Here is a 57,671-nt window from a genome sequence, read left to right as displayed (position 1 = left end):
GGTCCGCAGCATAGAGCAATGTCGGTTGACGCGCCACCCGCCGGGGAACCAACCGTAGCGTTGTATGAATTCACATGGCGGCCCGCCAGGCAGACGGTGACACTGAGAACAGCAGCGCCTGAAGACAGGTGGGCCATGCATACCGTTGAAGAGACAATTGAAATCGCGGTACCGGTGCGTACCGCCTACAACCAGTGGACGCAGTTCAAGAGCTTTCCGCGGTTCATGTCCGTGGTGAAGAGCGTCGAGCAGATCCGCCCCAATCTCACCCGTTGGGTGATCGGGTTCGGCCCGATGCGACACGAGTTCGAGGCGGAAATCGTGGAGCAGCGGCCCGACTCTCTCGTGGCGTGGCGGAGCCTGGACCGGTGTTCCCACCACCGGGGCGAGGTGTCGTTCCGCGCGACCGCATCGGACCGTACCGCGGTATTCGTACGCATGCACGTCACACCTCACGGAGTCACGGGCCGCCTTACCCATGCCCCCGGTTTCACGCGTCGTGTGGTCCGGGCCGAACTCGGCCACTTCAAAGAGTTCATCGAGGGTCTCGGGCAAGAGGGTGGGGCCTGGCGGGGAAGCGTCCGCAACGGCCACGTCCAGCCTTTGGAGCCGGAACCACCCAGAAGCCGGGTCCCTCACTGGCCCGTCGGCTGATCCGCCTGCCTGAGCGCACGAGAGCGAGAAACACGCCCGATGAAGAAGCCACCGAGCGAAGAGCCGGACGAACGACTCACCGTGACTCCGCCCAAGAAGTGGGCGGCGGGGGTGCCCGCGGTGACCCATGCATTGCAGTACTCCCTGGAGGAGACGTCGGTGCGGCGAACCGGACTGACACTGCTGACCATGAACCAGGTGAACGGAATCGATTGCCCCGGTTGTGCCTGGGCCGATCCCTCTCCCGGACACAGGCACCTCAACGAGTACTGCGAGAACGGCGCCAAGCACATCAACGACGAGGCGACGTCACGGCGCATCACGGCCGACTTCTTCCGCAGGCACACGGTCTCCGAATTGGGCCGACGGTCCGACCTGTGGCTCAACCAACGGGGCCGGCTGACCGAACCGATGGTCAAACGGCCGGATTCGGATCACTACGAGCCGATCAGTTGGCACGACGCCATGGGGCTGCTGGCCGAGGAACTGAAGGGGCTGGACTCGCCCGACGAGGCCGTCTTCTACACGTCAGGCAGGGTAGGCAACGAGGCCGCGTTCCTTCTGCAGCTCTTCGCCAGGGTTTTCGGCACCAACAATCTGCCCGACTGCAGCAATATGTGCCATGAGTCCAGCGGCTTCGCCTTGCACGAGACCCTGGGCACCGGCAAGGGAACGGTGAGCCTGGAGGACATCCACCACGCCGACCTGATCTTCCTTGTGGGGCAGAACCCCGGCACCACCCATCCGCGGCAACTCTCCGCGCTGGAGCAGGCCAAGAGCAACGGCGCCCGTATCATCGCGGTGAATCCCCTGCCGGAGGCAGGACTGCTGCGGTTCAAGAACCCGCAGACGGCTCGCGGGGTGGTCGGCCGCGGTGTACAGATCGCCGATCGGTTCCTTCAGATCCGCAGCGGCGGCGATCTCGCACTGTTCCAGGGCCTGAATCGACTCCTGCTGGAGGCGGAGGACGCCCGACCGGGCACCGTACTCGACCAGGACTTCATTCGCTCCAGTACCAGCGGCTTCGAGGAGTTCGCCCAGCACGCCCGAACCATCGCCTGGGAAGACGTCCTCACCGCGACCGGACTGACCCGAGAAGAGATCGAGAAGGTCCGGGACGAGGTCCTGCGCAGCGACCGCGTCATCGTCTGCTGGGCCATGGGGGTGACGCAACAGAGGCACGGGGTCCCCACCGTCAGGGAGATCGTGAACTTCCTGCTGCTGCGAGGAAACCTCGGCCGGGCCGGAGCCGGGGCCTGCCCGGTGCGCGGGCACAGCAATGTCCAGGGCGACCGCACGATGGGCATCTGGGAGCGGATGCCCGACTCCTTCCTCGACGCGCTGCAAAAGGAGTTCGGCTTCGACCCGCCGCGCGCCCACGGGCTCGATTCGGTGAACTCGATCAGGGCCATGCGCGAAGGCCGTATCAAGGTCTTCCTCGGCGTCGCGGGCAACTTCGTCCGGGCCGCTCCGGACACTGCCGTCACCGAGAACGCCATGCGGCGATGCAGCCTCACCGCCCACATCTCCACCAAGCTCAACAAGTCCCACGCGGTCTGCGGCCGGACCGCGCTCATCCTGCCGACCCTGGGCCGCACCGAACGGGACACCCAGGCCACCGGCGAGCAGTTCGTCACCGTGGAGAACTCGATGAGCGAGGTGCACACCTCCCACGGGCGCCTGGAGCCGGCCTCCAAGCTCCTGCTCAGCGAGGTCGCCATCCTGTGCCGGCTCGCCCGCCGAACCCTCGACGGCAAGGCCGGAATTCCATGGCACCAGTTCGAAGCCGACTACGGGACCATCCGTGACCGGATCTCCCACGTCGTGCAAGGACTGCACGACTTCAACCGTCGGGTGACCCGGCCCGGCGGGATCAGGCTGCCCAATCCTGTCAACGAAGGGGTCTATCCCACTCCCGTCGGCAAGGCCCTGTTCACCTGCAACGCCTGGGAGATGTCGCACGCCCCCGAGGGGCACCTGCTGCTGCAGACACTGCGCTCCCACGACCAGTGGAACACCATCCCGTACACGGACAACGACCGCTATCGAGGCATCCACGGAAGCCGCCGAGTGGTCCTGGTGAACCCACATGACGTGTCCCGACTCGGTTTGGCAGAGGGACAGCGTGTCGACCTGGTGAGCGTGTGGGCCGACAATGCTGAGCGCCGCGCAGAGGACTTCGAGGTGGTCCACTACCCGACAGCACGCGGCTGTGCCGCCGCGTACTACCCCGAGACCAACGTCTTGTTGCCGCTGGACAGCGTGGCCGAGACCAGCAACCAACCGACCGCCAAAGGCATCGTGGTCCGACTCGAGCCCGCAGCCGCCCGTACGGGGTGAGTGTCATCCGGATGCCGTCGGCAGGGGATGCGATGTGAGCCGTTCCAGGTGCACGGTCAACCTGGGCGGCGACGCTCTTCGAAGAGGCCGGCGGAGGCCTCAAGCGTCCGCTCTGCGCCGTGATCGCCAACGCGGCCTCCGGCTGATCGAACAGGCGGCCACACGCTCCTGCGGTCCCTGACCGGGGATACGAACGCCGTCCCCGGGCACGGCACGACCGCGGCCACGGCGCAGGCACGGGCCCGATCGTGCCGTGGTCCGCGGTGCCCCCGGACGTTCTACGGTTCGATGAACGCCCGGGTCAGATGCGCGGGTGCCAGGAGGGCCTGGTGTGCCGCAGCTCGCTCCAGCAGCGCCTCGCGGGAGGCGCGGGCGGTGTCCGGGGCACGCTCGTGGGCGTAGGCGACGGCGGGATTGCCCAACTGGACGGCATGCACCAGTGCGTCGCCGGTGACGACGACGTCCCGGCCGCCGGGCTGTTCGACAAGGACGGACTGGTGGCCGGGTGTGTGTCCGGGCGTGGGAAGCAGGGTCACCCCCCGCCTCAGCCGGTGCTCCCCATGCACCTCGTCGAGCTGTCCCGTTGCGCGCAGCGGTTCGACGACCCACTGCCACACAGGGTCCGACCGATCGAGGGCAGCTGTCTCCGCGTGCTGGACGAGGTAGCGGGCCTGGGGGAACAAGGGGTCCCCGTCAGCTGTCGTCGACCAGCCCACATGGTCCTCGTGCAGGTGGGTCAGGATGACAGCCGCCACGTCCGCCGGCGCGATCCCGGCCTCGGCGAGCGCCTCCGGCAGCCGGCCCGGTACCGGGCACCACGGAGCCCCCGGGCCCTCGGCCGGCCCGACGCCCGCGTCGACCAGGACCCAATGCCCGCCGGGCCACTCGATCGCGAAGCACCAGAAGTTCAGCCGCCACGTCCCGTCCGGCCCTCATGCGCCAGGATCGAGGGTGGCCGCGCGTTCCCAGTCACTTTCGCCCGCGCCGGGAAAGGCGAGCCGTTCCGGCTTGAAGAACGTGCCGGCAGCGTCGAGCAACGCGAGAACCCTTCCGTGCCGTTCCAATCGGCCCTCCTGTGTCCGGTCCGGTCGGTTTCCGCCCGCCCGGCCTGTCCCGTGGACGCCGCTGCACACGGCCCGCGAGAGCCGGCCGGGGGCTCCAGGATGCACGTCCCGAACCGACGGCCGACGCCGGGGCCCCGGTGCAGTCGCTGCGAGCACGGATTACCCCGTACGAACCGGTCCGCCCCGACCAGCGCCCGGAGCATCGGAAGGCGCGCAATGGTCCGCGACCTGCCCGCCGTTGAACCGCGAGATCGGCGTTTCGGCTCTTGGGCTGGTCCAGCGTCTTCGATCTCGGGGCGGTGGGTGGACCGCCGGTCGATCAGCGTGCGCGGATACCGGCGATCTCCGTGTCCGGGCGTTTGCCGGGGGTGACCTCACTCGGTTCCCGCTCCACCCTGGGCTGCTCGGTGACCTCCTCCACGAAATGGAGGGGGCAGCGGGTGCCGGCCGATGATCCGCCGGGTCGGTGGGTTCACCCGTGGAACTCGGTGAGGTCGATGCTGTGAACGTGCAGCGGGAAGCCGTACACCGGGTGTGCCGTCTCGCGCTCCAGCACCATGCCGAGCTTGCGAACAACGTTCTCGGAGGAGTCGTCGCCCACACGGCTGATGCTGATGACTCGGTCCAGGCCGCGGTCCTGGAGCGCGAACTCCAGTGTGGCGTGGGCGGCTTCGGATGCGTATCCCTGGCCCCAGAACTGTGAGCCGAGCCGCCAGCTGATCGCGACGGCGGGCAGCACCTCCGGCAGGAACTCGGGCACGGACAGACCTGTGAAACCAGCCAGTTCGCCCGAGGCCAGCAGCTCGACGGCGAAGAGGCCGAAGCCCTCCTCGTCCCACTCCTCCTCCCACCCCTCGATGTCCTCCGCCGTGCGGTCCAGGCCGCGCACCGACCCGTCGTCGACCCAGTGCATGACCTGTGGGTCCGCATTGATGTCCGCCATAGGCGCGAGGTCGTCGTCATACCAGCGACGGAGGATGAGGCGGGGGGTGCGGATCTCGGTCATGGCACCCATCCTGCCCAAGACAAGGGTCTCACCGGAAATCGGCACTTCCCCGTGCTGCCGCCCCGGACCGCAGGTCATCAGGCCGTCTGCACCGCACAGCGCAGCGGGTGAAACATCGGTCCGACAGCCGAGGAGGTATGACGTGCAACCTCGGCGATGCGTCCTTCAGCCCGTCGCAGACGAGCATGAAGACGTCCTCGACTCCCCTCGCCTGCCGCGGTGCTTCAGCTCCGTCATGGATCAAGTGCCTCGACCGGCTCGGCATGGTCTGGTCCCACTTCGACACCGCCTTCGACGAAGCCGTCACCGCCGTCCGGGCTCGGGCCACCGAACCCTGGCCCCAGGACATCTTCACCATCGAGTCCTACCTGAAGAGGGCCCTGCTCAACTACGCACTGCCCGTCAGGACCTACCTTCTGCTCGGCCACGGGATCGCTGCACACATACGCCGCCTCCGACGGGTTCCGTACGAGCGGGTCCGAAGGACGTGAGGTCCGTGACCGAACAAGGCATCAGGGCGCGGTCCTCACGGCGTGGCGCCCCTGGCGTTCCACCGCGACGGGCAGGCGGCAAATCTTTGCAGCAGCGTCACAAAGGCTGCGCACGGCCTTCCGTCAGTGCCAGTAGCGTTACTGGCCGCTCGATCCCGCGTGCGAACTCGAAACAGGTCGTCGGCGTCCCTGGCGACGCAGTCACCACAGAAAGATCGCAGATGGACTACTGCTCCTCGTGCCGCCGGAATCTCAACGGGGCACTCGTGTGTCCAGGGTGCGGCGCATACGCTCCGGACATCGCCCCGCCTTCCCGGCACCTCCGCAACGACGGCGTCTCCGGCGCAAGAACGCAGCAGGCGTGGCACTCGGCGGCGGCCTCAGCTCCGGGGTCCCACCCCGACGCTCATCACCACGGTGACGCCTGGATCTACGGGGCCGCACCGACGGGCAACAGCGTGTCCGACGACGCAACGGCGGATGCGTCGGACACGGATCCGGCCGACGGCTTCGAAGGCGTCGGCTCCACGGGGCAGGGCCGGGCGGCTCGGCGCCGGCAACTGGCACGCTGGAAGAAGAACCGGCGTCGCGCCGCGGCGGCGACGGCCGTTGCGCTCGTCGGCGGCGGCCTGACCGTTGCCGCGCTGCCGACCAGCAAGCCTTCCAACGATCGCACACACGCAGCGCCACCTCCGGAGCCCACCGGAACCACGCCCTCGACCGCGGCTGTGGAACCGCCGTCGGAGCAGCCGGACACGCGGGTTTCACCGCAGCCCGGCACGGGCCGGCCGCAGACGGCCGGTCGGCAGCAGGACGCCGGTGTCGCTGTGTCTTCCTCTTCGACGACGGAGCGGCGGCCGTCCACAACCGCTGCCGAATCCCCCGTGGTCTCGCGCGCAACGCCGGACACCGCACCCGAGCCCGCCCAGGCGACGCAGCCTGGCACCGCCGAACCGTCGGCCCCGGCGACGACCGTGCCCGCTGCGACCGAACGCCCGGACACCGGCCCGACATCGCTGGACCTTCTGCCGGGTGTTTTGGGAGACAAGCCGACATCACCACAGGTGTGTCTGATCGGTGTGTGCATCGGGTGATCGATCCACTGCCGGCGCACGGCGAGGTGTGCTCTCCCTGACGGAGAGCGCGCCCCTTCCCTTCGACTCCGAGCCCGCACCCCGTACGCCGATCCCGTGCCGCCGGCGGCCGCGGCGCGCCGCCTGTCACGTCCAGCTTCCAGCGGGCGATCGGCTTTCGCATTGCGCTGCCCGGAGGAACTGGTGGCGGGCGGGACGGCGTCGCCATCGAGGAGTTCGCCGAGCGCACCCGTGTCGAGGAGCGCTCGCACGCCGCGATGGAAGGGCTTCGCGCGCAGGTCGTGGCACGGTGCGAGGCCGGTGTGGAAGGCGACGTCGGGCGCTTCCGGGACGCGGTAGGGCGACCGGAAGGGCTGGAGCGTGGTCGCGGTGGCCATCGGGCTGCACCAGCAGCGGAGCGCCCAGGTCCGGCGGGGCGCGGCGTGGGGCGGGCGTACGGGCGCCGCGTACCGCCCGGCGGGCAGGTGCCGCTGGTTGAAGGCGTTCGACGTGACCTGAGATCCTGGGCGGGGTGTCCTGTGCCTCCGGGGCGGAGTGGTCCCCCAATTCTCCAGGCGCCGCCTTGTTTTCCGTTCGTAGATCAGAAAGACCGAACTTCCATGAACCTGCCCGCTTCAGGCCGGCGTGTCCTTGTCAGCGGCGCGTCGCGGGGCCTGGGCCGCGCGGTGGCCCAGGCGTTCGCGGCCAACGGCGACCGGGTCGCCGTCCACTTCGGCTCACGCGCCGATGAGGCCCGCGCAACACTCGGCTCCCTCGAAGGCGCGGGCCACGTCCTGATCGGCCGGGACCTCTCGGACCCGGTGGGGGCAGCGGCCGTGGTGGACTCGGCCGCCGAGGCGCTGGGCGGGGTCGACGTGCTGGTGAACAACGCGGCGGTCAACGTGCGCCACCCATTGGCGGAAACTCCTTACGAGGAGTGGGTCGCGGTCTGGCAGCGGCATGTGGCGGTGAACCTGCTCGCCACGGCGAACCTGAGCCACCTTGCGGCGCGGCGGATGATCGACCAGGGCGGTGGCGGACGGATCGTCAACATCGGTTCTCGCGGCGCGTTCCGCGGCGAACCGGACCACCCGGCCTACGGGGCGACGAAGGCTGCGGTCCATGCCCTGGGCCAGTCGCTTGCGGTGTCCCTGGCCCCGCACGGCATCGGCGTTGCCTCCGTCGCCCCCGGCTTCTTCGCCACCGAGAGGGTCGCCTCACGCCTCACAGGTCCCGACGGCCCGGCCATCCTGGCCCAGAGCCCTTTCCATCGCATCGCCACGGCCTCCGAGATCGCCGCCGCCGTCCTCTGGCTCGCCTCCCCTGAAGCCGAATGGTCCTCAGGCGCCGTCCTCGACCTCAACGGCGCCTCGCACCTGCGGACCTGAAGAGCACACGCCTGGGAGGCTCCCAGCGGAACGGGAGTCCCGCGGGCCTGTCCTGCCCGACGTCCTCTGCGGGGCGGCCGTGGTCTCGGCTCGCAGCCAGAGGCTCCCTCGTATGGCGGTCAGCCTCCTGCGTGAGGTACATCGTGGCGTGTGCGTAGCGGCGGGTCACGCGGAGCTGAGAGTGGCCTGGCCTTCGTGCCAGCCCCCGTCCTGGTCGCCCTCGCCCGGGTCTTCGGCTGAGACTCGCGCCCCTCGGCTCGCTGCTCCACTGACGGCGTCACCACGACCACGGCGTGACCGGCGCCCTCACGCCGAGTGCGCCGCGGCGATCCGCCTTCCTGGACGACGGTGCTCGCGGACCCAGAAGACGATCGTGGAGACGAGGGCCCAGCCGGCAAGGACCAGGAAGGGGAAGGCATGCGGATGGCCGGCGAAGTAGACCTCCGTGTGGATGGCGCTGATGGTGGCGCCCGGGGGCAGCCAACGGCCGATGGCGCCCAGGAACGGGGGGAGGAGCGGCCAGGAGACCGCACCGCCGGAGGAGGGGTTGCCGATCAGGACCATCAGGCCCCATGTGGGAATGATGGCCCACCGTCCGATCAGGACCATGAACATCAGGAAGACCATGCCCGCGGTGAACATGGTCAGGGTCAACGTCAGCCAGGCCCGTACGAAGGGCAGGTCGATGGCGTGGAGCAGCCAGTCCACCATCGCGGCGATCGCGAACGCCCCCAGCAGGGAGTACGCGAGCGTGAACGCGATGCGCACACCGGGGTTCAGTGCCTTCGCGTGCACACTCATCTGAATGGCGCCCACGAAGCCGACCACCACGGCCGCCAACGAGATGTAGAAGATCGCCAGGCCGCGTGGATCGCCTCTCTGGTTCGGATTGATGTCCCGCACCACGACGTCCGTCCCCACCGCCCTTGCCACGACCGGCGCTGCCTGTTCCAGGAGCTCTGCCACGGATGCGCCCGACGCGGACGAGACGTCCAGCGTCACCTTCCGCTCCTGCCGCACGTCGAAGATCGCGAAGACCTTCTGCTCCTCGACCGCGTCCTTGGCCCCCGCGTAGCGGGCGTACCTGTGAACGTCCAGGGAGGCGTCCAGCGCCTTCTCCATGCCCGCCAGGAACACAGCGCCGTGCGTGGCGTTCACCGGGCCGACCACCGCCGTCGGCACTTTGCGCGGCATGGGATTGGCGAATGCATAGGTGTACGACCATGCGAAGAGACCTGCGACCAGCGCGACGATGAACACGAGTACCGTCGCCGGCAGGAGAGGGGAGCGCTTGGCCGCCTCCCAGCGCTCCGCCCGCGTCGGAGGCCGCCCGTGTGCTCCGTGGACATGTCTGTCCTGCGCGCTGGACTCCGCCATGGCAAAGACGCTAGGGCAGCCCAGTAGGCCTTGCATCCGGACGGTGCCGACCCTGCTCACCGTGTCGGCAGGTTGAGCCACCCGACGCTCCGGGGACATGACGTTCGCGTCGGCGCGCATGGGCCGCCAGTGTCATTCGCCTAGGGCTCAGGTTGCAGTGTCACGTCCTGAACCGGAGGCCTTCCTGACGTCGCCGAGCCGCGGTCCATCGGCCCGATTCTCGACTTGGCATCACGGAGGGCCCACGGACGGCGGCAGTGTTGGCATCACGGCGGATTCCGGGCCGGGCCGGAATCCGGCACTCCCCCGACAGGGGCCTGAAGGCCGTACTGCGTGAGCGGGAGCGGACGTTGGGCGGCATTCTTACGGTGCGCTCGCCGTCCAGCAGGACAGCGATGACGTCGCCGTGGTCAGCCGTGTCCTGGCGCCGAACGGTGACGATGTCGTTATTGTCCGACACTCCGGCTCCATCGGATCTCGCCGTCGTGCCATACGTCGGTAGGCGTGAGCCCGGCCGCCGCGGCGACGGCGGCGGAGGCCTGATGCCCGGGGTGGATATGGGCGATGACGGTCCGTACCGGCTGCCGGCTGAGCCAGTCGACGAGTCCTCGGGCCGCTTCGGTGGCAATGCCCCGTCCCTGCCACGGAGTTCCCACCACCCAGGCGATCTCGGCGATGGGGCCGTGGCCGGAGGGGCTGATCGTCGCCTGGACCGTGCCCACCAGGCACGCCTCCTCGCGAAGCCGCATCACCCAGTTCAGCCAGGCGACGGCAGGATCGGGAGAGCCGGCGGTGATGCGCTGGTAGCGCGAGCGCAGAGCCTGCGGGGTGTCCGGAGTACCGCCGGTGAACGCGTGCAGGGCGGGATCGGACAGCACCGCGGCCATCTCCTCGGCATGGTCGACGTGCAGCGGCAGCAGGTCCAGCCGCCCGGTACTGATGGCCTGGGTAACGATGGTGTTCACGCCGCGACTGCCTCGAGGCGTTCGACGAGAGGATCGGTCCAGACCGAGCCGGGGTTGCGCTCAGCGGGGGTGGGCGCTTCGAGGGCCTTCGCCAGTTGGGGCACGAGGCGGAATGGTGCGGTGTGGTCCTGGATGGCCGCCTTGCCGTTGCCGGTGCGGCACGGCGAGCCCGTCCGGGCGCCACAGGGGGACATCGGGCGCTTGTGCGCTTCCTCGCGCTTGAAGTCGTCGCTCACGACCCAGGACTCTTTCATGAGCAGTACTTTTCACGCGTCGCCCCGTTCGCAGCAACTCACGAAACACGGAACCCGCCCGATCCCCGCGTTTCACAGGCGGCAGCCATGGTGATGCCGGCGCGTGACCGCCGAACTTCTCCTCGGCCGGACGGGTGACCTACGGCCGACCGCAGATCCCCCACTGGTTGGAGACCCTCTGCCGGCGCTTCTTCACGTTCGCACCGTTAAAGGGCTCAGCCATGCCGAACAGGCCGAAGCTCTCGGTCGGCGGCTGCCTCTGGCCGCGCGGCGACTGGCGCGCCCCGGTGGGACCTCCGCCCCGAAACCTCCCGCCCAGGCATTCGCGGAATCGGGCACGGCGGCGGCCGCGGAGCGAGGAAACGCCCTCAGCCCGCCCTGCTCTTGCAAGCGCCCGGCCGTCGAGCCGGCTGGAGAGGGACAGCGCCCGCCAGGCGGGTGAGGACTGGGCCTGCGATGGCGAGGATGAAGACATACGCGGCGACCAGGGGGCCGAGTATGCCGCGCGTGGTGCCGACGAGACCGACGATGACGAGGGAGAACTCGCCGTGCGCCACGAGTGCGGTTCCGGCACGCAGCCGACCTCGCCGCCCCACCTTGTCGCGTGAGGCGGCGTACCAGCCGGTGAGCACTTTCGTGACGATCGTGACTACCGCCAGGGCCAGCGCCGTGGGAAGGACGGGCACCAGGTCCTCGGGGGCGATGGACAGTCCGATGGCCAGGAAGAAGACGGCTGCGAACAGGTCACGCAGAGGGCTCAGCACGGCCCGGCTGCGGGTGGCGGTTTCGCCGGTCAGGGTGAGTCCGACGAGGAAGGCACCCACGGCGGCCGAGGCGTGGACGAGTTCAGCCAGAGCGGCCACGATCAGAGTCAGGCCGAGTACGCGCAGCAGGAGCTGCTCTGCGTCGGGGTGGGCGAGGAGTCGGCCCAGGTGGTGGCCCCACCGGTACGAGGCGATGAAGGCAGCGACCACGGCGCTCACGGCGGCGAGGACACCGAGTGTGGCCTGCCACCACTGGCCGCCCGAGGCGAGTACGACGAGCACGGGTAGGTACGCGGCCATGGCGAAGTCCTCCATGACCAGCACCGACAGGATCGACGGTGTCTCCCTGTTGCCCAGTCGGCGGAGGTCGGCCAGCAGCCGCGCGACAATGCCCGAGGACGAGATGTACGTCGCCCCGGCAAGGGCCAGGATGCCGATCGCGTCGAGCCCGATCAGCCACCCTGCCACCGCGCCCGGGGCGGCGTTGAGCACCACGTCGATCATGGCGGAAGGCACGTGGCTGCGCATACTGGCCGTGAACTCGACCGGCGAGAAATCCAGGCCCAGGGTCAGCAGGAGCAGGACGACGCCGATCGACGCACCCGTCTCCACGAACTCCCCTGCTGCGGGAACGGGTGCGATGCCGCCTTCACCGAGCGCCAGCCCTGCGAGGAGGTAGAGCGGAATGGGCGAAAGGGTGAAGCGGCGCGCCAGCGTCCCGAGCACGCTCAGAGCAGCGAGGATGACGCCCAGTTCCAGCAGCAGGGTGACGGGAGTACGCACGTTCAGCCCTGGACGATCTGTTCCACGCCCGCGATTCCCTCGTGAGTACCGATCACCACCAGGATGTCCCCTCCGGCGAGAACTTCCTGGGGGGTGGGTGAGGCGATCACGTCGTCGCCGCGGACGACAGCGACGATCGACGCTCCGGTGCGTGTGCGAGCCCGGGTGTCGCCCAGCGCCCGGCCGTCATACGCACTGCCCGTCTGTACTTCGACCTGCCCGGAGAGCAGTCCTGGCACCTCCTTGGTCAGATCCGCGAACCGCTCGGCGATCCGCGGTGCCCCCAAGATCTCGGCCACCGTGTCCGCCTCCTCGCTGTTGAGCTGGAGCACCGACCTTCCCGCGTCGGGATCCCGGGCCTCGTAGACGACGAGCTCGAAGTCCCCTGTTCGCCGTGCCACGACGCCGATCCGGTCGCCTCGATGAGTGGTGAACTCGTAGCGCAGCCCGACGCCGGGCAGGAGTACCTCGGTGACGTCCATGGGCCCATCCTGCGAGGGCTCAGTGGGAACGGCGCGCGTGGAGGTCCACGTGGGGCACCCCGACCGCAATGCCCTTCGGTTGCCTCCGAGGCATCAGACCGTCCTGGATCAGAGCACGGCACCAGCGGGAGCCGGCAAGCCACCCGACCGAACCAGCCCCGTTGGTCGCCGGGTGAACTCTCCGTCGCCCGGAGACCCTCGCTGAGACCGAACGGCTCGACATCGATACCGTGCGCGCCCTCCGTCCCGAACGGGACGCCCTCGTACGGCAGGCCCGGTCGTTCGCGACCACGGCGAGCGTCATCACAGGCCGCTCCGGATCAAAGCCGCCTGTTGGGCCAGTCGAGCAGGCGTGCGCCGATGACAGCCGTCTGCAGGGTGTAGCGGTGCACGGGGTTGGCGGGGTCGGTGCCGGTGAGGGTGTGGATGCGTTCCAGACGGTAGGTCAGTGCTCGTACGCTCACAGAGAGTCGGCGTGCGGCTTCTGCGGCCACGCAGCCGGTGTCGAAGTAGGCGGTGAGTGTGTCGAGGAGTGGACGGGCTCCGCCGCGCGCCCGTTCCAGAGGGCTGAGGGTGCTGCGCACGAGGTCGACCAGGGCTTGCCTGTCACGGGCCAGGACGGGGAAGACCAGCAGGTCGGCGGCATCGCGGCCGCGGAGACTGCGGCGGGGCGAGGGACGTCGCCATGTACGCCGAGGGCGAGACGACCACCGCCCGCCCCGGCGCGGGCTGCCGCCCCTTACCGGACGACGTCTCAGCGGTCGGCGTCCGCCGTGATCAGCTGGGCCAGCTCTGCGGGCATGGACAGGAAGGAGGAGTGCCCCGAGGCCAGCCGGTACGAGCGCTCCGCGCGGGCCGACATGGCCTCCTGGAACTCCGGTGCGAGGGCCGTGTCCTGCTCGGCGATGATGTAGGTGGAGGGCACGTCCTTCCACGCGGCCGTGGTCAGCGGTTCGCAGAAGGACCGGGTCGTCTGCAGGACCAGCCGCGAGGCGGCGCGCTCCGCGTCGTCCGGGGCGGCGTCGCCGTAGAAGGTGGTCTTCGGATCCTCGTAGTGCCCGAACGCGGACATCGTCGCACTGTCGCTGCCTGAGAACTTCCCCCCGGACAGGCTGTCGATCGACTCGCCCGCATCGAGCATGAAGGCGGAGAGGTAGACGAGCCGGGAAACGTTCGCCGCGTCCGCGACGGCCTCCGTGGCGGGGATGGCGCCGTAGGAGTGCGCGACGACGGTCACCAGCCCCTCGGCGGCCTCCACGCGCTCGCGGATGACGCGCGCGTCGTCGTACATCCCCGCGGTGTTCTCAGCGTCGGCCGAGGCACTGGGCAGGTCGACCGTGTCGACGTGCCGGCCTCGCGCCGTGAGTTCGGGAACGAACTTCTCCCAGCACGAGGCGTTGTGCCAGGCGCCGTGGACGAGGAGGATCGTGGACTTGTTGTTTTCTGCGGTGGTCATGGAATGGCCTTACGTGCACGGAACGGCAGATGGAGCGGCGCCATGGGCGCCACCCGTGTCGAACCTACGGGTGCCGCCCCCGATGGGACATGCTTGCCCGTCCGCCTCTCTTGCGCATGCGTCCGCGGCACTGACCGGTCAGGGAGACCGCACCGGCTTCGGGCATGTCGATGCCGCCGGCAGGCCGGGACGGGCGAGCTCGGCACCGCGGCCGTTGCGGCGGCGAACCGCCGGCGCCGAACTCGCCTCCCGCGCCGACAGACGGATGTCCCGTCACGCGCCGCTGCAACGGCGCGGCCCCTCCGACGTCGGCTTTCGTTTGCCTCGGTGGACAGCCTGCAGGCGCTCGTCGCTCGTCGGTCCCTGCTTCCGGGGCGCCTGACGCGTCTCAGCGCCTCACACGGACCTTGGACTGCTTGTGGGGCAGCTGCTCCCAGTCCTCCATGAGGCAGGCCGAGAGCGAGTGGGAGGCAGCGAGCTCGGTCAGTGTTTCGACGCGGTAGTAGAAGTCCTCGCGCAGAACGTGGTGTTCCTTGGCCTCTGTGCGGTTGAAGGTGAAGTCGAAGAAGGCGTCCGGGGCCATGACCCGCGAAATGTGGCGGAGGCACTCGTCGATGACCTCGATCGGCGAGTGCGAGAACACGCTGTGCGCGTGCACCACCGTGAAGTACCCGGACGGCAGGGTGGAAAGGCGCAGATCGCGGACGAGGGCGAGGTGCGGGAGCTTTGCCTGGAGTCCGCGCGCGGCGAGGGTGTCGCCCGCTGCGAGGAGGATCTCGGGAGAGATGTCGATGCCGTAGTAGTGCCCGGTGTGAAGATGGTCGATGAATCGCCAGCCTGCGCGAAGATTGCCGCAGCCGATCTCCAGCATCCGGTCCTCACGGGTGAGCCCGTGCTGCAGCAGATAGTCGAACTGCATCTCGCCGAGCGCGAGCCAACGCTCCTCGGTCGCGCTGCCGACCGCGGCTGATGGGCTCTTGGCGGTGTCCGCCTTCATCACGGCGCGGTAGTAGGCCACGTGGTCGCGGGCGTTGAGCCGCAGCCTCCAGTCGCGGCCGAGTCGGCGCAGATACGGCACGACGCGGTCGGGGTGCCGGGAGGCATAGCGGAGTCTGTGGCCGAGGCGGGCGCGATTGCCGGTGCGGGGCGCGGTCATCTTGGGGTGTCTCCCTCCGTGTGGGTCGTACCGGGTGCGAGGTAGGCGGCGTAGTGGTCCCGGCCGGGGGCGTGCGGCAGGGGTACCAACCGCCAGGTCCGGGCGTACGGAGGCGGGGCGCCGTGGGCGGCCACGATGACGGCCACCGGCATGCGGCGCGCGGCTGCGGCGATGCCGTCCGGGGAGATGCTGGCGTCGTGGCCGCCGGGCTGGCGGGAGGAGCAGCCCGCGTAGTAGGCGATCGGTACGGCCTGATGGCCACTGACCATGCAGGGCGGACGCACACCCAGCCGGTGCAGCGCGGAGGAGATCGCGGTGAAGTTCTCGCGGGTGGAACGGCTGCCGGCGACCGCGCGGGAGAGTACTGCGTACTGCACGCCGAGATGGGCGACGATTCCGACGGCGAGCAGGATCGCGGTCACCGGTCTCAGCGCCGGGCGGACCGAGGTCAGCAGGAACACGAAACATTCAGCCGCGGGGACGGCCAGCAGGGCGTAGGCGGGGAGCAGGAAGCGGGGCGCCGCGTAGCCGATCGTGAACAGGTACGGCGCTGCCAGCGCTGCCGCGGTCACGGTCGCCACCACCGCAGCGGCGCCCCGGCGGGCGCGGAACGCGGCGGCGATGCCGCCGAGGACGAGCAACGGCAGCACGAACCACCACACAGCAGTGATCGGGTACTGCCAGGGCACATCGCATGGTCGGCAGAGCGTGCGCCCGGCCAGGGCCCGCACATGGTCGTCCACGGCCATGTGCCAGCCCATGCTGCCCTGGATCTCGCCGGCACGCCGGAGCCGGGCCGCAAGTCCGCCGTAGTGCGCGTATGCCTCGACGGCCCAGGGAGCCGCACCGAGCAGCAGCCCGGCCACGAGTACGGCCGGCACCGCCGGGCGGCGGCGCCAGGCTGGAACCAGCAGGACCGCCGCGGCGAGCGGCACGGCCAGCCCCACTCCATCCGCAGGCCGCAGCAGGGTCACCGCGAGCACTGCAGCCCCCAGACCGGCGAGTGACGCACGGCACCGGCGGCCGGCGGTGTCCGCGGTGGCACGCAGAAACCAGCCGACGGCGATGAGCGCCCCGAACGCACACCACAGATTGGGCATCACCCGCGGGCCGTAGAACAGGGTGATCCACAGCCCGGCGAACAAGGCGCCCGCACCGGTCAGCACCGGCGTGGGTACGACCTTCCGCCAGACCCACAGAGCCACCAGGAGGACGCCCCCGGACAGCAGGGCAAGAAAGACCCGGATTGCGGTCGTGGACGCGGTGACACCGGCCACGGGTGCGACGAGGTACGAAATGCCCCGTGCGCGGGGCGCACTGAAGAACGCGGGAGGAGCATTCCCGCCGACCTGGCTGACATAGACCGTCTCGTCCCACCCCAGACCGGAACCGGGAACCACGAGGGCCAACTGGGTGACGGTGAACACCACCGCGAGCCCCGCCGGCCAGAGCAGCGTACGAGACGGCGCTCTGCGCGGACGGGAAGCCTCGACGTCCAGCGGCTTCGACACGGGAGGGCTGACGGGTCTCATCCCGCTCACCCTGCAACGGCCTCGCGGAACGGGCCACCCGGGACCGAGCCGGACCCGACCGCCGACGGTGCACCGGGAGCACCACCCGACGGCAAGACCCGAGACCCGCACCGTTGGGGAGCGGCCCGAGTGAGGGACGGCCGTGAGCGTGCTTCTTCGGAGAATGCGATCCGCATTCCTCCGTATCGGTGGTTCGCAGCTGGGCGCCAGGATGGGGTCGTTCTACGGACCGGTTCGCAGGGCGGTCCCACCGGAGCCCGGACATGCCGCGCGTAAGCCTGCCGCTGGTGGATGTGGTCGGTGCGATGAACGGCGCGCCCGCTCTCGTGCCACGGAGGACGTCCGAAGCCGACGCGCCGCATACGGAAGACCCGCCCCCCGGTCCGGGGGAAACCAGGAGACGGGCGTCTCATCCCTCCAACCCCGCGCCGGCCGAAGGCATCCCGTGCTCGAAGTGGATGACCGGCCGACTGCTTCGGTGCACTGACCGGGGTGCAGGAGCCGAGTCCGCGGAGCCCTCATTGCCGCATGGCCGGCGCTGCGCGACTCTGTCCGCGTCCGAAACGCCAGAGAACCCGCACCGCCGACTGCTTGCTGCGACAAGGATAGAGCACTTCCTTGCCCTGTCAACTACCGTGCCGGGTCGCCAGTTCAATGCGCTCACGCTTGCGGACCACAGCGGCGAAGTCACGGCCGGCCATGACGAGGGACGGGACGGACCGGCGCCCGCTCTGCAGGGCTGCCTTGCCGGAGGCGAATCCGAGCGCGACCTCGGCTTCGGAGTTGTGCGCCGGGCAGCGTTCGGTGTCGTCGAAGTCGCCGAACACCTCGGTTGCGAGGGAGCCGGCGAAGCTGGGCCCACGTCGGAAGGGAACCTTCCCGCCGGTGCCGCAGCCGTCCCGGGGGCCCGTGCCGGGGCCTGGGAAGGTGGTGCCGGCCGGGATTGCAGTGGGCTCGACCGTCGGGCGGCGGGGACCGGAACGGGGCGTTGGACCTCGCGCCGGCCCCCGGGCCTGGGCAGCGGGTCAGCCTCGGTGGGTCTCCAGGAGCCGCAGCCAGATTTCGCCGAGGGTGGGGAAGGCGGGGACGGCGTGCCAGAGTCGTTCGATGGGTACTTCGCCGGCGATGGCGATGGTGGCGGAGTGGACGAGTTCTCCGACGCCGGGGCCGGCGAAGGTGATGCCGGCGACGGTGTCCCGGTCGGTGTCGATGAGGATGCGGGCGTGGCCGCGGTAGTCCTCGGTGTACTGGTGGGCGCCGGCGACGTGGGCGAGGTCGTAGTCGACGACCTTGATGCGGCGGCCGCTGTGCTCGGCGTCGCGGGTGGTCAGGCCGACGGAGGCGATTTCGGGGGTGGTGAAGACGACTTGGGGGACGGCGGTGTGGTCGGCGGTGGCGACGTGGGGGCCCCAGGGGGTGGTGTCGATGGGGTGTTGGTTGGCGCGGGCGCCGATGACGGTGCCGGCGATGCGGGCCTGGTATTTGCCCTGGTGGGTGAGCAGGGCGCGGCGGTTGACGTCGCCGACGGCGTAGAGCCAGCCGCCGTCGATGCCGGTGACCTGGAGGGTGTCGTCGACGGTGAGCCAGTCGCCGGGGGTGAGGCCGACGGTCTCCAGGCCGATGTCGCGGGTCTGTGGGGCGCGGCCGGTGGCGAGCAGGATCTCGTCCGCGGTCAGGTGTGTGCCGTCGGTCAGGGTGATCTGCACCTCGCCGTCCTTGCCGCCTTCGCGGGTCAGGGAGGTGGCGGTGGTGTTGAAGCGGATGTCGACGCCTGCTTCGCGCAGGCCGTCGGTGACGAGTTCGCCGGCGAAGGGTTCCATCCGCTCGAGGAGTCCGTTTTCGAGGACGAGCATGGTGACCTGGGAGCCGAGGGCCTGCCAGGCGGTGGCCATTTCGACGGCGACGACGCCGCCGCCGACGACGGCGAGGCGGCCGGGCACCTTGTCGGCGCTGGTGGCCTCGCGGCTGGTCCAGGGGCGGACGGTGTCGAGTCCGGGGATGGGGGGCAGGGCGGCGCGGGTGCCGGTGGAGACGGCCACGGCGTGCCGGGCGGTCAGGGCGATGGTGTTGCCCTCGGGGGTCTGCACGGCTACCTGTTTGGGGCCGGTGAGGCGGCCGTGGCCGCGTATGAGGTCGACGTCGACCGAGTTGAGCCAGTCGACCTGGTCCTCGTCCTTCCAGTACGAGGACATCTTGTCGCGGTGTGCGAGGACCGCCTCGACGTCCAGCGGGCCGGCCACCGCCGGGTTCAGTCCGGGTACGCGGCTCGCGTCCGCGCGTGCCACCACCGGCCGCAGCAGCGCCTTGCTCGGGTCGCAGGCCCAGAACGAGCACTCACCGCCGAGGAGTTCGCGCTCCACGATCACGGTGCTGAGCCCTGCGGCGCGGGCGCGTTCGGCCACGTTCTCGCCGACCGGCCCCCCACCGATGACGATCACGTCGTAGGTGCGGATTGCCTCGTTCATCACTGCTCCGTTCATCACTGCTCTGCTTCTGTAACTCGGTGGGATGGTGCGGCCTTTGTGGGCAGGTCGGGCTTACCGGGCCTCGCACCGCGGCCCATCTGCTGGACTACGGCTCGCCGCCGCCGCAGCGCCCGTCGGAAGGGCTGTGACCGGCGGCCGGCCACGGGCCCTGCGCCGCCGCTTCCCCGCCACCGGACGGCCCGAGAGCCGCACCGTCAGTTCGTGGGGGAACGGGAGCGGATTGCTCCCCACGCGCCGACTGCCTCTCGGCGCCCGGCCCTGACCGCGGCGCGCTGGTCCTTCACCGTGCCGTCCGTGCAACGGCCGCCGGGTCGACGCGGCCCCCGTGACAGGTGGGCCGCCGGGAGGTGGGGCGCACCTTTGCGCCCGACCCCGGAGTGCGAGAGCTGTCAGGCCGTCCTGGCCCTGTTTTCGCCCTGCGCTCGGCGAGGGGATCCGACCGCTGGGCCTCCCCGATGCCGCACCCCAGGGACTGAAAGGGCCGGGCCGCCGTCCGGGCTGGTGACTGCCCGTCCACGTGGGGAGGCTTGGGGGGTCAGCGGCCCGGGAGGCGCTGCGAGACCTCCTGGAGCACCCAGCCGTTGCCGTCCGGGTCGCTGAAGGTGAGGTAGGAGCCGTAGGAGGCGCGCTCGGGGTGCAGGCCGGCCAGCCGCTCCTGTCCGGGGCCGCGGTGGGTGACGTCCCCGCCCTCGTGGCCGTGGTGAAGGAGACCGCCTGCGTCGTGGAAGATCTCGCCGACCTCGATACCGCGGCCGACCAGCTCCGCGCGGGCCTCCTCGATGTCGGAAACGATCAGATACAGGCCCTGGAACGAGCCGGGTGCGATGGGCGTCATCCCCTCGCCGAAGATGATCGAGCACTCGGATCCGGGCGGCGTGAAGTGCACGACCCGGAACTCGTTGTTGGCCGTGTAGTCGACGTCCAGGCGGAAGCCGACCTTCTCGTAGAAGGCCTTGGCCCGGCCGATGTCGGAGACGGGCAGCACGATCATTTCGAGCTTCAGATTCATGGGGGGAGGTGTCCTTGTTACTTGACGTCGGTGAACTACGCATCCCATGCGTCACCGGTTCAACAGGTAGTGGTCGCAGCCAAGGGGCGACTCGCGCCCCCGGCCGCTACGGCGGACGACGGTGATGGCCGAAGGGGTGGCTCATCCGCGCGGTCCAACCTGACAGGAAACCTACCCCCCACTTAACTCGCACGCAAGTAAAGCGTGACAAATTAGAGTGTGACAAAGGTATCTCTGGGCGGACGGGCCCGGGGGTCCGAGCAGGCCCACGCGATTTCGCCGCAGGAGTCCGGGGCGCGCCACGGACAGGCACAATCCCGCCGACGACGATGCGATCAGCGGTCGCCGCATCAGGGCCGGCGCCGGCAGACCGCGGGCGAATGCGGCGAGGTCGGCCAGGCCCTGGGGCTGCACACCCGGGCGTTTCACTCTCCGTGATCAGGGATGGCCACTTCGGGAGCCGGCCCGCCATGGGCCGATCAGGATCCTGGGACCGTCACGGAGCAACCGATGGCACCGGCCTCGGTGCGTGCACAGCCGCTTGCGGACAGCCCCGGGCGGATCGGACATGCGGCCGCGGACCGGCGCCGCCGCGGGCAGCAGTCGGCTTCATGCCGCGACAGTGCAGTGCACTCGGGATCCGTGATGCACTGGCACCGAAACGCCCATTTCAAGTGTGCACAATATAATTGTGCACTAAAACATTGTGGAGTATGCTGCTAGTGCGAAAGATTCACGTGGGAGAGGAGTCATGATGGGCAACATCGAGACGGACGTCGAGCAGGCCGGCGCCGCCACGGCCAGCATGCTGCTCGAGGACCAGCTGTGCTTCGCGCTGTACGCGGCGCAGCGCGCGATGACCAATCGCTACCGCCCGCTGCTGGAGGAACTCAACCTGACCTATCCGCAGTACCTGGTGATGCTGGTGCTGTGGGAGCACGGCGCCCTCCCCATCAAGACTCTGGGCACGCTGCTGCAGCTCGACTACGGGACCTTGACGCCGCTGCTGAAGCGCCTGCAGGCAAACGGGCTCATCCGGCGCGAGCGTCAGGTGGACGACGAGCGCTCGGTTCAGATCTCTCTCACCGAGCAGGGGGTCGAGCTCCAAGAGCGTGCTCGCCCCATCCCCGCCGCCGTGGGGGACGCCGTGGGCTTCACCGCCTGGGAGACCGAGGCTGCCAAGTCCCTCCTGGAGCGTCTGACGGCCAACGTCTCCGCAGGTGACTGACCCGGCCGCCGCCTGCCGCCGATCCTTCGCGGGCGGTTCCCGGACGAAGCCGTCGCCCCGTTGCACACGACTCCAGCACCCACCGCATTCCGCCGCCGCCCACCCCTGCGCTTCGCTGTCGCTGTCAGCCAGGAGTGCGAGGTTCGGCGCAGCCGACACCGGAGTGACCGGGCCGAGTTGACACCGAAGGCTCCCCGGCTCATCCGGTACCGGACGCTCCACGTACCTCACGGACGCAAGCCGCGAACACGCCACATGAGATGGCTTCTTCGGGACTACAAGGCCAGCAGAGCCTGTTCGACGACTTCGGTCAGCGCGGGGTGGATGTACAGCACGTCCTGGGCGATCCGGTCCACCGTCAGGCCCAGTGTCATCGCCTGGATCAATGGCTGAATGAGCGTCGCCGCCTGTGGGCCGATGATGTGGGCACCGAGGATCGTACGATCCAGAGGATTCGCCAGGACTTTCACGAAGCTGGTGGTGTCCTCCAACGCCCATCCGTACGCGGTCTCAGCGTAGCCACGGGTACTCACCAGGTACTCGATCTTGCGCCGCCGCGCCTCCTGCTCGGTCAATCCGACGCCGGCGATCTGCGGGCTTGTGAAGACCGCATGCGGCGCAACCTTGTTGGCCAACGTGCGCACGCCCTGCGGATGGAGCAGGTTGTACCGCACCAGGCGCGACTCGGCATTGGCCATGTGCTTGAGCTGGAAGTGATTCACCACGTCGCCGAGTGCCCAGACCCCCGGTACTGAGGTGCGGTAGGCACTGTCGGTCGCAATGTGGCCGTGCTCGTCAAGTTCCAGTCCGCCGGCAACCGCGCCCAGCCGGTCGGTGTTGGGCCGACGGCCGACGCAGACCAGCAGCGTCGCGGCCCGGACGACATGGTCGCCACCCGGACAGGTCACGGCGACTTCAACGTCGTCACCACGTCGTTCGACGGAGGTGACGGCGGCATCGAGAAGGACGCGATGTCGCTGCGACGCGAGCTCGGTGAACCGCGCCGAGACCTCCTCGTCCTCCGCCATCAGCAGGCGCGGCCCCCGCTGCACGATCGTGACATCCGCACCGAACGCGCCGAATACATGGCTGAACTCCGCCGCGATGAAACCGCCACCGATGACGGCCAGGGATGCGGGCACTTCGTCGATCCGCATGATGGTGTCCGAGGTGTGGTACGGCACGGTGTCGAGTCCGGGGATGTTCGGCACCACCGGCCGTGACCCGGCCGCGACGACGAAGGTGTCAGCGGTGATCCTCTCGGTTCCCACCTGCAGCACCTTCGGCGCGACGAATCGCCCCTCCTCGGTGTACACGTCGACGCCGTTGTCCCTGCGGTAGTTCAGCGCGCTGTCGTGCAGCGGATCGATGCGCTGGAACACCCTGTCGCGGATGGCCTTCCAGTCGACGTGCTCAACGGTGGCATGGACACCGAGCCGCGCTGCCGTCCGCGCGCCCTCGACCGCGTCGGCGGCGACGACGAGCATCTTGCTCGGAATACAGCCTCGGTTGAGGCACGTGCCACCGAAACGGTCCGGCTCCACGACAGCGGCACGCAGATGAGCGAGTTCCTCGTTGAGCAGCATGTTGCCGCTGCCGGCCCCCAGGACCACAAGATCGTATTGCCGCACGCTCGTCCACCTTCCGCGACGAAATGTTCGGCCATACAGCGCATGGCCTCTCCGGAGGCCGCGAGTCCGTTTTACCCGTATTCCGACTTAACAGTCCCTTCCATAAAAAATACCCCCAAGATCCCTGTCGTGGAAAATGGAGCATCGGCGGGCGATGCCAGTGCGACATCAGCCGGTAGCAAGCCCCTTCTGTCCCTCCGGATGTCCACCCCCTGGGAGCACGACAGCCCTGGTGGCAAGCAGGCTGAGCCGATCGGTGCAGCCGTCGGGTGTGCGGGCCTGCCGCAGGCACGGGTGGGCAAGGATGGAGGCGGAGGTGTTTTCGAATGCCCAGCGGTGACGTGCTCGTACTCATCGATGAGAGTGGCCGGGTGGTCGAGTGGGGGCGTCCGGCGGAGGAACTGTTCGGGTGGTCCGCCGAACAAGCGGTCGGCCAGTCGGTGACCGCGCTCATGCGGGTGGTCGCCGCTGACGACGAATGGCGGCGGGAAAGGCTCCCGGATGCGGCCGCGGTGCTGGTCAAGCCGGTGATGCGAGGTACCTCCGTGGTCTGGCAGGTGCTCGCGGCAGGAGACACCGTGTCACGACAGGACGTGGCGATCCTGAAGGCCATGTTCACTCAGTCACCGGTGGTGCTGCACGTGCTCGACGACCAGCTGCGCGTGGTGCGTATGGGCAGCGCCACCCGCGCCCCGCATGACACGCCGGTGAGGGATCTCCTGGGCAAGCAATTCACCGAGGCGTGTGAACTCGAAGACCCCGAGGAAGAAGCCGCCGTGGCACGCAGGGTCCTGGAGAACGGAGCGCCGGTGGTGAACCGGCTCGTCCGGGGCGTCAAGGCACCAGGCCTACGCAAGCGGCGACTCCACTCCGTCTCCTACTTCCGCTTGGAGGGCTCCCACGGCGATGTGCTCGGACTGGTTGCTTCCACGGTAGACGTCACCGAGCGCGAGAACGCACAGAACCGCCTGGCCCTCCTGGACATGGTCCGCACACGAGTGGGACACCGGCGGAACGTGATGAATGTCTGCCAGGAGCTGGTGGATGCGGTAGTGCCCGCCTTCGCGGGCATCGCCGATGTCGAGGTGGTCGAAGACGTCGTCCGCGGCGAGGAGCCTCCCCTGGTCCCCGTCCACCGGAACGTGCCGCTGCGCCGAGCAGCCTTCAAGGGCCACGTCCCGGCCCACCCGGTCGGAGACGTGGGCCCCTTGCCAACGGGCAGCCCCTTCGCGCACGTCCTGTCCGACCTTCGGCCGCGCCTCGTCTCGCTCGCGGAGGACACCTCGTGGCTGGCAGCCGATCCGGCCCGGGCCGACGCCGTCAGGAGGTCCGGTGCGCATTCCCTGATCGTGGCACCGCTGGTGTTGCACGGTCAGGCGCTGGGCGTGGTCAGCTTCTACCGCCACCAGCATGAAGACCCCTTCGATGAGGATGACGTCGCGGTGGCGTCCGCGATGTGTGCGCACGCTGCGCTCTGCGTCGGCTACGCCCGTCAGTACATGCGCGAGTGGATTATCGCGTCGACCGTCCAGCGCAGGCTTCTCCCCCAGCAACCGGCCCCACAACCCACCGTGGAGATCTCCCCACTGCACCTTCCCTGCCCGGAGGGCGGCGGGGCGTGGTTCGACACGATCGCGCTGCCCGGCGCACGGACCGCGTTGATCGTCGGCGACGTGGCAGGGCAGGGCATTCCCGCCGCCATCATGATGGGACTCCTGCGGACGGCCGTCCATACACTCGCCGCCCTGGACCTGCAGCCCGACGAGCTGCTGGCCCGCTTGAGCGACACCACAGCCCGTCTCGCCGCCGCGCGCGCCGCGCTGCCTCCCACGGATCCCCTCAACCGTGAGCCGCTCACCGCCCGCTGCGCCATCGCGATCTACGACCCGGTCGATCTCACCTGCACCATCGCCCGCGCCGGTCTCCCGGAGCCAGTCGCCGTATTCCCCGACGGCACCTCGGCCGGCCTGGCCGTGCCCCCAGGTCCCCCACTCGCCGGAAGGGACACCGCCCCCTTCCCCGCGACCACCGTCGACCTCCCCGAGGGAAGCGTCCTCGCGATGGGCACGGCCGCGCTCGCCGATATGTTCCTGGCGCCATCCGGTCCACTACGTCCACTCCTGGACGGCGCCGGCACAAAGCCCCTGCCCAACCTGAGCGACGACATCGCGCACGCACTCACAAACAGCCACGGGACCGGCGAGACGCTGATGCTGCTCGCCCGCACAAAGGCGCTGCCCACGGATCGGGTACTGACCCGCTCGCTACCCGCGGACCCCGAGGCCGCACCGATCGCCCGCGCAGCGGCCCGCCGCCAACTGGAGACCTGGGGTGTGGACGAGGAAACCGCGTTCACCACCGAACTCATCGTCAGCGAACTCGTCGGCAACGCGATCCGCTACGGCGCTCCACCCCTGCAACTACGTCTGATCTTCGACCGGATGCTGACCTGCGAGGTCAGCGACACCGCTCCCAGCGCTCCGCACGTGAAACACGCCCGCACCATCGACGAGACAGGCCGCGGACTGTTCATCATCGCGAGCCTCGCCGACCAGTGGGGCACCCGCTACCAGGCGCAGGGAAAGACCGTCTGGGCAGAACAGGCGACAGGGGCGTCGGCCCTCTCCACATGACCCCGATCGCCCACCAGCACAAGCCAGTTGGCCTGACCGCCCCCGCACACACCGGGTCACCACCGGCCCGCCGCCCCCGGCGGTGATTTCCGCCCCTGTTCTCAGCCGACGAGTTGCTGTCCACCATCGACGTCGTAGGTGGCGCCCGTCAGGGCGGTGTTGGTCATGATGTGAACGGCGAGGGCCGCGACATCGTCCGGTCCGACAACGCGGCCGATCGGCAGCCTGGCTCGTAGTTCCTCGCGACGGGCGTCGAGGTCGTCGCCGAGGAGCCTTGCCGACAATGGAGTGTCGACGAAGCCTGCTGCGATGAGATTGACCCGGACCGGCGCGAGCTCGAGCGCGAGGCCGGCCGTGAGCACCGGCAGAGCGGCGGTGACCGTCGGCGCGATCCCGAGACCGGGACCCATCCGCCGGGCGCCGGTGCCGCTCATGAACAGCAGCGTGCCGCCGGGGCGCACCTTGCCGACGGCGTGGCGCGCGACCTCGAGCGCCAGCACCATGTGCCCGGTGATCGCCCGGCGCGCCTGATCCGGGTCCATCTCGAGGAGCGGCCCGTAGGTCGGGTGTCCGGCCGTGACCATCACGTGGTCGATCTGCTCCGGCAGCTCCTGAAAGAACCGCTCCAACGACACCGGGTCGTTCGCGTCGAAGACGGCGGTGTCGACCGCGTCGACGTCCGTCGCCGCGCTCCGCAACCGGTCGGGGTTCCGGCCGGTCAGAATGACGTCTGCCCCCTCAGCGCGTGCGTGCCCTGCCGTCGCCAGCCCGATGCCGGCGCTCCCGCCGATGACGACAACGGTCTGCCCGAGCAGCGCCGGGTCGCGGTGGCCGGGCGATACAGATCTCGCTGTGCTCATGGTTCCTCCACTGTCGTGCTCGTCGACATCACGCCTGGCGCGGATTCCGTGCCCCTTGGACCGCCATTTCTGTACGCCTTCAGCCTCATGCCGGTCGCCCCGATCTGCTCAACGGCTGAATCGCGGCGCGCGGTATCCCAGGGTCGGCGCGGGCTCGGATCCCAGTGAGAAGAGCTCTTGAAGTCGTTCAATTCGGCGTGGGCGCGCGCGTGCGCAGCGTTCCTGGCGACCTTCGACAGGAGCACCGCGCTGCTGAAACCAGGACTCGGTCGTGCCCACCGCCGCGGACAACGATCACACCTGGTCAAGGGACGGGGGCTGTGCGCCATGGTGCGTCCTCCGCGCCAACCGGCCACCTACACCACGGTCGCCCTTTTCGGGCTGTGTCGCACCTGTAGAGCACTCGGGGTGCGTGCCGGTCTGCGGTACTCGACTTCACCTTTGACGCCGATGCGCAAAGGTTCACCGACGGCGGTGTGCGGCGGGGTCTCGCCCGGTGACGTGCCGGGCGGTCGCGTCGACGCCGAGGCGGGCGTGCCACTCCAGGGACCGCATCGAGGCGTAGCCACCCTTCATGAACCGCACTGTGGTCATCACCGGCCCCCTCCGGCAAGGTCCGGGCCTCCGTCGAGAAGTGCGTCTCGGAAGGCTGGAACGTCGTCGCAACCGTCCGCAGAGACGCCGATCTGAAGGTCGACGAGGGTCTTGAGACGTGCGCACGCTCCTGCTCGACGTGAACGACGAGGACGCGGACGCGGCCGTGCTCGTCGGCGGTTCACGGGTGGTGCAGCCGGCGGTTGCCGGCGTCGGAGACCCCCGCAGGTCTGTACTGACGACGACCGGACCGGCCCGAATCTGCGGCGAACCGGCCTGGTTCAGACCGAGGAGGGGGCCTGCACGAGGAGTCGGGCCTGTACGAGGAGCTGGTGACATCCTCGCGCGGGCCTTGGCCGACAACGTGGGCACCGCGGGACGAACGGAGGTCCTCCAGCCGGTCATCAGGTCGTGCCGGCAAGGTGCCCCGACGGTCCATCCCCGCGGTGACGTACCTGCGCCATGTCATAAGAGCGACAGCACCGGCCTATTGAGCATGGTCGAAGGTGGCCCGGATGATCAATGCTCTTCCACTCTTCGCAGCGCTTGAGGGGTCTCCTTGTCCATGCTCCCCATCCCCCGCCCCGGGCCGGTCGCGCTCGGCGTGGTCGCCGCCCTGGCACTCGGGGTCATACCAGCCACCGCCGCGGTATCCGCGGACCCGGCCGGTCCGGTGCCACCCGCCGGAGCCGCACTCCAGCCACCCGGCAAAGGCAGCACACACACCGTCACCCTGATCACCGGTGACAAGGTGACGATCGGCACCGCCGCCGACGGCACGGTCGTCCGCTCCTTCGAAGGCGCGAACGGAGCCGCCACGGGTTTCCACCGCACCGTCATCGACGGCGCGACGTACGTCTACCCCGACTCGGTCATGCCGTACGTCGCCGCGGGGAAGCTGGACAAGCGGCTGTTCAACGTGACGCAGCTGATCGCCGACGGCTACGACGACGCGCACGCCGACCGGCTGCCGCTCATCGTGAGCTACACCGACGCCGCGGCCAAGTCCCGGACCCAGCCCAAGATGGCCGGCTCGAAGGTCGTCCGCCGGCTGAACAGCATGCAGGGCGCGGCCGTCGCGCAGAACCGCGAGCAGGCTCCGGCGTTCTGGTCCGCGCTCACCGGCGGTTCGGGCTCGGCATCCGCCCGTTCGGCGAAGCCGGCTTTCGCGGCCGGTATCGCCAAGGTGTGGCTCGACGGCAAGGTCAAGGCCGACCTGTCCGACTCGACCGCGCAGATCGGCGCGCAGCAGGTCTGGGCGGAGGGCAACACCGGCAAGGACGTCAAGGTCGCGGTCCTCGACACCGGTGTGGACCTCGAACACCCCGACCTGGCCGAGCAGGTCGACGACAGCGCCAGCTTCATCCCGCACGAGCCGGAGATCTCCGACTACCACGGTCACGGCACGCACGTCGCCTCGACGGTCGCCGGCACCGGCAGCGCCTCCGAAGGCAAGGAGCGCGGTGTCGCCCCCGGCGCCCGGCTGGAGATCGGCAAGGTGCTCGACCAGAACGGCGGCGGCCAGGAGTCCTGGATCATCGCGGGCATGGAATGGGCCGCCCGGGACCAGCAGGCCAAGATCGTCAGCATGAGCCTCGGCGGCGGCGGCGACGCCACCGACCCGATGAGCCAGGCCGTCGACCGGCTGAGCGCGGAGACCGGTGCGCTGTTCGTCATCGCAGCGGGCAACGGAGGCCCGCAGTCCATCAGCAGCCCCGGTGCCGCGGACTCCGCGCTGACCGTCGGCGCCGTCGACTCCGCGGACCAGCTCGCCGACTTCTCCAGCACGGGCCCGCGTGTCGGTGACTTCGGGCTGAAGCCCGAAATCACCGCGCCCGGCGTCGACATCCTCGCGGCCCGCTCCCACCACCGGCGAGGCTCGGGCTACTACACCACGATGAGCGGTACGTCGATGGCGACGCCGCACGTCGCCGGCGCCGCCGCGCTGCTGGCCGCCGTCCACCCCGACTGGACCGGCGTGCAGCTGAAGGAGGCACTGGTCAGCAGTGCCAAGGCCACCCCGTCGTACACCCCGTACCAGGCGGGCGGCGGGCGGCTCGACGCCCTGGCGGCGGTGAACACCTCGGTGTTCGCGACCGTCAGCGCCTTCTCCGGCTTCAGCGCCTGGCCCCACGAGCCGGGAGAGACCGACGTCCGGAAGGTGGTGTACACCAACACCGGCGACGCCCCGGTCAGCCTCGACCTGGCGATCGACGCGGCCGCCCCGGCGGGGCTGTTCACCCTCTCCGAGGACAAGGTCACCGTTCCCGCCCACGGCACCACCTCGGTCCTCCTGACCGCGGTCCTGGACCGGCTGCCCACGGACCAGCAGATCAGCGGCATGGTCATCGGCAAGGACGGCACCGGAAAGGTCCGGGCCAGGACCCTGATCGGCGCGGCGAAGGAGGGGCAGCGGCAGAACCTGACCATCGTCGCGAAGGACCGGGCGGGCAAGCCGCTGTCCGGCAGGGTCGTCCTCACCGCTCACCGCCTGTTCACGGTGGTGTTTCTCGACGAGTCCGGCACCGGCACCGCACGGCTGCCGGTCGGCAGCTACAGCGGATGGCTCACCGCCGATGTGCGGGGGGCCAACGGGCCGCACTCGCTGGGCATGGCGACGCTCGCCTTCAACGACGTCAAGCTGGACCAGGACCGTACCGTCACCCTGGACGGCCGGAAGGCCCGTCAGATCCTCGCCCACGCGCCGAGGCAGACCACCGCGGTCGCTCCGCGACTGGACATCCACCGGTCGTTCACCGACAGCCTGGTCGAGTCCTCCACGATGCCCAACGAGACCTACGACAGCATCTGGGCGCTGCCGACCGGTGAGAAGGTCACCGACGGCAAGTTCGAATTCGGCGCCCGCTTCCGCCTCGAGCAGCCGGCGCTGACCGTGGGCACGAAGTCGGAGACCTTCGACGACCCGCTGGTCAAGCGTGCGGCGAAGCCGCTGCCTGCCGGCACCCGGACCCTGACGGCGGTCTTCGCCGACGAGGGTGCGGCCGAGACGCTTGCCCGCAAGGGCGTGCGCGGCAAGGCCGTGGTGGTGCGGCGCAGCGACTCCGTCACGATCAAGGAGCAGGCGGATGCCGCCGCGGCGGCGGGCGCGCAGATGCTCCTGGTCGCCCACGACGGCGTCGGCCGGCTGCGGCCCTGGGACGAGACCCCGTGGAGCCCGGAGAGCCCGGCCCCGCTGACGGTCGCGACACTCAACGCCGACCAGGGCGACGATCTGATCGACGCGCTCCAGCGCGGATCCGTCGAGTTGAAGGTCACCTCGCATCCCACCACCGAATACCTCTACGACGTCGTGCACCACTGGACCGGCGCCGTCCCGACGAACCCGACCTGGCGGGTGGAGCCGCGCGACCTGAGCCGGGTGGACGTCTCGTTCCGCAACCACCGTCCAGGCAAGGCGAACGAGTTCCGCTACGACGTGTGGCAGGGCTGGACCGCCGGAAACCAGGTCATCGCTCCCGCCCAGGGAGAGCGGACCGACTGGGTCACCTCCGACCGCGCTTGGTACGAGAGCGCCATCATCCCCACGGAGACCGGGCAGGAGTCGATCGCAACCCTGCGCTACCCGGCCGGTGAGACCAGCAAGGTCAACTGGTTCGGACCGATCCAGCGACCCCGAATGGGCCCGGTCAGCTCCCAACCGGTGCGCTACCTCGACACTGTGTACATCCCCGCCCCCGGCTGGGGCGACTCCGGCGCCGGCCATGTCGGTGGGACCCGCGGCAACTACGACGTCAAGAACTGGATGTCGCTCTACCAGGGTGACCGCCAACTCGACTGGGGCAACGCCGAGTTCCTGCCGGTTCCGAGGCTCGCCGCGGAGCGGCTGCCCTACCGGCTGGTGGTCGACAACGACCGGGGCGCCTGGACCCACCCGTACTCGACGCACACGCTGACCGAGTGGAACTTCACCTCCGCGGCCACCAAGGCCGAGTCGGTGGAGTCCCTGCCGCTGATCCAGCTCGACTACGGCGTGGACACCGACAAGGCGGGCCGGGCGGACCGGCGTGCCAAGCTCACGGTGACCGCATCGCACCTGCCCGGCACGACCGCCGCCATCGGGAAGCTCTCCGTCGAGATCTCGTACGACGACGGGGCGACCTGGCAGCGGGCCGACCTGGACCGTGCCGGTGACGGATGGCGGACGAGCCTCAAGGCCCCGAAGACGGCCGGCTTCGTCACCCTGCGGGTCACCGCCCGGGACAGCGCCGACAACAGCGTCTCGCAGACGATCACCCGGGCCTTCGGCCTGCGCTGACGTCACGTGACACAGCACGCGCATGGGCGGGGCCGCAGCCGGCGGCCCCGCCCGGCGCCGTTCGCCGACCCGGGCCCTCTGCGACCGGTCGCACGCACTGCGGGCCTGGCCGACGCGCTCGTGGTCCCCGGTCCCAACCGGCGGATCCCGACATCCGGATGAGAGGACCCGCTGGAACCCGCAACCGTCCACACTGCGACCGTCGGCCTGCATCGCCGCCTGCCGGCCACCCCAGAAGCCGCCCGGCCGGGCACGCCCGGCGGCAATATCCGCTGGGCTCCGAGGTCGGCTCCTCATCAGGCCGTGTCACGGGGGTCCTGCGAAGGGGATGACGTCGGCCCGCCGGCCCCGAGCCCGCTCTCGGGCGAGCAGGACCAGCGGCCTGCCTGCCGTTCCACGGCACCGACAGCGTTCCAGGGACGGCCGGGATCACCGCTCGCCGGCAGAAGCCGGCAGACCGGGGCGGGCAGCCGACGGCACTCGCGCCGGCGCACTGTCTCCGCGAGGGGACGACCGAACCGGCCCAGGAGCGCTGTGACGTCAAGCGGATGCTCGACCCAGGTCCCCATGTGCTCGGAGATCTCCCCCGGTTCAACAGCGTGATCGCTGCCGACGGAGCCCTCGGATTCGACGGCTTGGATCCAGGAGCCATTCCGGACACAGCCGACGGGATGGCCGTCTCCGGGTCCGAAGGCCGGTGGAACCACGCGGCAACGACGTCACCGTCCTGTCCGGGCCATCACATCCGGGGCTTCAACTGCGCGTTGGGCAGTTCGGGCGCCGGGAGCACGGTGGCCCACTCCTCGGGGAAGCGTCCGTACGGCCCTGCCTCGTAGTGATCACCGGTCATCTGCTGCTGCCACTGCGACCGGAACGTGACGATCTCCTCGTGACTGCGGCCGACGAAGTTCCACCACATGACGATGCGCTCGTTGAGCGGCTCCCCTCCGAGCAGCACAGCACGGACCGGCCGGTCACCCGTCTCGATCGTCAGGGATCCCGCTCCGGTGGGCAGGTACAGCAGTTGTGCGTCGGTGGCGGCGACCCCACCGGCGGTGATGTCGCCGGAGTCGACCAGGATCCCGTGCTCGAAGGACGGGTCCACCTCCAGCCGCACCACCGCTTTCGGGGCGATCTCCAGCTCCGCTCCGAGAAGCGGCGTGCTCGTGCGGACAGGTGAGGCCGAGCCGGCCAGGGAGCCGAGGAAGACGCGCATCCGGGCTTCCCCGACGGTGACGGGCTCGGGCGCGTAGGACTCGAAGCGAGGTTCGGCGAAACGGTCGTGCTCCGGGAGGGCGATCCACAACTGCACACCGTGCAGGGTCGTGGTGTCCGAGGTGGTGTGCTCGGCATGGGCGATGCCCCGGCCTGCGGTCATGAGATTCATCTCGCCGGCCCGGATCAGTGCGCGCGACCCGATGGTGTCCCGGTGTTCGAGGGTGCCGGTGAACAGCCAGGAAACGGTCTGGAGACCGGTGTGCGGGTGACCGGGCAGGTCCATGGCCCTGGCGGCGTCGATCGTGGTGGGGCCGTAGTGGTCGGCGAAGCACCACGCTCCGATCAGCGATCGCCGGCGCTGCGGCAGCGTCCGTCGGACCGGATGGGCACGTGGGCCCCCGAGCGGGACCATCCGTGGGTGCATGACCTCCGCCACTCCCGGTGACGACGTGCCGGCGTCCTTTGCCGCAGGGGCTGCCGGCGTGAACTCGACGTCGCTCACGAGGCCATCAGCTCGCGCACACGGGGAGCCACCTTCGTACCGAAGAGCTCGATGTTGGTCATGAGCGCCTCGTGCGGAAGACCGTCCATCCCGTACTTGAGGTCGAAACGGTGGGCGCCCAGTTCCCGGAGGGTGGTGACGATCTTCTGTGCCACCGTTTCGGGCGAGCCGACGAACAGTGCCCCTCCGGTACCGACGTCGTGCATGAACTGCTCGAAGGTCGGGGCGCGGAATCCCCGTTGTTGAGCCACTTTGCGGATGGCCTTCTCGTAGTAGGGCCAGAATTCGTCCACGGCCTGCTCGTCGGTCGCTGCCACATGCCCCGGACTGTGCACGCCGACAGGCTGGTCCGGCTGACCGAACTTCTCCAGCGCCTGCCGGAAGAGCTGTCCGAAGGGAGCGAACCGTGCCGTCGGACCGCCGATGATCGCGAGCATCAGCGGGAATCCGTAGCGTGCGGCGCGGACGACGGACTCCGGATTGCCGCCGACGCCGATCCAGGTCGGGATCGCTCCGGATTCGCTGTAGGGGTAGACGGGCTGGTCCTCGAGGGCCGGCCGGGTGCGGCCCGACCAGGAGACGGGCTTCTCCTTGCGCAGTTCGGCAAAGAGGTTGACCTTTTCCTCGAAGAGAATGTCGTAGTCGCCCAGGTCATAGCCGAACAGCGGGAACGACTCGGTGCTCGAACCTCTGCCGAGAATCAACTCGGCACGGCCGTTCGACACGGCGTCGAGCGTCGCGTAGCGCTGGTAGACGCGAACGGGATCGTCCGAGCTGATGACGGTGACACCGGAGCCGAGCCGTATGCGCGAGGTGCGCGACGCGATCGCCGCGAGGACCACGTCGGCCGCGGACAGAGGCATCCAGTCGGTGTGGTGCTCCCCGATCGCGAAATGGTCGAGCCCGACCTGGTCGGCGAGGACACCTTCGGCCACCAGATTGCGGATTGTCTCACCGTGCGACAGTGGCCGGCCCTGGGCATCGTCGGTCACGTCGCCGAACGTGTCCAGGCCGAGCGTGATCGGGTGCCCACCCGCAGGGGACGGAGCTCGGTTGGTCATTAAAAGGCTTCTCATTTCCGGTAACGGGCGGCGGGTAGGCGCGGGCCGTGCCCCGCACCGGCGTCATGCGCTGGTGCGGGGCACGGGCTGGCCGTCTCGTGGTTCCTCGCGTCAGTTGGCGCGCAGCGGTGCGAGGGCCTTGCTCCAGGCGACGACCTGGTCCAGCGTGCTCGTGAGGGCGTCGGCCTGGGCGTCGACGGGCTTGAAGACGCTGAAGTTCTCGAAGTCGGTGAACAGGGAGAGTGCCACCTGGGAACGGACGTCCGCCATCTGCAACTCACCGGCGATCAGGCGCAGGTGCTCCACGGCGCGGGTGCCGCCGGTGGAGCCGTAGCTGACGAACCCGACGGCCTTGTTGTTCCACTCGGCGCACAGGAAGTCGATGGCGTTCTTCAGCGCGCCGGGCACCGAGTGGTTGTACTCGGGCGTCACGATCACGAAGCCGTCGAAGGAGGCGATCTTTGCGGCCCACTCGTGAGTATGCGGCTGGCTGTACTGACCCATCGCCGCCGGGGCGGGCTCGTCCAGGAGCGGCAGCTTGTAGTCCAGCAGGTCGACGAGTTCGTACTCGGCGTCGGTGCGCTGAGCGGCCACCTCGTGCACCCAGTGGGCCACGGCCTCGCCGTTGCGTCCGGGGCGCGTGCTTCCGAGGATGATGCCTATCTTCGTCATGCTTTACACCTTTGTGCGAGGTATGTAGTTGCAGAGCTTGCGAAATCATGTAAATGCGCAGGCATGTGCTTGTCGCGACAAGTAGATTCGGTATCTGCTTGACTTGTCAAGCAGACGGAGTGTGAGGCATGTCCCCCGAGCAGTCCCCGCGGCCCCTGGACCAGGCCGAAGAGGTGCTCGTGCGGGCGCTGGGCCAGGTCACGATGGCGCTGCCGCACGAGGGCGACGCGGACATGGCCCGCGACGGCGGACTCCGTCTGCCTGAGTACGCCCGTCGTGCGCTGCCTGAGGCCTCCAAGACCGCTGTGCGGATGAGCGAACTCGCCGACGCCTGCAACCTCGCCCACCCTCGGTCGACAACACGCCGGCCGATATCCCGCGGGCCCCGGCCCATGGCATTTCCTGGACGCGCGTGGAGACGTCTGAGTGCGGCCGCTACGGCTTGATCAGCCATCCGATCCGGAGGTGCGGGTTCTCGCCTGTACACCGCGGCGGCCGCATCACCGCTCCGATCAATTGGAACTTTCTCCAATGCAACCGGCATCTGCCATGGATAATCGCATCTAGAGTTGCAGATGCCAGTTTCGTGGCTCTAGCGTGTCGCACATGCAGTCCTACACCATCGGACAGGCGGCACGTCTGCTCGGCGTGAGTCCCGACACTGCGCGCCGCTGGGCGGACGCCGGCCGGGTCGCGACCCATCGCGACGACAGCGGGCGCCGCCTCATCGACGGCCGTGATCTGGCCGCCTTCTCCATCGAGGTCGCCCAGAGCGGCGGCGGCGAGGAGGACGCCTCCTACACCTCGGCCCGCAACGCCTTTCCCGGCATCGTCACCGCGGTCAAGCTCGGCGATGTCGCGGCACAGGTCGAGATCCAGGCCGGTCCGCACCGGCTCGTATCGCTGCTGACCCGGGAAGCCGTGGAGGAACTCGGCCTGGAAGTAGGCATGCAGGCCACCGCCCGCGTGAAGTCGACCAGCGTGCACATCGACCGCACCTGACGCCTCACTCCGACAAGCGGCGTCGCCCGTCACCGGCGCGGCTCATCACCACCCGCAACGGACCGCACCGACCGGCCACGTCCTCAAGGAGTCCCACCCTCATGCCCTTCACGTTCACCAGACGCCGCGCCGCCACTGCCGTACTGACCGCCGCCCTCCTCGTCCCCCTTGCCGCCTGCGGCAACGGCGACTCCAAGAAGGAGGGTGGCAACGCGAAGGCCACCGAGTCCGCCACAGGGGCCCCCAAGGCCGACTTGACGGTGCTGGCAGCAGCTTCACTGACCGACGTCTTCAAGACCGCCGGCACGGCGTACGAGAAGAAGAACCCCGGCACGAAGATAACCTTCTCCTTCGCCGGGTCGCAGGAGCTTGTCGCCCAGGTGAAGCAGGGTGCCCCGGCCGACGCGCTGGTCACCGCCGACACCAAGAGCATGGACAGTGTGAAGGCGGACACCGGCACCCCGGCCGTCATCGCCAAGAACCGCCTCGTCATCGCCACCGTCAAGGGCAACCCGCACAAGGTCGACGAGCTGAAGGACCTCGCGGACACGAAGCTGAAGGTCGTCCTCGCCGCGCCCGAGGTGCCGGCCGGCAAGTACAGCAAGAAGGTCCTCGACGCGCAGAAGATCACGGTGAAGCCGGTCTCCCAGGAGCCGAACGTCCGCGCCGTGCTGAGCAAGGTCGAGCTCGGCGAGGCCGACGCCGGACTCGTCTACAAGACGGACGCGGAGACCGCCACGGACAAGGTCGACGCGGTCGAGATCCCCGACGCGCAGAACGCCATCGCCGAGTACCCGGCCGCCACGCTGAAGCAGTCGAAGAACGCCGAGGCGGCCGCCGCCTTCGTCGCGTGGCTGTCCTCGCCCGAGGCACAGAAGATCCTGCAGGATGCGGGCTTCCAGCAGCCGTAGTTCCGGCGACTGCCGTGAGAGGGCTGCCCGTTCCGGGGAACGGGCAGCCCCCTTCCCTCATCCAGCACCCCGAGTCCCAGGGATCTCCGATGAAACGAATGCGTAGTCGCGCACCCGGCCCCCGCACTCCGGTCACCCTGGCGATCCCCGCACTGCTGGCCGTCGCGTTCCTGCTGCTGCCCCTGATCGGGATCCTCGTACGGACTCGGTGGGCCGAACTCGCGGACCACCTCACGACGCCGGGAACCATCGAGGCGCTGCGGCTCTCGCTGCTGGTCTCGTTCTGGGCGCTCGGCCTGTCGCTGGTCCTGGGCGTACCGCTGGCGTGGCTGCTGGCCCGTGTCCCGTTCCCCGGCAAGGCATTCGTACGCTCCCTGGTCCTGCTGCCGATGGTGCTGCCACCGACCGTCGGCGGTGTGGCACTGCTGCTCGCCTTCGGCCGCCGCGGTGTGCTCGGCCCCTGGCTGGAGAACACGTTCGGCATCACCCTGCCGTTCCACACCTCGGGCGCCGTCCTCGCCGCGACCTTCGTCGCCATGCCGTTCCTCGTCATCAGCCTCGAAGGCGCGCTGGGAGGACTACGGCCCCGCTACGAGGAAACCGCCGCGTCCCTCGGGGCCTCGCCGGTACGGGTGTTCTTCACCGTCACGATGCCCATGGTCGCCCCGGGCCTCATCGCGGGGGCGGCCCTCACCTGGGCTCGTGCGCTGGGAGAGTTCGGCGCGACCATCACGTTCGCCGGCAACCTCCCCGGCACCACCCAGACGCTGCCGCTGCAGGTGTACCTGCTGCTCCAGGACGAGCCGGAGGCAGCGACGTCGGTCTCTCTGCTGCTGCTCGCCATTGCGATGCTGGTGCTCATCGCGCTGCGCGGCCGCTGGGCCGGCACGCCCGCCGTCCCCTCGCACGAACCCAGGCCCCCGGTGGTCGAAGCCGACCCGGACACGGCCCCGGTCCCCTCCCCCGTGCGCGCCCACACCGAGCTCACAGCACCGCAGGAGCTCTGGTCCCTGCACGCCGACGTCACCGGCTTCAATCGACTCACCCTGGACGCCGAACCGGGCACCACCATCGCCGTCGTCGGCCCCAACGGCGCCGGCAAGACCACCCTGCTGCGCGCGCTCCTGGGACTCACCCCACGCGCCCACGCCGGACTCCGGCTCGGCGACGACGATGTCACGACACTCCCTCCGCACCGCAGGGGCGTGGCCTGGGTCCCGCAGGACGGTGCCCTCTTCCCGCACATGAGCGCGCTGGCCAACACCGCGTACGGGCTGCGCACTCACGGCGTCCCGCGCGCCGAGGCCCGCCGCGAGGCACAGGAGTGGCTCGACCGTCTCGGCGTCGGGCACCTCGCCGACCGCCGGCCCGCGCAGCTGTCCGGCGGCCAGGCCCAGCGCGTCGCGCTCGCCCGCGCGCTGGCGGCACGCCCCAGGCTCCTGCTGCTCGACGAGCCGCTCGCCGCACTCGACCAGACCACCCGTGCCCACGTCCGCCACACCCTCCGGCGTCATCTCGACGGCTTCGGCGGCGTGTGCCTGATCGTCACGCACGACCCCGTCGAAGCCGTGGCTCTCGCCGACCGGGTCCTCGTCCTGGACGACGGGCGTGCCCTGCAGGACGCCTCGCCCGCCGACGTCACCCGTCACCCGCGCTCCCCCTGGGTCGCCCGTATGCTCGGCCGCAACGCCTGGCCCGGCACCGCCACCGCCGAAGGCATCCAACTCACCGGCGGCGGCACGCTCGTCGTCGCGGACCAGCTCCCGGTCGGCACCGACGCACTCGCGATCATCGCGCCGGAAGCCGTCGCGGTACACCGGGACAAGCCCACCGGCAGCCCCCGCAACGTGTGGCCCGGCAGGGTACGGGAGATCACCACCAGTGGAAGCCGGCTACGCGTCCTGATCACCTCCGAGCAAGCCCCGGACCTCGTCGCGGAGATCACCCCGCAGGCTGTCGCCGAACTCGGCCTCGCCGACGGAACTCCCGTCTGGACCAGCCTCAAAGCGACCGAGGCAACCCTGGTGGCCCTGTGAGCCGAATCCCCGTCGGGCGCCACCGTCGACATGTGCGCCGTCCTGGGCCAGGACCGGAGCTGGAGACCGTGTTCGCGCAGCCGGTCCTGGACGGGATCTCGGCGCGCTGGTCGCGCGAGAAGCCTGTGTCGTCGAGCCGGCAGCCCCTGCCGTCGGTCGGAGGGCGAGGGAGTCGCCGACGGTGACGAGGTGCAGGGCGCCCTGCTCGGCGAGACCGATCAGGTCCGGACACGAAGTCACTCAGGAAGGGCGCGGAGCGTACACGGCCTCCGCGCCCGGTCGGCTACTTGTTGGTCCTGGGCAGGCCGGGCGGATTGATCTCCGACCCGGTCACGGCCTCGTCGGACAGGCCCCAGCGCTTCAGGACCCTCGCATCGCTGCCGTTGTCGACGATCTCGTTGCGCGCAGGCGGCCAGGAGCAGCGCGGCGGCCCCGAACGAGGCTGCGGCGGTACGGCGGGCGAAGCGGACGGACACGTTCTTCTCCCAATCGGATGGGGATGGGGGTTGAGGGTTGGTCAGAGGACCTTGGAGTGGAAGGCGCGGGTGCGCTCGCGCCGCGGGTCGTCCAGGACGGCCGCGGGCGGACCCCGCTCGACGACGACGCCGCCGTCCATGAACACCACGGTGTCGGCGGCCTCGCGCGCGAAGCCGATCTCATGGGTCACGACGATTGGTCGGCGTTCCCCAGTGCGGGCAGCACGGTGCAGGGTTCCGTCTGCGTCCTCTGCCATCACAGCCTGGTAGTGCTAGACGGCAAAGACCTTTGCCGTGGTGGGGAAGCTGGAGAACGGTCTGCCACACGCGTGAGCGAGCCTCACGGTGCCCCGGCTCGCCGGGTGAGAAGCTGTGAACGGATGTCTTACCGAGGGGAAACCGCTCCCGGAACCGGGTGCCCGTAGCGTCGCCGGGCATGACGGGGAACCTACCCACCGCATCCCGCCGGCCCGACCGTGCCGGCGCACTCGCCCGATTCCGACGCCCTGACGCCTCGAAGGCACGTGCCCTCCCCGGTTGGGGCTCCATACGTGGCCGCGTGGCCATCGTGCTGGCCGTGCCCACCTGCCTGCTGCTCGCCGTGACCGGACTCGGTGTCGCCGACCGCGCGGCCGACTGGTCCGCCGCGCGGGAGACCGCCGGCCAGGTCGGCTTACTCCCGCCCGTGCAGGAGCTCGTCCGTGAGCTGCAGCGTGAACGCGGTCTGACCAACGGACTGTTGGGCGGCGCGAAGGAGTACGCGGACGACGTGGCTGCGCAGCGCAAACGTACCGATGCCGTCCGCTCCGAGCTGAGGACGGTGCTCATGAGTGAGAGCGCCGATCAGGCACCCGGCACCGCGTCGGCCGTCACGGACGCCCTGCTTGCGCTCGCCGAGCTCGACACGACCCGCGGCGATATCGACGCCGGCAGCGCCGAGCGCGCCCCCACGCTGACCTTCTACACCGACGCCATCACCATGCTGACCGACGCGGAGTCGACTCCCGCGAAGTCGGGCGCGGTGCCCATAGGAGACCGCCGCATCGCTGACGGCGTACGGGCGCTCCAGGCCGTCTCCCGGGCCACCGAGGCCGTCGCCCTGGAGCGCGGCTCACTCAACGGCGTCTTCGCGGCGGGCCGCTTCCGGTCAGGCGAATACGCCGACTTCACCGAGGTACGCGCGACCCGGGTCGCCGCCCTCGGCCAGTTCGCCCAACTCGCCACACCTGCCCAGCAGTCCGCGCTCGACTTCGCCTTCGGAACGGTGGCGGCCAAGCGCGCCGTCGCCTTCGAGGCGCAGGCCGAGCGCGGCGCCGACGGTTCGGATCTCTCCGTCGTCCCGTCCCGCTGGTGGGCCGCCATGACGACGCTCGTCGACGATCTGTACGACGTGCAGCGAAAGGTCGGCGAGGAGATACGCGCCCGGGCGGACGAGACCGGCAGCGCGGCCACCGGCCAGCTCGGCGGCTTCCTCGCGCTGGGCGCGCTGATCCTCGCCGTGGCCACCGCACTCGCCATGTTCTCGGCGCGCTCCATCACGCGCCCGCTGGGCGCACTGGCCGACGAGGCCGACGAGATCGCCGGCGCCCGACTGCCCACCGCGGTCCGACACATGCAGGAGGCCGACCCGGACGAAACCCTTCCCGCCGAGCCGGAGAGCCCCCAGCTGCCGGGCAGCAACGCGCGAGAGATCAGCCGGCTCGCCGCCGCTCTGCGCAACGTCGAGCACACGGCCGTCGGGCTCGCAGCCGAACAGGCCGTACTGCGTCGCAACAGTACCGAGTCGCTGGCCAGCCTCGGCCGTCGCAACCAGGCGCTCCTCCGCCGCCAGCTCGTCCTGATCACCACCCTGGAGAGCCAGGAGCTCGACCCGGACGCGCTCGCCGAGCTCTTCCAACTCGACCACCTCGCCACCCGTATGCGCCGCAACGCCGAGTCGCTCCTCCTCCTCGCAGGCGAGGAGTCGTCGCCCCGCCGCTGGCCCGGCACGGTCACCATCACCGAGGTGGTCCAGTCGGCCGTCGCGGAGGTCGAGGAGTACCAGCGGGTGGTCGCCGTGGAGGTCGAGGAGTGCCGCATCCGCGGCCACGTCGTCGCCGAACTGTCCCACCTGCTGGCCGAACTCATCGAGAACGCACTGATGTTCAGCCCACCGAAGCAGCCTGTCGAGATCTACGGGTGGCGGGACGCCGGCGAGTACTGCCTGGCCGTCGTCGACCGCGGTGTCGGCATGTCGGCCGAGCAACTGACCCATGCCAACGCCCGCCTGTCGGGCAGCGAGTCATACCTGGTCGCACCCACCCCGCTTCCTGGGCCACCTCGTGGTCGGCACCCTCGCAGCCCGCCTCGGCGCCCACGTCGAGCTGCGCCCCACCGAAGGCACGGGCGTCACCGCCTACGTCGCGCTTCCTGCCACGCTCGTCCAGCACCCCGATCAGCAACCTGCGGCGTCGGCCCCCGCAACCGGATGACGCAGGATGTTCCACCTCCCTCCTTCACCTGATTTCTCCCAGGAGGCCCCGGCCTTCAGGACTCCGTTGGGAAAGGGACGAACCGCTGCCCAAGGGGGTCGCTATGACTCACGGACCCGCAGGTCAAGTGATCCACTCCCAGCCAGAGTCAGAGCCGGGATGTCCGCCCTGTCCATTTGCCATCGGAGTCCTTCAGGCCGGGGAGGAATGGGTCCTTGGAGCGGAGCCGCGAAGCGGCGGAGTTCCCTCCGTGTCTGTCGTGACCTGCACTTTCGGCTGTTGTCAGTGGTGGGGGTTAGGTTGATGGGGTGAAGGTTGTGGTGCAGGTGAAGCTGTTGCCGTCGCCGGAGGTGGCGGCGGCTTTGGCGGCGACCCTGGCCGTGTGCAACCGGGCGGCTGACGCCGCATCGGTGGTGGCGTGGGAGAGGGGCATCACGTCCCGTAATGAGTTGCAGAAGCTGGTGTACGCCCGCTTGAAGGCGGAGTTCGGGCTGGCTGCCCAGCCGGCCGTGCGGGTGGTGAAGAAGGTCGTGGACGCCTACGCCACGTTGCGCGCCAACATCCGGGCGGGGAACCTCGGCCCGGCCGCATCGAAGCGGCGCAGGCGTGCGGAGTCGAAGCCGGTCGTCTTCCGGTCTGATGCGGCCCAGCCGTATGACGACCGGATCCTGTCCTGGCAGCACGACGCGCGGACCGTGAGTATCTGGACGGTGGCCGGGCGGATCAGGAACGTCCGGTACACCGGGCACCCCGGCCAGTTGGCGATGCTCGAGAAATACCGGCGGGGCGAGTCGGATCTCGTCCATCGTGACGGCATGTGGTTCCTGGTCGCCACCTGCGAGATTCCCGAAGCGCCGCTCAATTCCGACCCGGTGGACTGGGTCGGTGTGGACCGGGGGATTACCAACCTCGCCACCACGTCCGACGGGACCAACTACCAGGGCCGTCGTCTTGGCCGCTACCGGCGCTGGCACGCCCGCAAGCGAGCCGAGTTGCAGGCGAAGCAGACCCGCTCCGCCACCAGGCGGGCCAAACGCCGGGCGAAGAAGGAAGCCCGGCACGCTGCCCACATCAACCACAGGATCAGCAAAGAGATCGTGGCCGTCGCACAACGCACCGGACGCGGAATCGCCCTCGAAGAACTGAGTGGCATCCGTGACCGGGTACGGCCTTTCCGCGACCAGCGGGCCACGCTCTCCTCCTGGCCGTTCCACCAACTCGAAGAACACCTCCGCTACAAAGCCCGGCGGGCCGGAGTGCCGGTGATCTGGGTGGACGCCCACTACACCTCGCAGATGTGCCCCAGATGCGGACACACCGCAAGAAACAACCGTCCCGTCCGGGACACCTTCTCCTGTCGTCGGTGCGGGCTCGCTGGCCCCGCCGATCACGTCGCCGGGGTCAACGTACGCAACCGTGCACGCTCGGCGTGGGTTCTCGTCAACGGACCCGTACCACAAAGGACCTGAACACCTCCTTTCGGTGGTAGATGCGACCCGTGACCGCCCTGCCGTAGGGGGCAGTCGGGAGCGCGACAAGGCGCAAACGACAGAGCCAACACGCTCGGTCGTTTACGGCCGAGAAGTTGACCAGCCGCACTGCAGCAGTAGCCGCTGCGTCACCCTCAGCAGACCCTGCTGCGGTGCGAGGGTGAGGACGGCGCGGCCCTGCAGCGCATGTGCGGACCGGCGCGCGGGTGAATGCCGCTCTGTTTGCAGGCCTCTCGGCGTTCGCCGGTGCGGTCGGCCGCCACAATCGCACCCGCACCTGGGTGCGCATCACACGGTGACGGGCCGCTTCTCAGTCTCCAAGGGTGAAGGTGCGCCAGTGGATGCCGTCGGCGGAGACCGCGTACGAGCCCTGGCCGGAACTGCCGGTGCCGAGATAGCCGATCGGGGTGCGATGCGGCGCTCCCGACCGGCCGGTGCCGGCGGTCCTGCGGAAGCTGCGACCGCCGTCCGTGCTGCGGTAGACACCGCGTTCGCCATGGATCGTCAGGCCCCCGTCCGTGGCGGCCACCGGGTCCCCGAGTATGGACAAAGGCTCCCGTCCGGGGCGGTACGTCCACACGCGCGTCCAGCTGCGGCCGCTGTCCGTGCTCCGATAGAGCGCCCGCAGACCGTTCTTGACCTCGTCCTCCTCCAGTAGCTGTCCGGGCTCGGCCGCGTAGAGGGAGTCATGCCCCTGGACGACCCGGAGCCCCCAGCCGGGTGTCGTCGCCTTCGGGCCGGGCAGCTGCTCGGCCCTCCAGGTGCGCCCCTGGTCGTACGAGACGGCGAGCGCCGACTTGCCGGTCGTGGTGTCCAGGCCCGAGGCCCATAGCGCGCCACCGCTCGACGTGCCCGCAGGGAGCACGACGCCGGCCAGCGCAGGCTGTGCGGCCAGCGCCTTGCGTCGGCCGCTGTCCGGCATCGTCACCACGAGCCGGCTACGGACGCAGTCTCCGTCCTCCTTCGTCTTCAGGCAGTCCCAGGTGAGCTGGGCCGACTCCGGCACGGCGCGCACCGTGCCGGAGACCCGCGTCGTGCCGCTCTTCCAGGTCCTGGCGCCGTCGTCGGTGAACCAGGTGAGGTCCGGGTCCCGGCCCGTCCGCGCAGTGATCAACGCCCGGCCCGGGCCCAGCGCGAAAATGTCGGCGGCGAAGCCGTCGCCACCGCTCAGATCGGGCAGCGGAGACGTGCCCAACCGCCACTTTCCGTTCTCCAGGACCGCCACGTGCTGTCGGCAGACACGGTCGTCCTCGGTACCCATCTCGTTCTCCTCGCCCGCGCACTCCCCCATCACGGCGAATCCGCTGTGCTCGTCGGCGAACGCCACGAACACGGCATGGCCAGGGAGTCGAGGCGCCGAGGGAATGCCGGGCGGAGGAGACGACGGCAGGGCAGCCGCACGGGACGACGGACTCGTCGCGGCCCGCCCGGCCGCATCGGTGTCGCACGCCGTCAGGCAGACGACGGCAGTGAAGGCGACAAGAGCCGACGAGTTGTTCAGGCGCATGGGCTCGCTCCCCCTGTTGGCTGCGGCGGGCCCGCCCCTCGACCCCGCTCACTTCTCATACACCGCAGCCCCCCGCGAGGTTCCCACCCTCGACTCCGAACACCGCCCCGCTCCGCACTAGTCGACACGATCACGGCGATGGCTCCCCAGCCACGCGTGTCTGATCAGACGCGGTCACCCGGTAACGACACCAGCACGACGCCGAAGCGGGCGTTCTCAAAGCTGCACAGCAGCAGCCTGTGTTTCGGATCTGCGGCGCCGCAACGAGGTCGTACGGACCATCGACCGCCTCAAGCACTCCCGCGCCGCCGCCACCATCCGCTTGTGGCTCAGGTCATGATCCGCCGGAGAGGTCCTGGGGCCGGGGCGTGCGGATGGGCCACCGTCGAGTGCGATGAGGCCATGGTGGACGCCCGGCTCAGGGCACCTTCGCAAGGTTGCCGGCGATTGCGGCAAGCAGGCTGTCGCCGCAGGGGGCGGAGCCGTCCGCAGCCCAGCAGATGTAGCCGTCGGGACGGATGAGCAGGGCAGCAGCGCCCGGATCGTCGGTGCATGTGGCGCGAACGAGGTCGATTCGGGGCGGGAGTCGGAGGTCGACCGGGACGGTTCCGGCCAGATCGAGCAGGACGGCGTGCCCCGAGCCGAACAGCGTCGACAGCCGGGTGGGGCCGGCTCCGGTGACCAGGTCGGCGTCCGGCATGCGTTGCCCGGTGAGCGGATGATCGCCGGACAGGGGGTAGCGCAGGGAGAGGCCGGAGATCAGTCCTGCGATGTGGCGGTTGGTGTCGGGCAGTCGCAGCAGGTCGATGAAGATGTCGCGCAGGGCGGACACATCCTCGCTCGGGTTCGGATCTGCCAGGACCCGCTGCGCCGACGTGTGATGCAGGACCTGGGCTCCGACCGGATGCCGTTCGGCGTGGTAGCTGTCCAGGAGATCGCTCGGCGCCCGGTCCTGGACGGCTGCGGCCAGTTTCCAACCGAGGTTGAACGCGTCCTGTATGCCGAGGTTGAGACCCTGGCCGCCGAGTGGCGGGTGGATGTGTGCGGCGTCGCCCCCGAACAGGACCCGGCCCGCGCGGTAGCGCTCCAGTTGTCGGGTGGCGTCGGTGAACCGGGAAGAGTTGTCCACGGCACCGAGGGTGGTCTCATGGCCGTACACGGCCTGCAGCGCGGTGGTGATCTCCTCGTGGGTGATGGGGGTGTCGCTGGTGGTGTCCGCCTGGTCCGCCCGCCCGAAGGTGAACCGGTACCGGTCGCCGCCGAGAGGGGCCAGCATGGCCCAGTAACCGCCCGCTTGACGGGTCAGGGTGCTCATATGCCCTGTCTGCTGCGGCACCAGCGACGATACGGCGGACAGGCGGATGTCGGCCAGCACCGCCTGATGGGTCCCGGGCCTACCGGGAAACGGCAGCCCGAGCAGTTTCCGCACCGTACTGCGGCCGCCGTCGCACGCCGCCAGGTAGCGTGCCCGCGCCTGCAGACCGTCCGCCGTCACGACCACACCGTCGTTGTCCGAGTCGACCCCTGAGACGGCAGTGCCGCGCAGAATCCGCGCGCCGGCGGCGATCGCCCGCTCTTCGAGTACTTCCTCGATCTCCCACTGAGGGATCGCGATCGGGAAAGGGTGCCTGGTTTGCCAGTGTGTGCAGTCCAAGGGCACGGGCAGGGCCGCGAAGTGCCCGCCGACCGGATCACGCGGCGTGGCCCGGTGCAGCAACGGCTCCAGTAGCCCGCGCGATTCCAGCAGCTCAGCGGTACGGGGCTGAATCCCGCCGCCCTTCACCTGTTCGATGCGCCGGGGCAGCTTCTCCAGCACCAGGGTCTCGACCCCGGCCAGAGCCAGTTCGTACGCCAGCATCAGTCCGGTCGGGCCGGCCCCCGTGATGAGGACCTCGGTCGTGCTTTTCGTCAACACCTTCACTCCGTCTCATCTCTCGCCTCGGGGCAAATGTATACCAGGTGCAGAAATATCCTCGGGAAAGCCACTTGCTACGGTGTATGTCGTGGACGGCAAGCCAGGGCTACGGGAACGGAAGAAGCAGCGGACCCACGCGGCGATCTCCGATGCGGCGATCACGCTGTTCCTCGAACACGGCTTCAACCAGGTCTCGGTGGCCCAGGTAGCCGAGGCGGCCGAAGTGTCCAAACGCACACTCTTCGCCTACTTCCCGACGAAGGAAGACCTCGTGGTGCACCGCCTCGCCGACCACGAGACCGAGATCGCACGCGTCGTGCGGGCCCGCCCGGCCCGCACCGCCCCGCTGACCGCGGTGCGCGAGCACTTCCTCGAGGGGCTGCGCGAGCGAGACCCGATCACCGGGCTCAACGACCATCCCCAGGTGCGCAGGGTCCATCGGATGATCCTCGACGCGCCCTCACTGGTGGCCCGGATGGAACGGTTCAAGGCCGGCGCCGAACGAGCGCTCGCCCAGGCATTGCAGGAGACGGCGGAGACTCCGGAACTCACGGCGCGATTGGCCGCCGTCCAGATCGTCGCGGTCCACTGGGCGCTGGCACAGGACAATGCCGAACGCCTGGCGTACGGGGAGCCGGCCGACGCGCGCTATGCGGGCGCGGTGACTGATGCGGAACACGCGTTCGCACTGCTGGAGAACGGACTGCGACACCTGACCTCGCAGCAGTGACTCCAGGGCCCGAGCACCGAGCGTCCGCGTCGCCCAGCGACCGGCGGACCAGCCAGCGGCGTCCCGACGGTCACCACCACACGAACCCGGGCCCTCATCTCGCTCTGTGCACGGCCGATCGCCTCGGCATCGCCTGTCCATGGCTGCGAAGCAGTTGGTACAGGAGCCGGCCGGCAACCTCGAAAGGTCGCGCACTCGTCGTCCCCCTCCCCGTTCCCAGAAGCAGAAGACAGCAAGAACCTGAGCGCTCGGGCTCTTGAGCAGCTACGTGTCGGGCCGCGCCTGTCCGGATGCGTCCGCACCGATCCGGACGGACGCTGGGACTGTGGCCGGGAACCCACCCGTGATCGTTCATCCGCCGGAGCCGAGCGGCGGCAGGCGGGTGACGATCCGCGGCAAGCAGGCCGGCACTGCGTACAACCTGTTCGACGTGCTGAAATTCCTGCGTCGCGCCAATCTGCCGGAAACCGATACCGCAGTCGACGATCCGGAGCTGATCGAGTGGCGGGGCGGCGGCCCAGAGGCATGGGGCGAATCGCCGCCGTGACGGTCAGGTGCCCTGGCCCTCGCTCGGCGACCACACCGGGGAAGACAAGCACGGCGGGATGGTGCGTTCGTCGCCCGCGCCCTCGTGTACCCATGCGCGCCGTGCCGGAAATACGGGGTGAGAGCGAACTGTGGCCATGGTCGGGCTGTTCTGGATCAGCGAGGATGCGATGTACGTGGGTTCTCCGCCGGCCGTGGACGGGCGCTGTGTCCGGCTCACCGCGGAAGGGCTGGAGGCGGTGGACCCCGACGGCTCACAAGCGTGGACGTGGACGAGCGTGCGCTCTGCGACCGTCGAGGCTGCGCCCGTGCGCGGCACGGTGGGCAGTCGGCTGGGGACGGCCGTGGAAGCGTTGCTCACGGCGGTGTCCGGCATGGGCGGTGAGCCGGCGCAGATGGACCTGCGCCTGGAGACGGTGGACGGCGCCGAGGAGGTGCCGGTGTACTCGGCGGCAGCGGCTGGTTACAGCACCGAGGAGATCACCCTTTCCCAGTCCCTGCTGGCCCGTTTCGTGGCAGGCAGGCCACCCCGCGGACCCTCGCAGACTGGGGCCTGCAGCACAGCAACCATGGCACGCCAAGACTTCGCATGCGTGAGGCCCTCCTACGCACATGAGCGCAGGGGTGAGCCGGCGGCTACGCCCTGTGCCGAGGGTGCACGCGGCAGGCACGGCCATGCGCCCTCTTCTCGGGGACGGTGGCGCACAGCTTGCCGAAGTACTCGTCGTAGTCCTTGTCGATGGCCATGGCGCCGTCCAGCGTCGCCTGGTACCGCTCCTTGTCCGGACGGGCCTCCACGTCCTCGCGCAGCTGCTCCGTGATCGCGTGCACGGCCGCCGCACGGGCCTCGCAGGCACTGCCAACGCCCGCCCTGCATGCCTCGGGCTTCGCGCTCACCGCGTCGCTGATCCTGCCGTGCCACTTCTTCTCCAACTCCAAGGACCGGCTGCCCTGGTCGCCGGTGGAACCACCGCAGGCGGCGACCGCCGCCACCACCCCGCACACCAGCAGCGGTGTCAGCAGCCTCAGTCCCCCACCATCCCTCATTTCGCGCCCGCGATCGTCCGCCCTCTGCCCGCCCCGGCCGGACGGAGCGCCGAGATCGTAGCGCAACCACCTTCAATCTGACGGGAGTTGCTCAGGACGAAGAGAAGTGTGCAGGTTCGCAGATTCCCGGACGCCCAACGCGCAGCACCCCAAGTCAGGCCGAGACGCTCGTAGGTCTTTGGGTGGGAGGCCGCTCGCAGTGACCTTGACTCAGCTTCTGGTCAGGCAGAACGGATGCCCGGCGGGATCGGCAAAGACCCGCCACCTGTCGCCGCCAGGTTGATGCTCCGGCTTGACCGCGCCCAGCTCCAGCAGCAAGGCCTCCGCCTCGTCGAGGTCATGGACTGCGAAGTCGAGGTGGACTTGTTGTGGCGCGGCCTGGTCGGGCCAGTGTGGAGGCTGGTGGTTGTCAACGCGCTGGAAGCCGATGACGAACCCGTCCCCGCGAGTGAGGCCGGCGAAGTCACCGTTGGATTCGGGGTGAGGCACGAGCCCGGTCGCCTGCCGATAGAACGCGGCCAACGCCTCGGGATCGGGGCAGTCGAGTGTTATCGCCGTCAGCTTCATATGCGGGGGCATGGCAACTCCGTCGCGCTCTCGGGCATGGGTCAGGTCACACCGTACTGTCAGCTTCAGACTTCGGACGTGGCTCCCGGTCAGCGCCAAGCCGCAGCAGAGCGGCTGGGCTCCTGCAACTCACCTGGGTTGAAAGGGTCGTTGAGCTGCGGCCCGTCATCCGCGTGCCGGTGGGGTGTCAGGACCTGCCAACACCGTTGAGGAACGTGTCCACGACCAGGTCGGCCGCCTGCGGAGGCTCCACTTCGGGAGACCGATGTGCAGCGCTGTCCCCCAGCTGATCGAGGATCGCCCTCACCCACGCCAGGGAAACATCGGGGCGCAGATGGCCTTCTTCGGCCGCGCGCTGGAGGAAGGCGTCCAGCCGCCGGCTCTGCTCCTCACGCCGACCGCCGGCGGCGGGGTCTTCTTGCATCATGCGGCGCGTGTCGACCGGCTGACGGGGATGATCCCTTCTGCGCAGCGGTGCAGCGCACCACGCCGGTGAAAAAGTGGATGGTCGGCCGCGGCATGAGCCACGCGGTTGTCCACGCCTACCCCTGAGCCGGTCCCGCACGAGCCTGCCGGGGCGCCTTCTCCGGTGCGCCCGGGCAGGCTCGTCCCGTCAGGCGTTAGCTGGAGGTGTACCGGGGCTCGCAGGCAACCGACCAACCCACCCGCCCCGCGGGATCAGGAGGTACCGCGATGACCAGCACCGTCAAGGACATGCTCGCCACATACCCGGCCGACCTCGGCAACATCGACCAGGCCAAGCTCACCCGCTGTATCGAGCAGTGCATCGCCTGCGCCCAGGCGTGTACCGCGTGCGCGGACGCCTGCCTGTCCGAGGGCATGGTCGGCCATCTGACCAAGTGCATCCGCACCGACATGGACTGCGCCGACATCTGCACCGCCACCGCGGCCGTCCTCTCCCGGCACACCGGCTACGACGCCAACGTCACCCGCGCGATCCTCCAGGCGTGCGCCACGGCCTGCAAGGCGTGTGGCGACGAATGCGGCTCCCACGCGGACATGCACGAGCACTGCCGCGTCTGCGCCGAAGCCTGCCGCTCCTGCGAGCAGGCGTGCAACGAACTGCTCGCAGGCCTCGGCTGACGGACGACGGACAGGGACCGGCTCAGCCGGGCAGCGGGCTCTCCTCACGCCGACGGCGGCGCCCGTGGCGGGTCACCCCGCGCGGTTTGAACACCGACAGTGCGGCGGCGGTCAGGAGCACCCCGACAGGCGCGGCCGCGTCGGCGATCAGCTGGATGCGCACGCCCTCCAGCTCGCCGCCCGCCGGCGTGGCCCGCGCGGCTGCTTCGGCGAGGTGCCCGACCGGCTGCATGTGGACCAGCAGCAGGAGGGTCGCGATCGCCGTGATCAGCAGCTTCGCGATCACCCAGTAGTGGCGCAGCAGTCCCATACCGTCCCGAATGACTGGATCGGCCCGGTCGGCAGGGAGGCGAAGCTGAAGGGAGCGATGACGTACCAGCCCACCACGTCCTTGGCCAGATGGGCGCCCCGCACGGTCTGGGGAGAGGTGCTGGTCGGGCGGGCGACGGCGCGGGCAAGAAGGGCTGCGACCGCGCCCAGCGAGCCGACAGAGGCGGTGACGTGGAGGGTGAGCGTCAGCTTGCGCAGCCGGGGCTGGAACGGTGTCACGGCGTGTGTCCGGCCATGCCGCCGCCGATCGGGTGAACGACCCGCTCAGCAGAGGGAGCAATAGCGGGGTCGTCACCACGAGGAGCGTGGCGACTGTGCGCCGCGAGCGCCGGCCGTCTGTGCAGGGGAATCCGTCACAAGGAAATCCTGCTCGGGCGTCGCTGCGCAGCACCATCCGTACGCGTACTCAATGGGTCCGCGGCGCTGCGCTGCCGTCGTCGACCGCCTCACCGACACTCGGAGAACGCACCACGGCCTGGCTTGCCCGCTGTCGCCGGCCGTGGGGCTCGCCCTCCAGCAGGCCTTGCCCGAGCGGGGTCAGGCTGTGAAGGACCGCCGTGCCGATCCGGGTGGTGCACACCAGCCCGGCGTTCCGCAGGACGGTGGCGTGCTGGCTGGCCGCCGCAAGGGAGATCCCGATCCGCTCGGCCAGCGCGGTGGTCGTCGCCGGGTCCCGGAGAGCGGCGAGCACGGCCGCCCGAGTCCGCCCGAGCAGCGGCCCCAGGGCGCCGGGCGGTGCGTCCGGCCGGTCCGACACGTGCATCGGGTAAACCAGCACCGTCGACTGCTCGGGACGCCACATCACGAGCGGCCCCGTCGCGAACCAGGACGGCATCAGCAGCAGCCCGCGGCCGCACAGCGGGATGTCGTACGTGGACCGCGATGGAAGGTGCAGGGTCGGCGGATCCCAGAGCCACGAGGGGCTGAGCGTGGTCAGAAGGGCGTCGACGCCCCCGCGCAGCAGCATCTCGGCACGGAGGGCGCGATCGGCCAGGCCGTCGGTCCGGACCCGCGGCCACAGCGGAGCGATCGACGAGGCGTGATAGCGCCGCAAATCGTGAGTGAAGGTCCGGCGGGCCGCGGCCGCGCCGGCGGCGAACTCGCGCGACCAGCCGCCGGACGTGCCGGAGGAGCCGGAGGAGTCCTCGAGCCGCAGGTCCGTGGCCAACCGCTCGGCGGAGGTGCGGCCGGCCAGATCGAGGGCGGTGGCGAAGTCCCCGACGGACGGCTGCAGCAGGAAATCCGGCATGGAGCCGTCGCGCGGCACCAGGTCGAGGAGGACTCCGGCGCGCGCCGCCAGGCTTCCGTTCATCCGGCGCTGCCACCGGTCGACGGCGGGGCGGGCGCGGCCTCCGGAGGCCGTACCGGTGCGCAGGCCGCGCACGCTGAGAGCGGTCTCCCACAAGGCGTTGGGCTCCGGGGCGAGGGTGATCTGGCGCAGATCGGCGGCGTCGAAGTGTAAACGGATCACGCCGACGATTATCGGTCCGGTGGAGCCTTTCGCCCAGACATGAAAGGCCGTGCGACGGCGAAGTGCGCCCGACAGGCTCTCGATGCGGCGCCGCGGAGCGGGGCCCGTCCACGTACACGTACACGTCCCCGGAGGTCGCGACGATGCCCGGAACCGCCCGTCTTGTGCGCCTCGGCGCCTCGGTCCTGCTGGTCGGCCTCGCCGCCGTGCCCGCCCCGGCCGTCGCCCGCCAACTGCCCGACACCTACGTCGTGTCGCGGTCCCCGGGCGTCCTGCCCGAAGGCATCGCCATCGGCCGCGACGGCACGATGTACGTGTCCTCGGACGGCACCGGCGCGCTGTACCGCGGGAACGTCCGCGATCCCCGGCTGCGGCCCTTCCGCGCCGAGGGCGTCGAGGGCCGGCCGAGCACCCTGGGGGTGCACACCGACCCCCGAGGGCGGATCTTCTCGGTGGGCGGCGCCGAGCTGACCGTTCACGACCGCGCTGGGCGGCTGCTGGCCTCGCGCGCTGCACAGGACGGTCCGCTCGGGGCGCCCGATCTCAACGACCTGGTGATCACCAAGGACGCCGTCTACGTCACGGACTGGGCCAACCCCGTCGTCCACCGAGCCGAGATCCACGGCGGCACCCTGGGCCCGCTCCTGCCCTGGCTCGACATCCGTTCCGCCTTCCCGCAGTTCCCGGCCCAGTACTGGCTGCTCAACGGCATCGTGGCGGACGAAGAGGGCACGACCCTGCTCGTGGCCTCCAACGGCACCGAGGCCGTGTGGCGGGTGGACGTCGCCACCCGGGAGACCGGGCACCTGGACCTCGGCGGGGCGTCCTTCGGCGCGGACGGCATGCTGCTGCGCGGCCGCACGCTGTACGCCGTGCTCAACTACGGCGCCCCGAGCGGCGTCTACATCGCCGAGCTGGACGAGGGCCTGCGGGCCGGGTCCGTGACCCACCGGATCACCGGCGAACCCTTCGACCTGCCCACAACGCTGGCCCGCCACGGCTGCCGGCTGTACGTCGTCAACAGCCAGAACGACGAGCCCCCGGGGAAGCCCCCGTACACCGTGAGCGCGATCCAGGACCCGGTCTGCGAACGCTCTGAGAACTCGCGGACGTACCCGTGACCCAAGGCGGGCCGCCGGGCTCGACGCCGAGACCGTCGTCAGGACGCCCTTCGCGTCCGGTCGTGTCGACTGGGTGCTGCCGACCTCGAAACCGGACGGCCGGGCCGACGCGCTGCACATGCTCGACGCCGACGACGACGCCCGGATGGAGTGGGACAGGGACAGGGGCCCGTCCCCCTTCAGCCGGCTCACCGGCGAGTGTGCTGGAGGCGAGCGAGGACCGCGACGGTGTCGGGGGATCCGAGACGTCGGCGCCTCCACGGCGCTACGACACTCGAGGCTGCGCCGTGGACGGAGTGGACTGTGCGGGTAGCCGGCCTGCTGCGATGCGAAGCCTGATCGTGCGGGCTTCGGGGCGAAGCGAGAACTCGGGCCACACATCGGGTCCGCAGGCCCGCGAGCCGAGCCCGTGCTGGGCGGCGTCGACGATCAGGTGACTCGTCGTCGAATCCGGAAGTTCAAACGGGTGTCCGGCCTGTGCGATCTGCTGTGGGGTGTGGCGGCTGAGCGTGAAGCCGGGGCGACGTCCGTGCGTGTCCGGGAGTGTCACGATGCGCAGCACCTCGGTGCCGGCACTCGTCAGCGCGAGCTGTCGCAATTGGGAGCGGTGCCCGGTCTCCTGGGGTCGCGCATAGTCGACGGAGAGGTCGCGGACGGTGGAGGAGAAACGGCCGGTGCGTGCCCCGCGGAGACTGTCCGGGTAGGACTCGAGCGGTCCGAGGCCGAACCACTCGGCGCCATCGACAGGAGCCGCGCCATCGGGCAGGTCGAAACGTATCCCGATCCGCGGCCACACCGTCAGCCAACCGCTCGAGGGCTCGATCTCGACACGCAGCTCCAGTTCGTCGCCCTCGAGCGACCAGACGGACTCCACCATCACCGACAAGGCGGAGTTCGCCGCGGAGACTCTGTCGATCGTTTGCAGGGCTTCAGCAGTGCGCCTCACGGATACTCGCCGCGACGTCATCCGGTCGAGTCCGTCGCGACGCCACAGTTCGGCATGGGAAACCCCGGCGACGCCGGCGTCGCTCTCCTCGACCTCTTCGGACGCGCCTTCATCGTTGTCGGTCGGGGCACGAAACAGTTCCAACCGCGGGCCCGCCACAGCGCGGCCGGCGAGACGCACGAGGGACCCGTCGATGAACTCGGCGATTCCGAGTGTCAGCGTTCCGTCGCCAGGCCGCCAATTGGCCCGAGGGCGCACGCCGGGCGCGGGACGACGCGTCGAACGGTCCACCTGTGCGGTCGCGATCACATGCCCGTCGCTCGCCCAGGCGGTCCCGGCCGCCAGTACCGCGTCAATGGTGAGCCACGTCTCCGAGACTTGGGACACCGGGATCCGGGGAAGCGGCACACGCGCCGAGTCGCCTGCCGCGAGGACGGGGACCTCCATGTCCCCGGAATCCACCGATGTCCCGTCGTGCTCGACGCGCCAGCGGATGCGCAGGTCGGACGTGTCGGCCGAGTGCCGCAGGTTGGTCATCGCGACGTCGTCACCATCGAAGGTGAAGCGGACCGGCTGCACGACCGCCTTGTACTCGTGGAGGCTGGGAGTCGGGACATCGTTGCTCAACAGCATTCCGTCCATGACGAAGTTGCCGTCGTGTACGACCTCTCCGAAGTCACCGCCGTACGCGTAGTAGGGCGTACCGTCCGGGGTCGTCGTCAGGATGCCGTGATCGCGCCATTCCCAGACGAAGCCGCCGTGCAGCCGCGGATGCTCGTGCACCAGCGCCTCGTACTGGTCGAGCGCTCCCGGCCCGTTGCCCATCGCGTGGGCGTACTCGCAGAGCAGGAACGGCTTGGTGCGCTGCCGAGCGCCCTGCGCGGGAGTGCAGTTCAGCAGCGTCGAGCGTGAGCCGTCGGTTCCGATCTGCTCGGTCTCGAGCACCGACGCGTACATGCGCGAGTAGATGTCGGTGTATTCGCCGGCGTGGTCGCCTTCGTAGTGCACGGGTCGTCCGGCGTCGCGGGCATGGACCCAGGCCGACATCGCGGCGAGGTTGCTGCCCGTTCCCGCTTCGTTGCCGAGCGACCAGATGACGATACTGGGATGGTTCTTGTCTCGTTCGACCGTGCGCTGGATGCGGTCGAGGTACGCCTCACGCCACGCCGGGTCATCGCTCGGATTGCCGACCCAGTCGAGTTTGTCGAAGCCGTGCGTCTCGAGATCGCATTCGAGGATGACCCAGAATCCGAGCTCGTCGGCAAGGTCGAGCAGTCGTGGATGCGGTGGGTAGTGGCTGGTGCGGATCGCGTTCACGTTGAACCGCTTCATGCGGGCCAGGTCTTCGCGGGCGTGCTCCTCGTCGAAGACGCGGCCGCGCTCGGGGTGGGTCTCGTGACGATTCATCCCGTGGAACACGACGCGGCGGCCGTTGACCAGGAACTGGTCACCGCGGATCTCGACGGTGCGGAAACCGACCCGCATGGCGATGCTCTCCGCGGCCGTCGACACGGTGACGTCGTACAGGCGAGGCTGCTCGGCCGACCAGGGCTCCACGTGATCGACGTCGAACGGGGCCACGTCGGCCGGAGTTGCCCAGACCTGCTCGATGCCGAGTTCAGGGAGGCGAAGGGTGACGGGGAATGCCGCCGCATCGGCGGTGACCTCCGTCTCGACGCGTCCGTGCCCGTTATCGAACCCGGTTCGCAACCAGACGTCCTCGATGCCCCCGGCCGGCCGTGCGATCACGGTGACATCGCGGAAGATGCCCGGCAGCCACCACTGGTCCTGGTCTTCGACATAGCTGGCCGCCGACCATTGGTGCACGCGCACGGCAACGACGTTGTCGCCCGGGCGTACAGACGATGTCACGTCGAACTCGTGGGCGAGCCGGCTGCCGCCGGCGCTGCCGATCTCTTCGCCGTTCACCCACAGCTTGAAGAGCGACTCGACACCGTCGAACCGCAGCACGACGCGCTCGGCTGCCGCCCAGTCGGCGGGCATGTCGAAGTGGCGCCGATAGTCGCCGGTGGGGTTCTCATCCGGGACATGGGGTGGGTCGATCGGGAACGGGAACTGCACGTTCGTGTAGATCGGCCGGCCGTAGGCTCCGTCACCCTGGAGCACCCAGTGCGAGGGCACGGGGATGCTGTCCCAGCCGCTGTCGTCGAAGCCTTCGGCCGCGAATTCCACTTCCACCGGGACCGTCGGCGACAGACGGAAACGCCAAAGCCCGTTCAGCGAACGAGAGGGGGCGTCGGAGTGCAGCCACGAGCGCGCCGGGCGCAGCGCGCCACGCCCTGGTGTGGTGTCCGATACATACGCGGAAAGTCGGGAGTGCACGAGGTGACAACTCTTTCTTGAAAACAAAAGGGATCCGTTACGCCGACTGCGTGCGCCGACCCGAGTGATCGGGCCCTGGCCGCCCTTGGCCGTCGGCGTGGTGCGGAGAAGGCCGGGTCCAGGTGGACGCAGGCGAACTCAGTGACGTCCGCCTGTGCCGTGGATCGCACATCTGACGATCACCGTGGGTTCGTCCTAACGGAACACGACCGTTCGGATCTCCCAAGGGCCGAGGTCGAGTTGCAGTTCGTCCGCGACCGACGTCGCGGACAGCGGGCGGCCGAGCAGGTCGACCGTGGTGACTTCCGTGAACGCGCCCGTCAGGCGGGCGGTCGATCCCGTGCCGTTCATCGCGACCAGCCGCACCTCGGTGCCGTCACCGTGCTCGTCGTCGCAGACTCGGCGGATGCTCGAGACGAGAATGTCCGCACCGTGGACCTGCACGCCGGTGGCGTCGGGGGGCAGTTGGCCTCCGGCGGACGCGGTCCCGCGGGTGACGAGCACGTCGTTGCGGAAGTCCTCGGCGAGAGCGACCGCGTTCGCGCCCTGCCAGCCGGTTGCCGAGGGCACGACGGCGAAACGGTTCTCGATGCGCACGCCGAGATCTTGCGCGCCCGGCGCGGGGATCTCCGTTGCCGCGGGCTCGTCACGGAGTGGATGGATGTTGACGCTGATCGAGCCGATCGCGCGCAGCAAAGTGATG

The 57,671-nt window shown here is 69.7% G+C and carries 49 protein-coding genes and 3 pseudogenes (1 of these 52 cut by a window edge); 19 read left to right on the top strand and 33 right to left on the bottom strand.

The genetic code is table 11. From position 1 onward, the window contains the following. Positions 1 to 135 precede the first annotated feature (135 nt). Together ABT078_RS10500 and ABT078_RS10495 are read left to right on the top strand one after the other, a co-directional pair. Positions 136 to 654: an SRPBCC family protein gene (locus tag ABT078_RS10500; protein ID WP_351225952.1), complete on the top strand. Its 519-nt coding sequence runs from the start codon at positions 136 to 138 to the stop codon at positions 652 to 654. Between the two features lie 39 nt (positions 655 to 693). Further along, positions 694 to 2,994, top strand: a complete 2,301-nt coding sequence (locus ABT078_RS10495) for an FdhF/YdeP family oxidoreductase (protein ID WP_351225950.1) — start codon at positions 694 to 696, stop codon at positions 2,992 to 2,994. A 278-nt stretch (positions 2,995 to 3,272) separates the two neighbouring features. On the opposite strand, the gene ABT078_RS10490 is transcribed toward ABT078_RS10495, so the two are convergent. The 3 genes from ABT078_RS10490 to ABT078_RS10480 form a co-directional block, all read right to left on the bottom strand. Next, the gene (locus ABT078_RS10490; protein WP_351226028.1) at positions 3,273 to 3,884 is read right to left on the bottom strand and encodes an MBL fold metallo-hydrolase; all 612 of its coding nucleotides are present in this window, start codon (positions 3,882 to 3,884) and stop codon (positions 3,273 to 3,275) included. Between the two features lie 42 nt (positions 3,885 to 3,926). Next, entirely contained in the window at positions 3,927 to 4,058 is a 132-nt protein-coding gene (locus ABT078_RS10485; RefSeq protein WP_351225948.1) for a hypothetical protein, read from the bottom strand. 472 nt (positions 4,059 to 4,530) lie between these two features. Beyond that, positions 4,531 to 5,064, bottom strand: a complete 534-nt coding sequence (locus ABT078_RS10480) for a GNAT family N-acetyltransferase (RefSeq protein WP_351225946.1) — start codon at positions 5,062 to 5,064, stop codon at positions 4,531 to 4,533. A 137-nt stretch (positions 5,065 to 5,201) separates the two neighbouring features. Between ABT078_RS10480 and ABT078_RS10475 the strand changes: the two genes are divergently transcribed. The 4 genes from ABT078_RS10475 (at position 5,202) to ABT078_RS10465 (ending at position 8,016) form a co-directional block, all read left to right on the top strand. Beyond that, on the top strand, positions 5,202 to 5,555 hold the full coding sequence (locus ABT078_RS10475) for a hypothetical protein (RefSeq protein ID WP_351225944.1): 354 nt from the start codon (positions 5,202 to 5,204) through the stop codon (positions 5,553 to 5,555). A 221-nt stretch (positions 5,556 to 5,776) separates the two neighbouring features. Beyond that, a complete protein-coding gene (locus ABT078_RS42630; RefSeq protein ID WP_502981198.1) occupies positions 5,777 to 6,649 on the top strand; it encodes an SCO2400 family protein in 873 nt (290 codons plus the stop codon). 360 nt (positions 6,650 to 7,009) lie between these two features. Continuing rightward, complete coding sequence (locus ABT078_RS10470) at positions 7,010 to 7,147, top strand: hypothetical protein (RefSeq protein ID WP_351225942.1); 138 nt, start codon at positions 7,010 to 7,012, stop codon at positions 7,145 to 7,147. A gap of 101 nt (positions 7,148 to 7,248) precedes the next feature. After that, a complete protein-coding gene (locus tag ABT078_RS10465; RefSeq protein ID WP_351225940.1) occupies positions 7,249 to 8,016 on the top strand; it encodes an SDR family NAD(P)-dependent oxidoreductase in 768 nt (255 codons plus the stop codon). Between the two features lie 306 nt (positions 8,017 to 8,322). Here ABT078_RS10465 and ABT078_RS10460 read toward each other — a convergent pair whose 3' ends face one another. The 12 genes and pseudogenes from ABT078_RS10460 to ABT078_RS10400 form a co-directional block, all read right to left on the bottom strand. Next, positions 8,323 to 9,393 carry an ABC transporter permease gene (locus ABT078_RS10460; RefSeq protein WP_351225938.1) on the bottom strand — a complete coding sequence of 357 codons (1,071 nt, stop codon included), beginning with the start codon at positions 9,391 to 9,393 and terminating at the stop codon, positions 8,323 to 8,325. 446 nt (positions 9,394 to 9,839) lie between these two features. Then, positions 9,840 to 10,358: a GNAT family N-acetyltransferase gene (locus tag ABT078_RS10455; protein WP_351225936.1), complete on the bottom strand. Its 519-nt coding sequence runs from the start codon at positions 10,356 to 10,358 to the stop codon at positions 9,840 to 9,842. Beyond that, a complete protein-coding gene (locus ABT078_RS10450) occupies positions 10,355 to 10,612 on the bottom strand; it encodes a zinc finger domain-containing protein (RefSeq protein ID WP_351225934.1) in 258 nt (85 codons plus the stop codon). Before ABT078_RS10450 ends, ABT078_RS10455 begins: the two co-directional genes overlap by 4 nt. 368 nt (positions 10,613 to 10,980) lie before the next feature. Further along, complete coding sequence (locus ABT078_RS10440) at positions 10,981 to 12,159, bottom strand: cation:proton antiporter (RefSeq protein ID WP_351225932.1); 1,179 nt, start codon at positions 12,157 to 12,159, stop codon at positions 10,981 to 10,983. Between the two features lie 2 nt (positions 12,160 to 12,161). After that, complete coding sequence (locus ABT078_RS10435) at positions 12,162 to 12,641, bottom strand: cation:proton antiporter regulatory subunit (RefSeq protein WP_351225930.1); 480 nt, start codon at positions 12,639 to 12,641, stop codon at positions 12,162 to 12,164. A 320-nt stretch (positions 12,642 to 12,961) separates the two neighbouring features. Then, positions 12,962 to 13,285, bottom strand: a pseudogene (locus ABT078_RS10430) (PucR family transcriptional regulator); the annotation flags it as partial. A gap of 110 nt (positions 13,286 to 13,395) precedes the next feature. Beyond that, positions 13,396 to 14,097 carry an alpha/beta hydrolase gene (locus ABT078_RS10425; RefSeq protein ID WP_351225928.1) on the bottom strand — a complete coding sequence of 234 codons (702 nt, stop codon included), beginning with the start codon at positions 14,095 to 14,097 and terminating at the stop codon, positions 13,396 to 13,398. Positions 14,098 to 14,485: 388 nt separating this feature from the next. Next, the gene (locus ABT078_RS10420; protein ID WP_351225926.1) at positions 14,486 to 15,253 is read right to left on the bottom strand and encodes a class I SAM-dependent methyltransferase; all 768 of its coding nucleotides are present in this window, start codon (positions 15,251 to 15,253) and stop codon (positions 14,486 to 14,488) included. Next, a complete protein-coding gene (locus tag ABT078_RS10415; protein WP_351225924.1) occupies positions 15,250 to 16,785 on the bottom strand; it encodes a glycosyltransferase family protein in 1,536 nt (511 codons plus the stop codon). Before ABT078_RS10415 ends, ABT078_RS10420 begins: the two co-directional genes overlap by 4 nt. 626 nt (positions 16,786 to 17,411) lie before the next feature. Continuing rightward, positions 17,412 to 17,612, bottom strand: a complete 201-nt coding sequence (locus ABT078_RS10410; RefSeq protein ID WP_351225922.1) for a hypothetical protein — start codon at positions 17,610 to 17,612, stop codon at positions 17,412 to 17,414. Positions 17,613 to 17,810: 198 nt separating this feature from the next. Continuing rightward, the gene (locus tag ABT078_RS10405) at positions 17,811 to 19,250 is read right to left on the bottom strand and encodes a dihydrolipoyl dehydrogenase family protein (RefSeq protein WP_351225920.1); all 1,440 of its coding nucleotides are present in this window, start codon (positions 19,248 to 19,250) and stop codon (positions 17,811 to 17,813) included. Between the two features lie 556 nt (positions 19,251 to 19,806). Next, positions 19,807 to 20,280: a VOC family protein gene (locus ABT078_RS10400; RefSeq protein ID WP_351225918.1), complete on the bottom strand. Its 474-nt coding sequence runs from the start codon at positions 20,278 to 20,280 to the stop codon at positions 19,807 to 19,809. 751 nt (positions 20,281 to 21,031) lie between these two features. Here ABT078_RS10400 and ABT078_RS10395 point away from each other — a divergent pair. Beyond that, positions 21,032 to 21,508: a MarR family winged helix-turn-helix transcriptional regulator gene (locus ABT078_RS10395; RefSeq protein WP_351225916.1), complete on the top strand. Its 477-nt coding sequence runs from the start codon at positions 21,032 to 21,034 to the stop codon at positions 21,506 to 21,508. A gap of 275 nt (positions 21,509 to 21,783) precedes the next feature. Here the strand turns inward: ABT078_RS10395 and ABT078_RS10390 are convergent, their stop codons facing one another. Beyond that, entirely contained in the window at positions 21,784 to 23,139 is a 1,356-nt protein-coding gene (locus ABT078_RS10390; protein ID WP_351225914.1) for a mycothione reductase, read from the bottom strand. A gap of 326 nt (positions 23,140 to 23,465) precedes the next feature. On the opposite strand from ABT078_RS10390, the gene ABT078_RS10385 reads away from it, so the two are divergent. Continuing rightward, a complete protein-coding gene (locus tag ABT078_RS10385; RefSeq protein ID WP_351225912.1) occupies positions 23,466 to 25,772 on the top strand; it encodes an ATP-binding SpoIIE family protein phosphatase in 2,307 nt (768 codons plus the stop codon). Positions 25,773 to 25,873: 101 nt separating this feature from the next. Here ABT078_RS10385 and ABT078_RS10380 read toward each other — a convergent pair whose 3' ends face one another. Both ABT078_RS10380 and ABT078_RS10375 read right to left on the bottom strand, forming a co-directional pair. After that, positions 25,874 to 26,632 (bottom strand): SDR family oxidoreductase, encoded by a 759-nt coding sequence (locus ABT078_RS10380; protein WP_351225910.1) that lies wholly within the window; start codon positions 26,630 to 26,632, stop codon positions 25,874 to 25,876. A 462-nt stretch (positions 26,633 to 27,094) separates the two neighbouring features. Then, entirely contained in the window at positions 27,095 to 27,226 is a 132-nt protein-coding gene (locus ABT078_RS10375; RefSeq protein ID WP_351225908.1) for a PmrA, read from the bottom strand. Positions 27,227 to 27,791: 565 nt separating this feature from the next. Here ABT078_RS10375 and ABT078_RS10370 point away from each other — a divergent pair. Then, complete coding sequence (locus ABT078_RS10370; RefSeq protein WP_351226026.1) at positions 27,792 to 31,502, top strand: S8 family serine peptidase; 3,711 nt, start codon at positions 27,792 to 27,794, stop codon at positions 31,500 to 31,502. Positions 31,503 to 32,241: 739 nt separating this feature from the next. On the opposite strand, the gene ABT078_RS10365 is transcribed toward ABT078_RS10370, so the two are convergent. From ABT078_RS10365 to ABT078_RS10355, 3 genes are all read right to left on the bottom strand, one after another. Next, positions 32,242 to 33,222, bottom strand: a complete 981-nt coding sequence (locus tag ABT078_RS10365) for a pirin family protein (protein WP_351225906.1) — start codon at positions 33,220 to 33,222, stop codon at positions 32,242 to 32,244. Continuing rightward, positions 33,219 to 34,283, bottom strand: a complete 1,065-nt coding sequence (locus ABT078_RS10360) for an LLM class flavin-dependent oxidoreductase (protein WP_351225904.1) — start codon at positions 34,281 to 34,283, stop codon at positions 33,219 to 33,221. Before ABT078_RS10360 ends, ABT078_RS10365 begins: the two co-directional genes overlap by 4 nt. A gap of 111 nt (positions 34,284 to 34,394) precedes the next feature. After that, positions 34,395 to 34,955 carry an NADPH-dependent FMN reductase gene (locus ABT078_RS10355; protein ID WP_351225902.1) on the bottom strand — a complete coding sequence of 187 codons (561 nt, stop codon included), beginning with the start codon at positions 34,953 to 34,955 and terminating at the stop codon, positions 34,395 to 34,397. A 128-nt stretch (positions 34,956 to 35,083) separates the two neighbouring features. Here ABT078_RS10355 and ABT078_RS10350 point away from each other — a divergent pair, with 128 nt between their 5' ends. From ABT078_RS10350 to ABT078_RS10335, 4 genes are all read left to right on the top strand, one after another. After that, positions 35,084 to 35,401: a hypothetical protein gene (locus tag ABT078_RS10350; protein WP_351225900.1), complete on the top strand. Its 318-nt coding sequence runs from the start codon at positions 35,084 to 35,086 to the stop codon at positions 35,399 to 35,401. Positions 35,402 to 35,561: 160 nt separating this feature from the next. Continuing rightward, the gene (locus ABT078_RS10345; protein ID WP_351225898.1) at positions 35,562 to 35,957 is read left to right on the top strand and encodes a TOBE domain-containing protein; all 396 of its coding nucleotides are present in this window, start codon (positions 35,562 to 35,564) and stop codon (positions 35,955 to 35,957) included. Between the two features lie 101 nt (positions 35,958 to 36,058). Next, the gene (gene modA, locus ABT078_RS10340) at positions 36,059 to 36,868 is read left to right on the top strand and encodes a molybdate ABC transporter substrate-binding protein (RefSeq protein ID WP_351225896.1); all 810 of its coding nucleotides are present in this window, start codon (positions 36,059 to 36,061) and stop codon (positions 36,866 to 36,868) included. Positions 36,869 to 36,957: 89 nt separating this feature from the next. Continuing rightward, a complete protein-coding gene (locus ABT078_RS10335) occupies positions 36,958 to 38,904 on the top strand; it encodes an ABC transporter permease (protein WP_351225894.1) in 1,947 nt (648 codons plus the stop codon). A 283-nt stretch (positions 38,905 to 39,187) separates the two neighbouring features. Here ABT078_RS10335 and ABT078_RS10330 read toward each other — a convergent pair. Continuing rightward, positions 39,188 to 39,310, bottom strand: a pseudogene (locus ABT078_RS10330) (ABC transporter substrate-binding protein); the annotation flags it as partial. Between the two features lie 111 nt (positions 39,311 to 39,421). Continuing rightward, a pseudogene (locus ABT078_RS10325) lies at positions 39,422 to 39,577 on the bottom strand (ectoine/hydroxyectoine ABC transporter ATP-binding protein EhuA); the annotation flags it as partial. Between the two features lie 362 nt (positions 39,578 to 39,939). On the opposite strand from ABT078_RS10325, the gene ABT078_RS10320 reads away from it, so the two are divergent. Further along, positions 39,940 to 41,883, top strand: a complete 1,944-nt coding sequence (locus tag ABT078_RS10320; protein ID WP_351225892.1) for a sensor histidine kinase — start codon at positions 39,940 to 39,942, stop codon at positions 41,881 to 41,883. 276 nt (positions 41,884 to 42,159) lie between these two features. After that, the gene (locus tag ABT078_RS10315; RefSeq protein WP_351225890.1) at positions 42,160 to 43,320 is read left to right on the top strand and encodes an RNA-guided endonuclease InsQ/TnpB family protein; all 1,161 of its coding nucleotides are present in this window, start codon (positions 42,160 to 42,162) and stop codon (positions 43,318 to 43,320) included. A gap of 331 nt (positions 43,321 to 43,651) precedes the next feature. Here the strand turns inward: ABT078_RS10315 and ABT078_RS10310 are convergent, their stop codons facing one another. Then, a complete protein-coding gene (locus ABT078_RS10310; RefSeq protein WP_351225888.1) occupies positions 43,652 to 44,848 on the bottom strand; it encodes a WD40/YVTN/BNR-like repeat-containing protein in 1,197 nt (398 codons plus the stop codon). A gap of 418 nt (positions 44,849 to 45,266) precedes the next feature. Continuing rightward, positions 45,267 to 46,763: an FAD-dependent monooxygenase gene (locus tag ABT078_RS10305; protein WP_351225886.1), complete on the bottom strand. Its 1,497-nt coding sequence runs from the start codon at positions 46,761 to 46,763 to the stop codon at positions 45,267 to 45,269. Between the two features lie 79 nt (positions 46,764 to 46,842). Between ABT078_RS10305 and ABT078_RS10300 the strand changes: the two genes are divergently transcribed. Together ABT078_RS10300 and ABT078_RS10295 are read left to right on the top strand one after the other, a co-directional pair. After that, complete coding sequence (locus ABT078_RS10300; RefSeq protein WP_502981192.1) at positions 46,843 to 47,493, top strand: TetR/AcrR family transcriptional regulator; 651 nt, start codon at positions 46,843 to 46,845, stop codon at positions 47,491 to 47,493. A gap of 343 nt (positions 47,494 to 47,836) precedes the next feature. Continuing rightward, positions 47,837 to 48,040 (top strand): hypothetical protein, encoded by a 204-nt coding sequence (locus ABT078_RS10295; protein ID WP_502981191.1) that lies wholly within the window; start codon positions 47,837 to 47,839, stop codon positions 48,038 to 48,040. Positions 48,041 to 48,675: 635 nt separating this feature from the next. Here the strand turns inward: ABT078_RS10295 and ABT078_RS10290 are convergent. The 3 genes from ABT078_RS10290 to ABT078_RS10280 form a co-directional block, all read right to left on the bottom strand. Beyond that, entirely contained in the window at positions 48,676 to 49,086 is a 411-nt protein-coding gene (locus ABT078_RS10290; RefSeq protein ID WP_351225880.1) for a hypothetical protein, read from the bottom strand. 210 nt (positions 49,087 to 49,296) lie between these two features. Then, a complete protein-coding gene (locus tag ABT078_RS10285; RefSeq protein ID WP_351225878.1) occupies positions 49,297 to 49,665 on the bottom strand; it encodes a VOC family protein in 369 nt (122 codons plus the stop codon). A gap of 175 nt (positions 49,666 to 49,840) precedes the next feature. After that, positions 49,841 to 50,080 (bottom strand): hypothetical protein, encoded by a 240-nt coding sequence (locus tag ABT078_RS10280; protein ID WP_351225876.1) that lies wholly within the window; start codon positions 50,078 to 50,080, stop codon positions 49,841 to 49,843. A 266-nt stretch (positions 50,081 to 50,346) separates the two neighbouring features. Between ABT078_RS10280 and ABT078_RS10275 the strand changes: the two genes are divergently transcribed. Further along, the gene (locus ABT078_RS10275; RefSeq protein ID WP_351225874.1) at positions 50,347 to 50,757 is read left to right on the top strand and encodes a four-helix bundle copper-binding protein; all 411 of its coding nucleotides are present in this window, start codon (positions 50,347 to 50,349) and stop codon (positions 50,755 to 50,757) included. Positions 50,758 to 50,779: 22 nt separating this feature from the next. On the opposite strand, the gene ABT078_RS10270 is transcribed toward ABT078_RS10275, so the two are convergent. The 3 genes from ABT078_RS10270 to ABT078_RS10260 all read right to left on the bottom strand — a co-directional run bounded on the left by ABT078_RS10270 (position 50,780) and on the right by ABT078_RS10260 (position 52,558). Further along, complete coding sequence (locus tag ABT078_RS10270) at positions 50,780 to 51,067, bottom strand: hypothetical protein (RefSeq protein WP_351225872.1); 288 nt, start codon at positions 51,065 to 51,067, stop codon at positions 50,780 to 50,782. After that, positions 51,040 to 51,306 (bottom strand): hypothetical protein, encoded by a 267-nt coding sequence (locus ABT078_RS10265; RefSeq protein WP_351225870.1) that lies wholly within the window; start codon positions 51,304 to 51,306, stop codon positions 51,040 to 51,042. Before ABT078_RS10265 ends, ABT078_RS10270 begins: the two co-directional genes overlap by 28 nt. Positions 51,307 to 51,493: 187 nt before the next feature. Beyond that, a complete protein-coding gene (locus ABT078_RS10260; RefSeq protein WP_351225868.1) occupies positions 51,494 to 52,558 on the bottom strand; it encodes an ArsR/SmtB family transcription factor in 1,065 nt (354 codons plus the stop codon). Positions 52,559 to 52,701: 143 nt separating this feature from the next. On the opposite strand from ABT078_RS10260, the gene ABT078_RS10255 reads away from it, so the two are divergent. Beyond that, complete coding sequence (locus ABT078_RS10255) at positions 52,702 to 53,679, top strand: SMP-30/gluconolactonase/LRE family protein (protein WP_351225866.1); 978 nt, start codon at positions 52,702 to 52,704, stop codon at positions 53,677 to 53,679. A gap of 265 nt (positions 53,680 to 53,944) precedes the next feature. On the opposite strand, the gene ABT078_RS10245 is transcribed toward ABT078_RS10255, so the two are convergent. Next, positions 53,945 to 56,968: a glycoside hydrolase family 2 TIM barrel-domain containing protein gene (locus ABT078_RS10245; RefSeq protein WP_351225864.1), complete on the bottom strand. Its 3,024-nt coding sequence runs from the start codon at positions 56,966 to 56,968 to the stop codon at positions 53,945 to 53,947. Between the two features lie 195 nt (positions 56,969 to 57,163). Next, positions 57,164 to 57,671: the end of a glycoside hydrolase family 38 N-terminal domain-containing protein gene (locus tag ABT078_RS10240; protein WP_351225862.1), read on the bottom strand. It continues 2,222 nt past the right edge of the window; 508 of the gene's 2,730 nt are visible here — the last part of the coding sequence; its start codon lies off the right edge, out of view; its stop codon occupies positions 57,164 to 57,166.

The organism is Streptomyces sp. NPDC002133 (assembly GCF_040296405.1).
Taxonomy (GTDB): domain Bacteria; phylum Actinomycetota; class Actinomycetes; order Streptomycetales; family Streptomycetaceae; genus Streptomyces.
The sequence above is the reverse complement of the archived record's forward strand: the minus strand, read 5'-3'. Positions and strand labels throughout refer to the sequence as shown.

Coding starts and splice junctions, on each gene's coding strand:
- ABT078_RS10500 (WP_351225952.1), top strand. CDS start 136: ATGCATACCGTTGAAGAGACAATTGAAATCGCGGTACCGGTGCGTACC.
- ABT078_RS10495 (WP_351225950.1), top strand. CDS start 694: ATGAAGAAGCCACCGAGCGAAGAGCCGGACGAACGACTCACCGTGACT.
- ABT078_RS10480 (WP_351225946.1), bottom strand. CDS start 5,064: ATGACCGAGATCCGCACCCCCCGCCTCATCCTCCGTCGCTGGTATGAC.
- ABT078_RS10475 (WP_351225944.1), top strand. CDS start 5,202: ATGACGTGCAACCTCGGCGATGCGTCCTTCAGCCCGTCGCAGACGAGC.
- ABT078_RS42630 (WP_502981198.1), top strand. CDS start 5,777: ATGGACTACTGCTCCTCGTGCCGCCGGAATCTCAACGGGGCACTCGTG.
- ABT078_RS10465 (WP_351225940.1), top strand. CDS start 7,249: ATGAACCTGCCCGCTTCAGGCCGGCGTGTCCTTGTCAGCGGCGCGTCG.
- ABT078_RS10460 (WP_351225938.1), bottom strand. CDS start 9,393: ATGGCGGAGTCCAGCGCGCAGGACAGACATGTCCACGGAGCACACGGG.
- ABT078_RS10450 (WP_351225934.1), bottom strand. CDS start 10,612: ATGAAAGAGTCCTGGGTCGTGAGCGACGACTTCAAGCGCGAGGAAGCG.
- ABT078_RS10435 (WP_351225930.1), bottom strand. CDS start 12,641: ATGGACGTCACCGAGGTACTCCTGCCCGGCGTCGGGCTGCGCTACGAG.
- ABT078_RS10425 (WP_351225928.1), bottom strand. CDS start 14,097: ATGACCACCGCAGAAAACAACAAGTCCACGATCCTCCTCGTCCACGGC.
- ABT078_RS10420 (WP_351225926.1), bottom strand. CDS start 15,253: ATGACCGCGCCCCGCACCGGCAATCGCGCCCGCCTCGGCCACAGACTC.
- ABT078_RS10415 (WP_351225924.1), bottom strand. CDS start 16,785: ATGAGACCCGTCAGCCCTCCCGTGTCGAAGCCGCTGGACGTCGAGGCT.
- ABT078_RS10405 (WP_351225920.1), bottom strand. CDS start 19,250: ATGAACGAGGCAATCCGCACCTACGACGTGATCGTCATCGGTGGGGGG.
- ABT078_RS10400 (WP_351225918.1), bottom strand. CDS start 20,280: ATGAATCTGAAGCTCGAAATGATCGTGCTGCCCGTCTCCGACATCGGC.
- ABT078_RS10395 (WP_351225916.1), top strand. CDS start 21,032: ATGATGGGCAACATCGAGACGGACGTCGAGCAGGCCGGCGCCGCCACG.
- ABT078_RS10385 (WP_351225912.1), top strand. CDS start 23,466: ATGCCCAGCGGTGACGTGCTCGTACTCATCGATGAGAGTGGCCGGGTG.
- ABT078_RS10380 (WP_351225910.1), bottom strand. CDS start 26,632: ATGAGCACAGCGAGATCTGTATCGCCCGGCCACCGCGACCCGGCGCTG.
- ABT078_RS10375 (WP_351225908.1), bottom strand. CDS start 27,226: ATGACCACAGTGCGGTTCATGAAGGGTGGCTACGCCTCGATGCGGTCC.
- ABT078_RS10370 (WP_351226026.1), top strand. CDS start 27,792: ATGCTCCCCATCCCCCGCCCCGGGCCGGTCGCGCTCGGCGTGGTCGCC.
- ABT078_RS10360 (WP_351225904.1), bottom strand. CDS start 34,283: ATGACCAACCGAGCTCCGTCCCCTGCGGGTGGGCACCCGATCACGCTC.
- ABT078_RS10355 (WP_351225902.1), bottom strand. CDS start 34,955: ATGACGAAGATAGGCATCATCCTCGGAAGCACGCGCCCCGGACGCAAC.
- ABT078_RS10350 (WP_351225900.1), top strand. CDS start 35,084: ATGTCCCCCGAGCAGTCCCCGCGGCCCCTGGACCAGGCCGAAGAGGTG.
- ABT078_RS10345 (WP_351225898.1), top strand. CDS start 35,562: ATGCAGTCCTACACCATCGGACAGGCGGCACGTCTGCTCGGCGTGAGT.
- modA (WP_351225896.1), top strand. CDS start 36,059: ATGCCCTTCACGTTCACCAGACGCCGCGCCGCCACTGCCGTACTGACC.
- ABT078_RS10335 (WP_351225894.1), top strand. CDS start 36,958: ATGAAACGAATGCGTAGTCGCGCACCCGGCCCCCGCACTCCGGTCACC.
- ABT078_RS10310 (WP_351225888.1), bottom strand. CDS start 44,848: ATGCGCCTGAACAACTCGTCGGCTCTTGTCGCCTTCACTGCCGTCGTC.
- ABT078_RS10290 (WP_351225880.1), bottom strand. CDS start 49,086: ATGAGGGATGGTGGGGGACTGAGGCTGCTGACACCGCTGCTGGTGTGC.
- ABT078_RS10285 (WP_351225878.1), bottom strand. CDS start 49,665: ATGCCCCCGCATATGAAGCTGACGGCGATAACACTCGACTGCCCCGAT.
- ABT078_RS10280 (WP_351225876.1), bottom strand. CDS start 50,080: ATGATGCAAGAAGACCCCGCCGCCGGCGGTCGGCGTGAGGAGCAGAGC.
- ABT078_RS10275 (WP_351225874.1), top strand. CDS start 50,347: ATGACCAGCACCGTCAAGGACATGCTCGCCACATACCCGGCCGACCTC.
- ABT078_RS10270 (WP_351225872.1), bottom strand. CDS start 51,067: ATGGGACTGCTGCGCCACTACTGGGTGATCGCGAAGCTGCTGATCACG.
- ABT078_RS10255 (WP_351225866.1), top strand. CDS start 52,702: ATGCCCGGAACCGCCCGTCTTGTGCGCCTCGGCGCCTCGGTCCTGCTG.